Raw genomic sequence first — 57,340 nt, 5'->3', positions numbered from 1 at the left:
TCACCTCGCAGCTGCAGTCGGCCCAGGAGGCGGCCGGGGACGGCTTCGGCTTCAGTTGGCCGGCGTCCTTTCCCATGGCGCGGATCGATCAGATCCTGGTCAGGGGTGTGAAGCCGAAGAGCTCGTGGGTCCTGCCTCCCACCGGCAGCGACCATCTGCCGGTGGCGGCCGGCATCAGCTGGTGACCCCGCGGTTGCGTGGACGAGCGGGTCGCTTCAGGAGGGCACGACGCGCAAGATCATCATGGCGGTGTCGTCGACGGCGTGCCCGCCGGAGTGGGCGGACGCCGCCTGCCAGAGCCGGTCAAGGGTGTCCGCGGCATTGGCGCCGTGGGTGGCCGCCAGTGCGCGGCCGAGGCGGTCGGCGCCGAAGAGCGGGCCGCGGTGCCGGTCGCGGGCCTCGGTGAGACCGTCGCTGTAGAGCAGTAGCGCGTCACCGGGGCACAGGCGGAAGGCGGTCTCGTCGAAGTCGTCGCGCACGGCCGGGATCTCGGGGCTCAGCAGGATGCCGGTCGCGTCGAGTTCCTCGACGGTGCCGTCCGCGCGGCGAATCAATGCCGGAGGGTGGCCCGCGCTGGCGTAGAGGCCGGTGATTCCTCCGGGGCCGGGCTCGAAGACGGCCATGGCAGCGGTCAGGAAGCGCTCGCTGACGTGTTGATCGACCAGAGCGTCGTGCAGCCGGTGCAGGACGGTGGCCGGGTTGTCGTACCCGTTGGCCTCGGCACGGATGGTGTAGCGGGCCAGGGTGGTGACCTTCACCGCGTCGAGGCCCTTGCCGCACACATCCCCCATGACCGCGGACCATTTCCTGCCGCGGGTCTGGAACAGGTCGTAGAAGTCGCCGACCACCTCGGCTCCGATGGCGCCGGTGGCGTCGGCCGGCCGATGGACCGCAGCCACGTCGAGTCCGGGTGTCTGCGGCAGGCAAGGCGGCAACAGGCTTTCCTGCAATGTCCGAACCAGCGCCGCTGAGGCGTCGCCCGAGGCTTGGGCCTCGCGCAGCGCGTGCCGCAGCGCGATCTCGGAGGACACCGAGCGCGCGAGGATGCGCAGTGCCTCGGACTGCTGCGAGGTGAAGGGCCGGGCGTCCTTGTCGATCACACAGAATCCGCCGATGACGTGCCCGCCCGGCGAGACCACGGGGTAGCCCGCCCAGGCCCCGATCCCCAGCGCGTCGACCGCGGGGAGGTCCTTGACGCGCGGGTCGGTCCTCGCGTCCGGCGCGAGGAGTTCCCTGCCGGTACCGATCAGGATGTGGCAAGGACTGTCGCGGATGCCGTTCTCACGCACCGCCTCAGGGTCCACGCCGACTGCGCTCTTCCAGAACGACCGCCGCCCGTCCGCGACGGTGAAGAAGGCCATGTGCGCGCCCGTGATCGCCAGGGCGAGCTGCGCGATATCGTCGAACGCGCCCTCGGGCCCGGTGTCCAGCAGCCCGGAGGCGGCCACCGCCTCCAACCTCGCCGTATCGAACACCGCCTCGGGCAGTTCTCCGGGTGGGGTCTCATTCACCATCATGAGCTGTTTCCTGTCTTGCCGATCCCCCCGTCGGCGGGCTGTGTATGTCGTTTCCGGGCCTGCACGTCGGGGTGGGCACGGCGGCTGCGGTGTCAGACCGCGCTGCCGGCCTTCCAGGCGCTCCAGCTCATGTTCCAGCCGTTGAGGCCGTTCGCCGGGTCGACGGTCTTGTCCTTGGAGTTCTTCATGATCACGACGTCGCCGACGATCGAGTTGTTGTAGAACCAGTAGGCGTCGGTGGAGGTGTCCCTGGCGCCCTTGGTGTCGTTCAGGCCGATGCAGCCGTGGCTGGTGTTGGCGTTGCCGAACACCGAGTCGGCACCCCAGTAGTTGCCGTGGATATAGGTGCCGGACGTGGTCAGGCGGATGGCGTGCGGCGCGTCCTTGATGTCGTACTCGCCCTTGCCGTCGTCGTCGGTGAAGCCGACGGTGGCGCCGTTCATCCGGGTCTCGGTGAACTTCTCCGACATCACCATCTGGCCGTTGTAGGTGGTGTTCTCGTCGGAGCCGGCGGAGATCGGGATGTTGCGGACGACCTTGCCGTCGCGGACGACCTTCATCCGGTGGGTGGAGGCGTCGACCGTGGAGACCTGGCTGCGGCCGATCTTGAAGCTGACGGTCTTCTCCTGGACGCCGTAGACGCCGTCGGCGCCCTCGACACCGTCCAGGTTCAGCTTCAGGGTGACAGTGGAGCCGGCCTGCCAGTAGGCCTCGGGGCGGAAGTCGAGCCGGGTGGAGTTGAACCAGTGGCCGACGACCTCCTGGCCGCTGCTGGAGCTCACCGCGATCGCCGACTGCACGGCCTTCTTGTCCTCGATCGCCTTGGTGAAGTTGATCGAGACCGGCATGCCCACGCCGACGGTCTGGCCGTTCTCGGGCGTGTAGTAGCCGATGAAGCTGTGCTCGGGGCTCACGGTGGTGAAGGTGGAGTTCTCGGCGGCCTTGCGGCCCTTGCCGTCCTCCGCCTGGGCGGCGATCTTGTACTTCGTGGCCCGCTCGAGCGGGGCATCGGGGGCCCAGCTCGCACCGTCCGCGGAGATCGTGCCCTCCACGTCGGAGCCGTCGGCGACCGAGGTCATCCTGACGGAGATGAGCTCACCATCCGTGACCGAGACCTTCGCGCCGCTGATGATGCTCACGCCACTGGCACCGCTCTTCGCGCTGATCGCTATGCGGGCGTCGGAGGAGTCCTTGGCAGCCGCAGCGTCGACGGAAGCCTGCGTCTTGGCGTTGTCGTCGGAACCGGCACTGCCCGCCTTGTCTCCCCCGCAGGCGGTCAGAGTGATCGCCCCGACGGCGAGCAGCGCCAGTGCTGCCAGCCCGGCTCGCCGCGTACGGAGGGGCTTCAGGTCGGTTGCTGTGCCGGTCTCGGCGCGCTTCACACAGATCTCCAATGTCGTCCGGTAGGCGTTTCCCCGGCCCGGTTGCGTCGCGGGCCACGGCCCTCGATCGAGCCTCGCTTCGTACACGTACGACCAGCCTGGGTCTGCCGTACGTGACTCGACCTGGGGATGTGTGGGGAAGGACACGTGGGCGGCCATCGACCGGTCGTGGTCGGCACGGACGGGCTCGCCCCGCGGCGACACCCAGCCGCGCGCCACGAACCGCGCCTCCCGTGCAGCCTGCCGCTCCTGTGTCGGTGGCCTGAGAATCCGCGTCGGCCGCCCTTGGCTGGGGAGGTGTCCGGCCGCAGACCCGTTTCTCCGGGCCGTCGGATGGTGAGAGCCGGGGAGCCGGCCCGGCCTGACCCCGATGGCCCGTGGGCGTGAACCTTTCCGACGCGAGTACCGACTGTTCCGGTGATGTGGGGCGCGGGGACAGGGAGGTGCAGTGAGCGAGGACAATCGCTCCGGGTTGCTGGTGGTGCGCTGCCAGCTCGGGGAGCGGGAGGCTTTCGGGGAGCTGGCGGGCCTGTGGCATGACGCGCTGTGGCGTTATGTGCGGGCCATGGTCGGCTCACCGCACGTCGCGGACGATCTCGCCCAGGATGTGTGGGTTGCCGTGGCACGCGGGCTGCCGCGACTGCGAGAGCCGGACCGATTCGCCCCCTGGTTGTTCACCATCGCCCGGCGCACGGTGGCCGACCATCGGCGGGAGGCATACAAGACCCCGCGGACGTCGGCGGGGGACGAGGCGGACGTCGCCGACAACGGCTCGCTCAGCGGTCTCCTGACCACGATGGAGATCGAAGCCGGCCTCGGCGAGCTTCCGCCGCCGGAGCGCGAAGTGCTGATCCTCTTCCATCTGCAGGACCTGTCGCTGGCTTCCTGCGCGGAGGTTCTGGGTGTACCACCCGGCACGGTCAAGAGCAGGCTGCACCGCGCGCGTCGCACGCTGCGCGAGATCCTCACCGAAAGGGGCCACGAGACATGAGCGAGCCGGACTACGGAGCGCCCCGGGGCATGCCGGCAGAGCTGGAGCGCGCACTGGCGGCGGAAGTCTCGCTGCGTTCCCGAATGCGGTACGTGGCCGTGGGCCTTGCGGGAGGCTGCGCAGCGGTACTCATCGCCGTGCTGTGGGCGACCGAGCCGCAGACCCTTCCCGTGCGCACCCAGGCGGTCTTCGCCGGCCTGATCGCCGTCGGGCTGGCCTGGGCTGCCGTCGCCGCGTGGGCCCTGACCAGGCGACGCCCGTTGTACGCACAGGACCAGGTGGTGGGGGCCCGGCTCGCTCTCGCGGTGAGCACGGTGACGGGAATCGTCGGGACAGCGTTGGCATCCGTGCGCGGCACCACGACCGCGGCCCTGACCACCGCCCTGGTCGGCATCGCCCTCACCGCGACCGCGGGGGTCCTCCTGGCTCGGGCGCGATCCCGCCGCCGCGAGCTGCTGCGGCTGCGTGATGTGCTCCACGGGGACTGCGCGTGACGGAACGCGTTCCCGGCCGCGAGCGGGGTTTCATCCGACCACCAGTGGGGAGTGAGGCCGGCGCGCGGGTTGTGGCTCGACGGCCGCCGAAAGCACGAGCCGTTCCACTCGGTCGCGGGTGACCCGATCGTCGCCACAGGGCCCGGTCGGGCGCGGCGGCCGTCGCTGGGGGCCGGCGGTCAGCTGCGGCGAACGTTAGACGTCGGGCATAATCTTAGATGTCGGGTGTCAGTCCGCTGGCCGGCGGCGCTACGGAGGGTGAAGGATGAGTCGCGTCTCACAAGCAGAAGCAAAAGCCAACCGAGAGCGAGTGGTGGCCGCGGCATCTCAGATGTTCCGCGAGAACGGTGTGGCCAAGGTCGGCATCGCAGATGTGATGAAGACCATCGGGCTCACCCAGGGCGGCTTCTACAAACAGTTCGCCTCCAAAGCCGCGCTTGTCGACGAAGCAGCCGCCAAAGCCTTCGCCGACAACCTCCAGGACCTCAAGGCCCTGGACCAGGAAGCCGGGGAACATCAAGCGGCCTGGCAGTCGCTGCTCGAGTCCTACCTCTCCGTCGAGCATCGCGACGACCCTGGTCACGGCTGCCCCGCGGCCGGCTTCGCGGGCGATGTCGCGCGTGAGCCCGAGCACAGGGAGACCTACGCCAAGGGCATCCATGAGGTCGCGGAGTGGATCGCGCCGGGGGACGCCGGCCTGGCGGCCTATGCCACCATCGTCGGCGGCGTACTCCTTGCGCGCGCGACCGCAGGCACGCCTCTGTCGGAGCAGATCCTTCAGGCCGCGCGTGCAGCGGTGGCGACAGCTGCCGACAGCCGTCAGTCGGCAACCGACTGACGGCTGTAGGGTGCGGCGCACGCATGGGCGACCCCTTGTCGCCGCCGCAGTACCGCGGGCCGGGGGCGGATGGCCCCCGGCCCGCAGCAGTGAGCGTGCTCGCGCCCGCGGTCAGCGGGCGTAGCGTCCGGCGGGGTGCGTGAGGGACAGGCCCGGGACGAGTGCCTGGCGGGCGTTCTCGTACTCCTCCCACCTGGCGTACTCCGGCAGCGAGGGGATCGTGACCAGCTCACCGGCGTCAAGACCGGCGAGCGCGGCCCGCGCTGCGTCGCGGGGTGCCATGACGGCCTCCTTGGGCAGCTGGTGCAGTTCGATGCCCGAGCCGTCCCAGATCGCCGTCTCCAGCGCTCCCGGCACCACGACCTGCACCCGGACGCCGGAACCGGCGAACTCCTGCGCCAGAGCCTGGGTGAACGCGATCACATATGCCTTCGTCCCGCTGTACACGGCGCCCACGGGCAGGATGTTGAGGGCGAGAGCGGACGAGATGTTGACGATCGCGCCCGAGCCCCGGCCGGAGAAGGCCTTCGCGGCGGCGGCCGCAAGCCTGGTGGTGGAGGTCAGGTTGAACGTGATCAGCCACTCCAGCCGGTCCGGGTCCGCCGCGGACAGGGGGCCGAACAGGGCGCTGCCGGCGTTGTTCACCAGCATGTCGATCGAGGGGTCGGTCGCCAGGCGGTCCTCGACGCTCCGCACGCCCTTCGGCGTGGCCAGGTCGGCGCTCAGCACCGAGACCTCGACGCCGAAACGCTCCACGAGGTTCGCCGCGGCGGACCCCAGCCGCGCCTGGTCGCGGGCGACGAGCAGCAGGTCGCGCCCGCGCGCCGCCAACTCCTCGGCGTAGGCGGCACCCAGACCCGCGGTCGCGCCGGTGACGAGCGCCGTCCCGGCCTTCGCTGTGGACATGGTCATCCCTCTTCCTTCAGTCGAAGTCGCACCTTTAGATTGAGACAGTAATCTAAAGCGGGGATGGTCGTCCATCCCGGCCCCTGCGACACGGGACATGGCCGGCGAACGGTGTCAGAGCCCGGGCACTTCGGTGCGGTCCGCGTCGCGGCTGCATCACGATCACCCGGCGGGGTGTTCCGCATCCCGCGCCCGCATCGCCTCCCGGTTGCGCCGAGCACCTCCGTGCCGACGCTGGGAGCGAGCCGACGGCGCCGGCGACACGGCGTTCGTCAGGGGTGAGACGTCGCGTCGCAGACAGGGCCGTACACCTGCCGCAAACGCTTCCAGCGGCAACAGACCTCGCGCGTCTCCTCACGTGCCACTTCTGACGTCAGGTCATGGATGCCCCGGTTGGTGACGGTTGGGCCACCTCACGAGGCCCCACCAGTAACTCTTAATTTAGGAATTATTATTGACGTGCGCCGGTAACCCCTGCAGGATCCTGGAAACGAGATCGCAGGCGCGCGGGCATGGACGGGTCCGAAGACCACCGCCGCACCCTCCACGAGGGAGCGGCACCTCAGGGTCATGACCGGGACGGGTCGGCACGCCTGATCGATCGGACAGCGAAGGATCCGATGTGAAACGACATCTCACCGCCCTCCTCGCCCTCGTGGCCGGCTTGCTGGCGCTGCCGGCACCCGCCTACGCGAGCCCGGCGGCGGCCACTGCCACGGCAGGGGCGCCGGCATCCGGGCAGGTGCTGAGCCCGACGCCGTACATGGGCTGGAACACCTACTACGCGTTCGGTGGCGATCCCACCGAGGCCGAGATCAAGTCGACTGCCGACTTCCTCGTCAGCAGCGGCCTGCGCGACGCCGGCTACCAGTACGTCTGGATCGACGGCAACTGGGCGGCGCCGACCCCGCGCAGCGCGGCCGGTGACCTGACGCCCAACCCCGCCCAGTTCCCGAACGGGCTGAAGCCGCTGGTCGACTACATCCACTCCAAGGGCCTGAAGGCCGGCATCTACACCGACGCCGGCCCGTACATACCGGGCAAGTGCGGACTCGGCAGCCACGGCTACTACCAGCGTGACGCGGACCAGTTCGCGGCGTGGAAGTTCGACGCGGTCAAGGTGGACTACCTCTGCGGTATCGCCGCGGACCTCGACCCGAAGACCGTGTACACCGAGTTCGCGCAGGCGCTGCGGAACAACGCCAGCAAGCGCCCCATGATCTTCAACCTCTGCAACCCGGTGACCTCCCCCGACTGGGGCAACTACCCGGAGGAGCAGCAGTCGACGTACTCCTGGAGCTACGCCCCGAAGATCGCGCAGTCCTGGCGGACGTACACCGACGTGGGCTTCGTCGACGAGATCAAGTTCAAGGACGTGCTGCGCAACTACGACGCGAACGCGCGGCACCCCGAGGCCGCGGGTCCCGGGCACTTCAACGACCCTGACTACCTCGGTCCCGAACACGGAATGTCCGACGAGGAGTTCCGTACCCAGATGACGCTCTGGTCGGTGGCGGCCGCCCCGCTGATCATCGGCAGCGACGTCACCAAGCTGGGCAAGACCTCGCTCAGCACTCTGTCCGACCCCGATGTGCTCGCGATCAACCAGGACCCCGCCGTCGTCCAGGCCGTCCGCGTCGGCCCCGCCGGCACGACGGAGACCTGGGTGAAGCGGCTCGCCAACGGTGACCGTGCCGTGGTCCTGCTGAACCGGGGCGACAGCCCGGCGACCCTGACCACGAGGGCGTCTTCGGTCGGTCTGTCCGGCCACCGGTTCACCCTGAAGAACGCCTGGACCGACGAGGTCACCGAGAGCGCCGGCACCATCAGCGCCGCCGTCCCGGCCCACGGCGCGGCCCTGTTCCGGGTCCGCCCGGCCACGGGCAAGCTCGGCCTTCCGCACGTCGTCGCCGGCCTGCCGCAGGTGACGAAGGTCGGCAGCGACACGGTGCCCGCCGGATCCGCTCCCCTGGTCGCCGGCGGCGACCAGGCCCAGGTCGAGGTCACCGTCCGCAACGACGGTACGCAGCCGGTCCTCACGCCGCAGGTGGAGCTGGCGGTGCCCGCCGGCTGGACGGCCCGCCCGCTCGGCAAGGCGCCGAAGCTGCTGGGCATCAACAAGTCCGCGACCCTCGCCTACACGGTGACCCTGCCGGCCGACGCCGCGCCGGGCAACGCCACGGTGACCGCCGGCACGTCCTACACGGTGGTCGGCAAGGGACGCCTGCGGCAGGAGACCGCCACGGCGATCGTCGTCGCACCGGCGGCGCCGCACGGCGACACCGTGCTGTCCCACCACCAGTGGATCAGCGCCACCAGCGGCTGGATGAGCCCGACCGTCGACAACAGCGTCGGCGGCTGGTCGCCGATCAGCATGCTCGGCCAGGTCTACCCGACCGGCATCGGGGTCGCCTCGCCGTCCACCGTCCGCTACTACCTCGGTGACCGGTGCAGCCGGCTGACCGCGACCGTCGGCATCGACGACGCGGTGCGCAACGTCGGCCCGGAGGGTGGCACGTCCACCTTCCAGGTCATCGGTGACGGCAAGGTGCTGTACGACAGCGGTGTGGTCACCCGCGACGACGTCCACCAGGCCGACGTCGACCTGACCGGCGTCCGGGTCCTCGACCTCGTGGTCGGCGACGCCGGCGACGGCGGCTACAACGACCGCGCCAACTGGGCGGGCCTCGACGCCACCTGCTGACCCGGCTCGGCCGCACCCAGGAGGCACCACACCGGGGTGCGGCCGCTCCGCCAAGCCTCTCGACACGCCGTGACGCGGTTGCGCGTCACGGCGTGTCGCTTGGTCGGCCCACGACGGGGAGCGCACCACACCGGCGGGCAGCAGCACTGCTACTGTGCGGACGCCCTCGGCCCGACCGACGACCGGATTCGGAGAGCACCCGCAGATGGCCCACACCTCGGGATCCTTCCCCTCCGCCGCCGCCTACGCCGACGGCGTGGTGGGCGGCACAGGCGCCCCCTTCCGTCGGAGCGATATCGAGTCCAGCGCCTTCACGCGACTGCCGGAACTGCACAAAGCGGTCGCCACGGCCGGTGCCGACCTCGACCACACCAAAACCCGGCGGGACCACGCACTGTCCGCGGGCTGGCTCGTTCTCCTGTTCGCGCCACTGGCCCTGCCCCTTCTGGCGATCCTGGCCGTCAGACATGAGGACTCCGCAGTACTCCTGCACGTCGCCATCGCGCTGATCTGCGCTGGCCACATCGCACTGCGCGCCAAGACGCGGTAGGCCCCCATCCTCACGTGCCGGGCCGCGCCGAACGCCGCTTGAGATCCCCGGGATGTCAGTGCTCTCCACTACGGTGCGCGGCATGAGGCACTGGATACGCCAGCCACTCCCGCAGCACGAAGAGATCAACGTCGTCTTCTTCCGGGGCATGTCCCTGGACACGCTCACGCGAGGACTCCTCGCCGCGCAGCGGATGCCGCTCGCGTACGGCAAGGGCACCGAGTGGGGGGTGATGATGCACCCCATGCTCAGCTGGAAAAACGATGACTACGACCTCACGAACTACGGGCCGCTGTGCCGGGACGGTGGAGAGCTGGTCGTCTTCGTGACCGAACCATGCAGCGCCAAGGGTTTCCCTCCCGACTTCGACTACTACCGCGATGGGCGCCTGCTCACCTGCTTCAGCTTCGAGGCCCTGGACTACCCGGGTGGCGACAAGCCCAACCTGCTGCTTCCTGCGCTCATCGAGGCCAAGGCGGTCGGTCCGGACGCGGACCACGACAGCGGTGACTACGTGGAACGGATCGCGCAGGCGATCACGGAATTCTTCGAACTACCCGAACTCGACATGCCCTGACACCGAGCCCCGGACACCGCACCGGCTCATCCCTTGCTGCAGTCGAGCGGGCAGCCTGCAGGACTGCCGGCGATCGGGCGGTTCCCCTCGTCCGAGCGTCGCCGTTTCTCACGGGGCGGCGGAGGGTGCGCACACTCACGCCACGGACACCGAGCCGTTCTCCACGACGTAGTGAGGCCGGCCGTCGGCTGAGCTGAGGAAGCGCCAGTCCTCCCACTCCGAGCGTCCTGCCGGGAACACCTCCAGGGTCAGCCCGGACGACAGCGTCAGCCGCAGGTCGAACTCGTCACCGACGTAGACCTCTTCGACGGCCGGGGCTTGAGCGGCGACAATCCACGAGACAGCCTCGACCCGGTCGTCGAACCGGCTGGTCCCGATCTCGCCTCCGGCAGCGAAATCAGCGCCGGAACTCGCTCCCGGAACATACAGATCGCCCTTTTCGACCACGACTGCCGCACCGCGGACGAGTCGCCACCGGCATTGCACGTGGAGAGCCAGTTCCGGGAGCGTCGTGTGCTCGCCGCGGAAGTTCACCCACGGCACCTCGTCACCGAACGTGAGCCAGACCAGCGTCGCAGCCCGGCCGATGGCCGTGAACGGATGCCCTTCCAGCTCACGCAGCGCGTCGCGTGCCGCCACCAGGCTCGACACCGCAGTCCTCCCTTCTCCGACGCTGACGGGATCGGCTACACACACGAGCAGGGTGGGTGACGGCATCAGGACGTCAGGATACGGACGCACCGACTCTGGGGCCTGCGGAATTACGTGCTCGTCCGCAGGTTCGGGCCGGCGCCTGCCGCAGAGGCAACGAACCTGACATCGGCCATCCGCGCGTGTCCCGGGGACCGCTGCAACCGCCGCGCAACCGCACCGCAAGCGACCAGGTGGACAGTCCAGCTGCGGATCTTCCCGCCGCGGGCCCCGGCGTCCGAGTCGGGAGCCGAGCGTGCCGGTCCGGCGTGAGAGTCGGGCCGATTTCTACGAGGAGGACTCATGAGACGGAGCATCACCAGCCTCGCCATCGCCCTGCTGGCCATGGGCGGCGCGGCCGTGAGCACCACCCCCGCGGCGGCGGCCCCACCCACCTGCAACGCTGTCAAGGCCGTGCCGGGAGCCGGCGGCTACCCTCTGAAGGCACTCGTGTACTCGGGAACCGGATCCACCACCTGCGCCCTTCAGCAGGGCAACTCGGGCGCAGCGGTCAAGGAGCTGCAGATCGCCCTGAACAAGTGCTTCTACCTGGCCTACGACAGAACCGCGAAGTACTGGCCACTGAAGGAGGACGGTGACTTCGGCGACAACACAAGGAAGGCACTGACCGAGGCACAGGACTACTTCACGAATGTACCCGCCGACATCGACGGCGTGTACGGGCCGATCACCCGGGACCTCCTACTGTGGAGGGCCCAGAACCACAATGGCTGCTGGTACTTCGGAACGATCAACGCCAAGGGCTCGGCCTCGTGAGGGCTACAAGAGGGTAGGCGGGGGGGTGCGCCGATCACGCCGGAAGTCGGCGGCAGCCGGAGCGGGCTGTCACTGGCCTGGCGGTTGCACAGCCCCCGCCGGTTGCGGGCAACCGGCGGGGGCGCTGCCGGTAGTGACGCCGTACCACGCGGCACCTGGCAGGGGCATGCGCGTACCCTTCGTCAGCACGGCGGATGTCGTCGAGCTCTGCCGAAGACAACCGCCGGCGATGCCGGTGGCGTGTCCACGTGTGCGTGACTTCTCCGTCTGACGCACTCCCACCGCACCTTCGAGAGTCCTTCCGCGCTTCCCCCATGACGTCGTCATCGGGGCCGCGGAAGGGGCACTACACGACCGCACGCCCTGGCGGCCCGGGCCGAACTCGACCTGTCGGACGTCGACGGACGAGCCCTCGACGGACTCGACGACATCCGTTCCTACCTGCTTCGCAACGAAGGCGAGTAGCCGTTTCAGGCCAGCTTTTCCGGTGAGGACCCAACCAGATGACGCAGTGGCGGATCATGCTGCCCTGGGCCGAAACAGCGCGGGGCTCCTCGGGATACAGGCGGTCTCGCCGTTGTCCGCGTGGGACCGGTCCGCGGCCCGGCTGCCCGAGCGGCTGGCGGCCTTTGCGTCCGTGAAGGAGCAGGGCCGCAGCCCACGCTGTGCCTGCCGACTGCGGGATCTACCGGCGCGCGGGGGACCCGGGTGCCCGGCTGCCGGAGGAAGCTTCGTCACGGGCGATGACTTTGCGCTTGGACAAGAGTCTCCCTCACGCATGCCCCTGCCGGACGCCACCGGCTCCGGCCCGCCCGCGATGCAACGCACGTCCCGTGACAGGAGACCCTTCCCCATGACCGATCCGGACCTGACAGCAGACCAGAGCCGCGGGACCGGGGTCTGGCCCTCGATCCGCACCGAGCGGGCGGCGCTGGCGGCCGATCTCGCAGATCTGACCGACCAGCGCTGGGCAACGCCGTCCCTGTGCACCGGCTTGACGGTGCGTGAGGTACTGGCGCACCTCACCGCCTCCGGAAGCCTCAATGCCGTGCGCTGGATGGCCGGAGTGATCCGCTGCAGGTTCGACTTCGACAAGCAGGTCGCCATGCGACTGGCCGAGCAGTTGGGCACCACCCCCGGCGAGACCCTCGAACGGTTCCGCCGCATCGTCCCCAGCACCACCAAGCCTCCCTTGCCCGCCATCGCCATGCTCGGCGAGACGATCGTCCATGCCGAGGACATCCGGCGCCCGCTGGGCATCCGCCACGACTACCCCATCGAGGCCGTGACCCGGGTCGCCGAGTATTACCAGGGTTCCGACCTCGTGGTCCTCGCCAAAGGACGCATCGACGGACTGAAGCTCGTCGCCGACGACGGCCCCTTCACCACCGGCAGCGGCCCCCTCGTCTCCGGCTCCACCCTGGCCCTGATCATGGCAACGACCGGACGCGCTTCCTACTGTGACGACCTCGAAGGCGACGGTGTGGAACTCCTCCGCAGCCGCTGCCAGACAGCATGACCCCGCGTCCTGGGTCCTGGCGCCGAATCCGTCCCCACCCAGTGAACGACGGCACGCCCGTGGCGAACCGGCCGATGACGACCACCACCACGACGCCGGGCATGCGGCCAGTCAGCTCACGCCAGAACTCTCAGCCCGAGCCGACCCGCCCCATCCCCGAAGAAGAAGTACCGTCTGCGCTGCGGCGGCGGCTGACCAGGGACATGCCGCCATGCATCATCAGCCGCTCGCGCAGGCCGGCACCGGAGGGGCCGTCGCTTCCTGCGGGCCGGCGGCGCGAGCGGAGGGGGTCGACGCTCTGACCGGCCGAGACAGAATTCTCTAAGTCGGTGTCTCACGTGGCGAGTTTCGCGAGCTTCTTGTAGCGGGTCAGGGCGGCGGCCAGGCCGAGGAAGTGCGAGCCCTATCGTTCGTATCGGACGCCGCGTCGACGATCGCCGAGGTCCAGTCAACCTCGCCCCGGCCCCGAGTTCGTCCAGCACCGCCCGGTACAGCCGCTGTTCAGCGCGTACACCACCGCCGTGAACACGGCCCGCTCGTCACACGGCGCGGTCCCACCACCTTGCGGACGAGCAGCGCACGACGGCAGCAACGGGGCGGCGATCTGCCGGAGTTCATCAGGAGTCAGACGCTTCGATAGATCAGCCCCCACGACCGGCATCATGCCGAACGAACATCAAGTCACGTGAGACAACCGCTAAGCCTTGATTGGTGCGGCCGACCTGGCGGCCTGCTCGATCTTCGCGCAGTAGGCTGCACGGGCTTCCTCGTCGATCTGCTTCTCGTGTTCGGCGCGCAACCCGGTCCGGCCGTCGAGGCCCTCGCGCAGGATGTCGGCGTGCCCGGCATGCCGGATGGACTCGCCGAGGACATGGACCATGACGGCGAACAGGTTCGTGTCGGCATAGGGCTCCGGCCACCACGGCACGTGGCCGGGGGCGTCGAGGGGAAGCTCGTTGATCGTCGCGTCCGAGTGTTCCCACGTGCGCCGGTAGGATCCGATGATCTGATCGCGAGTCTCGTCCTCGGTCGCCCACAGATCGCTGCCGTTGGACTCCTGCCACCGGGGCAGCGGTTCCGGGGAAGGGCGGTCGAAGACCTCGCCGAAGTACCTGGCCTCGACGCTGGCCACGTGTTTGACCAGGCCGAGAAGGTTGGTCCCGGTCGCTGTCAACGGTCGGCGGGCATCGTATTCGGACAATCCGTCGAGTTTCCAGAGCAGCGCCTTGCGGTCCCGCCGCAGCCGCCCGTGCAGGTTGTCTTTCGCGAATTCATCGATCATGCGGCATGAGCCTGCCATGGGCTGCTCGTGGTCTCAAGATCCCATACGTGGCCGCAACGACGGGCAGAGCCGAGGCCTGGCCATGGCCGCCGCCCTGACCTGCTACAACGTGCTCGCGAAACTTGCCACGTGGGACAACCTCCGAAGCCTGTTGCGAAAGCCCTGTTCACGAAGGGTCTGGCATACATAGGTGGCGTCGGTGTCAGTGGTGCCATACATGATCGGCGCGTCACCTCTCCGCGGAGATAGGGAAGCTCCATGCCGATCACAAACCAGCAGGTGGCGGGACACGCGTTCCTGCGGCAGATGTACAACGACTCGTACTTCCCTGATCGCGTAGTCGACCGGGGCAGGGCGATCTTGCTGCGGCTGTGCGCGCGGATTGAGGCCGAGCAGCCGTCTCATTTGGGGACCTTGTACACGCTCACCCAGGCTGCGACAGAGGAGTTCAACCTGCTGGAACAAGGAGTTCGTGGCGGCCGGGAGCGCGATCGAGACGGTTGCGCGTGAGTGGATCTGTGACGAGTTTCGCTTCGTCGCGTTGGCATACGGGTTCACGGACGTGGATCCGGAGGAGCTGACCTCTGGCCGGAACTGGTGAACGAGGACAGGAAGGCCACCTCCGGTCAAAGCCATTCGTCAACGGCTGCGATCAGCACATCCGCCTCGTAGCAGATCGCGAGGATGTCGTACCGATTGGAGACCGAACGGGGCGCTTGAGGTTGATCATCGCCTGGTCCCGGGCGGCGGATTCGGCCCAGCCCGCGGTGGCGGTGAAGGGGGTCATCATGGACGCGGAGGCGCGACGTACGGAGAACCCGTCGGTGCCATGCCCGGCGGGGGTCGTTCAGGACCAGGTCTCAGACCCATCGGGCCGGGCGTTCGGGGAACCCCTGGCCGAGCGTCGAGAGGCTCGGATACGGCAGGGACCCGACGAAGTCGGAGCCGGCCAGCAGCGCCCGGTCCGCCACCACGACATGGACCCGCGGTGGGCGGTCGGGGTCGCCGGTCAGGAACGGCTCCTCCAGGACGACCGCGTCGTCGAAGCGCGTCCATCGGGTAAGGCTCCCACCCGTCACGGAGCTACTCCTCCCGCGGGAGACGAACTCCACGGCGTCGAAGTACCGGAGTCCGAAACCCCGCAGGACCGTCCAACCCCGCAGCGTCGACCACAGGGCCATCGTCTCCACGAATTCCGTGAAGCCGGCGAACATGTCCGTGTACTCGCTGCTCCAGGAGACCCCGACCCTCCCGTCGCGACGCAGAACGATCGCGCAGGGTGCGTACTGGTTCTCCGCGATGGGGATGAACTCGTATCCCTCGGAGGACGAGGTCCAGCCGCCCGGGGAGACCCAGAGCCGGGTCCACCCGTAGTAGTTCCCCCCGTAGCCCGGAAGGGTGCTCCCCTCCCACTCCTCCGAGAGAAGTTCGATCAGTGCTCCCGTCTCGGACGGGAAGTCGATGGAATCGACCTCGCGAAGTCCACGCGGGGCACGTACCTCCTCGTTGAGGAACCGGACGGACTCGGCTGTCGGTTTCACCCGGACGCTCCTGTCAGGGATGGCGGACTTGGTCAGGTCGGCTGAGATGTTGCGCGGCTCGGCCTGCTGGTTGCCTGCCGAGTAACCTGCGGGGTCGAAGCAGTCCCTGGGTCTGAAGGCGCTGCTGCCAGCCATACGCGCCAACCCGGTCAGCGTTGCCGGTCACGGCAATGGTGCGACTCCGCTCAAGTTCGCGGAACGGAGACCCGTGGTGCACGCAGGGCGAAATCCGCCTGTTCACGCCACACGATGCCGTCGAAGACCAACAACTGGACCGAACTGACGTGCGTCGCGACCGGCAGTCGACTCGCCAGTTCGGCCTCAACGGCGTCCAGCACACTCGGCTCCTGGCCGTCCACCACCGTCAGATGTGGAACGACCTCGGCAAACCGGCCCCCGTACGGCGGCGCCTCCGGCCACCGGTCAGCGACGGCCAGGGTGAATGCCCGGAACTGCTCGTCCGGCTCCGGGGCGAGGTAGAGCACCCCGGGGAAGCGACCGCACCTCCCGAAACGAAGATCGAAAGCCCTGTGGGATCCGAAGAGTTCCTCCAGGACACCCAAGACTTGATCATCGATGCGGTCCTGGTTCAGAAACGGATAGAGCACCGACACGTGCGCCGGGACCTCGGCCTCCGCCGACACGTCGAACCGCTCACGCCATCCGCCCACGACCGGCTCGGCCTCGGGCACCTTGACGATCAGGGCTGTCTCGCCCGCCCGATACCGACCCGCGCCGTCTGCCATGGCGACATGATGCCAGCCGATCGACCCCCGCCAGCAAGATCAGGACCTCCACCTACTTCTTCGGAGCCGGGCTGGAAATGCCCGGCCGGGCGGGCCCGGTGGCGAAACGCGGCGGGGCCGGCGTGTTCGGGGGCGGGAGGCGGGGCCGCCTCCCGCCCACAGACCCGCGGGAGCGTCAGCCGCGCGCGACGAGGTCCAGTACCTGCGCCATCTCCTCCAACGTGGCATCGACGTTCGGAGCGGTCATGTTCTCGATCATGAAATGGTCGATACCGGTCCGCTCGCCCAGCATCTTGATGATGTCCACGAGCCGGCCGACCGACACGCCCTCGGACGGGTTGATGCGCATGATCGTGTCGATTTCGCCGGGGTCGCGCCCTGCCTCCGTGGCCGCCGCATGGATCGCCGCCCGCTGGGCCAGCACTGCGTCCACGTCGAGATATTCCGGCACCACGCACGCGGGAAGCCAGCCGTCGGCCCGCTGACCGATGCGCTTGAGCGCGGCGCCGGAGAAGCCGCCGATGTAGAACGGCAGGCGCGGCTTCTGTACGGGCTTCAACGGGGCGTACTGGAGGGGAACTTCGATGTGGGCGCCGTGATACTCGACCGGATCCCGGGTCCACAGCAGATCCAGCGCGTCCAGCAACTCGTCCATCCGGGCGCCGCGCTTGCGGAAGTCCACGTTCGCGCTCTCGAACTCCTCGATGGACCAGCCCACGCCGAAGCCCGGGATCAGGCGGCCTCCACTGACCAGGTCGATCGTGGTCAGGCTCCTGGCCAGTTGCACCGGCGGATAGAGCGGCGCGATCAGGACGTGGGCCCCGAGCTTGACCCTTTCGGTCACGGCCGCCGCGATGCCCAGCATGACGAACGGGTCCGCGGCCGTCCGGTACACCTCGGGAATGTGGTTGCCCACGCCGCCGGCCCCGATCTTGGGATGGACCGGGACGAAGTTCCGGTCGCCCACCCACAGGCTCGCGGCCCCGGCCTTCTCCGCCTCACGCGCGAACTCGGCCGCCCGGTCCACCTCGTGGGCGGCGTTATTGAGATAGGGGATCGCAAATCCGATCTGCATCTGCACTGTCCTTCGTTCGGGGAGCCATGGGCGGGTGGGTGATGTCCGGGCCTCGTGGCAACGCGTGCCACGCCGCACCGGGGAGCGATCCCGTCGTCGCCTCGCCGAACCGGCCCGGCACACGCGGGGTCGGCACTCGGCGAGGGGGCCTCGCATGACCCCTGGCACACCACCCGGGCGAAGCAACACACAACCCCAAATATACTTGCCGAGTCAAGCATCAGCCCGGCTCCGCGCCATTCACCGGGTCCGAACCCGCGGTCCCGGCACGCACCTCCGTCAGCGGCGGCCCCGCTCATCAGGGATCATCCGCTGATCCGTGCCTCAGGGCAGCCCCGCGCCCTGCCGCACCGTTGGGGCATGACCACCGACCCCGAACACCGCACGGCTCGGGCTCCGGCAATGCCCGCATCACCGCAGTCGTGGTGTGCCCTGCCGCGCTCGTCAACAGCAGCCGCCGCGGACGGTCTGCGGGCGTCACATCCAGAGCACGCCGTCGTTCTCGTGCTCGCGGACTCGGAAGGCGATCATGCGGCGCAGCAGATCGATCGGGACGGGCCGTCCGTAGGGGAGCTGGACCGAGCCCTTGCCGGTCGAGAAGCCGTCCAGGTCGGCGTCGAACGCCTCGCGCGTGCTGGGCGTGAACACGACGTTGGCGTGCTTGGCGTGGGCACTGGCCACGAACAGGATGGTGCCGGACGGGTGCACCCAGGCGGGATGTCCCCACTTGATCGCCTCACTCGCCTCCGGAGCCCCTTCGATGGCCAGCGCCCGTACCTGCTCGAGCACCTCGCGGCTCTTCCCGGTGATCCCTTCGATGTACGCATCGACGGTCTGCGGCCTGTCCATGGCGCCAGTCTGGCACCCCCGCCTCGCAGCCGTCCTCACTGGCTCGAGACGTCGCCCGCCGGCATTCGATGGCACACGCTCATGGCTCGGGCACGGCTGACCATGGCGTCGGACGGCGGTTCGCCCCGTGCGGGGCCGCGGATCCGCACGGGGAGTCGGGCCGGGCGGGTAAACTCGCGGGGAAGTGCGATCCCGCAGACATCGGTACCCGGCGTCGGCACGCACGACTCAGCTGGACCCCACGCGGTATCGACGGGACCATCCGCTGTCGGTCACCGTCTTGTCTTCGGCTCGTTCTGGCGACTCCCCGGCCGCGCATTCCGCCGGGAATTCCCTCGATGCGTGCCCCGTCGAGGAAGGTTCGCCCATGAACCGTTCGCCCCGCAACGACCACCGCTCCGGCCCGGCCGGCCGTTCCCGCCCGCAGGTTCCCGGCCGTTCCGGCGGCAAGGAACGGCCCACCGCCCCGCAGGGCGAATTCTCGGCACCCGTGACGGTGACCCCGGCTCTGCCGCCGATGACGGCGTTCACGGAGCTCAAGCTTCCGCCGGCCCTGCTGAAGACCCTGACCGACCTCGGCGTGCACGAACCGTTCCCCATCCAGGCCGCCACGCTGCCGGACGCGCTGGCCGGCCGGGACGTGCTCGGCCGGGGGCGTACCGGCTCGGGCAAGACCCTGGCCTTCGGCCTGCCCCTGCTGGCCCGCACGGCCGGACAGCGCGCCGAGCCCAAGCGGCCCCGGGCACTGGTCCTGGTGCCCACCCGTGAGCTCGCTCAGCAGGTCACGGACGCGCTCACGCCGTACGCCCGGGCGCTGGACCTCAGGCTGGCCACCGTCGTCGGCGGCCTCTCGATCGGCCGCCAGGTCGGAGCGATCCGGGCGGGCGCCGAGGTCGTCGTCGCGACGCCCGGGCGACTGAGCGACCTCGTCACGCGCCGTGACTGCCACCTGGACCACGTGCGCATCACGGTCCTGGACGAGGCGGACCAGATGGCCGACATGGGGTTCATGCCGCAGGTCACCGAGCTGCTGGACCAGGTGCGGGCCGGTGGCCAGCGGATGCTGTTCTCGGCCACGCTCGACAACAACATCGACCTCCTGGTCAGCCGCTATCTGACCGACCCGGTGGTCCACTCGGTCGACCCCTCGGCCGCGACCGTCGTCGCCATGGAACACCACGTGCTGTACGTCCACGCCGCCGACAAGTACGCCGCCGCCACCGAGATCGCCGCCCGCGACGGCCGGGTGATCATGTTCCTGGACACCAAGCACGCGGTCGACCAGTTCACCAGGCACCTCGAGGGTTCCGGGATCCAGGCGGCGGCCCTGCACAGCGGGAAGTCCCAGCCGCAGCGCACCCGGGCCCTCGCCCGCTTCAAGACCGGCGAGGTGACGACCCTGGTGGCGACCAACGTCGCCGCCCGCGGCATTCACATCGACGACCTGGACCTCGTGGTCAACGTCGATCCCCCCGGGGACTCCAAGGACTACCTGCACCGCGGTGGCCGGACCGCGCGGGCCGGCCGGTCCGGCCGGGTGGTGACCCTCGTCACCACTCACCAGCGCCGCGACGTGACCAGGCTCATGTCCGACGCGGGCATCCGGCCCACGATCACCCAGGTGCGTTCCGGCGAGACGGCGCTGAGCCGGATCACCGGGGCCAAGGCCCCGTCCGGCGTTCCCGTCGCGGGCGCACCGGCCGCGAACGCGCCGGCCCGCGGTGGTGCCCCGTTCCGCGGCCTGGGCACGCGGCCCGGCCGGGAGTCGCGCAAGGCGGCCGAGGCCCGCCAGATGGCGGCGGCCCGCGAGGCCGCCCGCATCCGCCGGGGCAATTGAACCCACGCGGGCTGCGCTGCGGTGCCGCCCGCCGGACCGGCCCTCACCGGCACGTGATCCCGGCAACCGGGCTCACGGATCACGATGCCGCAGTCCCCTTTCCCGCGGGAACTGCGGGCGGTGTCACCGGAGTTTCGCGAGATGGGGGTCCATTCCGCTGTCCTTCGGCAAGCCTGTCGACGGGCCTGACAGGCGGCATTGAACACCGCGCCGGTCAGCGGCCCACCATCGGGTTCACGGGACCGGAACGGAGACACAGCCGACACCGCTCTCGCGGGCCGTGCGCCGGTGCGGGCGGCCCCGAGGGACGGCCCGCACCGGCGCCCTGTCGGTCGCGCGCTATCCGGCCGGCCAGTGCGGCCATGCCGGGGCGTAGCCGCACCATTCCTCGGGGCAGCCGACACGGTAGGCCCGGGTGACCGTCTCGGTCACCGACGCGCCGGAGTGGTCCGCCGCGGTCACCTGCAGCGAGACCCAGCCGGCGCCCGTCGCGGGCACGGTCACGCGCCGGTCGCCGTCCCGGCCGCGGACCTCGGCCGTGTGCCAGGTGGCTCCGTCGTCCGTGGAGTACCGCACCGACACCCTCTCGATGCCGGCGCCGCCGCTCGCTCCGGACTGCCGGCCGATGCCCAGGCCGAAGGTGAACTCCCGGTTTGCGAGGACCGAGTTGTCGCCGTCGAGCCCCGCCATGTCGTAGCGCGTGTCGAGCAGCGGCAGCGGGCGCTCGCCACCGGTGCGCTCCGAACGGAAGCGCCACGTGTCCGTGATGTGCGTGCCCAGCTTCCACTCCGGGCTCTCGTGGTGCGCGGACGAGGTGAGCTCGTACCACTGGCCGCGTGCGGGCACGTCGAAGACGCCCTGTCCCGGCTCGTCGTTACGGGCGAGCACCTTGCCCGCTCCGTCGCGCAGCACCGTCTCACCGGACTCCAGATTCCGCAGGGGCTCCGACCGGTGGCCCGCCGCGTCGGAGAACATCGGCAGCGCGAGACGCAGCTTGTCCCCCGTGCGGGTGGCCTGCGGCCGGCCGTCGGGTCCGTTCACCGACAGCGACGGGTTGAACGGCGCGGTGAGCCAGTTGTCCGTGACGGTGCGTCCCTGGCGGAGGACCGTCGGGTCGGTGTACTGCACGCCCAGCGGTCCGTCGTCCAGCGCGTACTCGAACGTGGCGGTCGTCCACGGCACTTCGGGCGTGTAGTACGCCGTCATCCGGTGCGGTGCGCGGAACAGCGTCGACTGCTGGGCGAGGTTCAGTCCGCGGTAGGTCACCCATCCGTAGATCCCCTTGGGGTCGTTGGGGTACCCGGTGGTGCGGAAGCTGTGGTCCACGCGGGCCAGGTCCCGGCGCCGGTCCTGCCAGTTCGCGCCCGCCGGCACCCCGTCGTCGTGGGCGTGGAAGGTGAAGTAGGTGCGTTCGCCGTTGCGCTGCCCCTTGATCCGGAGGGTCACCTCGCCCTTGGCGAGCCGCTCGCGCAGCAGGGCCACGCCGTGGTCGCCGATGCCCAACGTGGGGTCGTCCGCGCCGATCGACGCCGAGCCGGCCAGCAGGATCACCGCCGGCCGCTGCGCCTTGACCGCCTGGTAGCGCCTGTCCAGCTCTTCCCAGGGCAGGCTCCAGTCCGACTCCAGGAGCACGATCCGGTCCTCGATCTCGAGACCCGTCAGGTCCGCGCCGTCGCCGGCGTCGGTGACCCGCTTCTCCAGGTCCCACTCCACGCGCTGCGTCATCAGCCCCACCGGCACGTCCACCGGGGTGCCGGCGCCGCCGACGGTCGTCGCGAGGACGGACGGCTGCTCCCAGGAGGCGGCGGAGAAGTACGTCAGTCCGGGTATCTTGGCGCTGCCAACGGCATACGAGCGGTACGCGCCGGAGTAGAGCGGCGCGACCAGGCCCTTCGGGACGCCCGCGTCGGCCGACGAGACCAGCCCGGTCGCCGAGCCCCACTCGTTGATCCGCATCTTCGGGTCGTCGATGCCCGTGGTGACCGGCTTCGCGGCGGACAGGTCGGTCCTCAGCGTCCGGTCGCCGGTGAGCGTGACGCGCCGGGCGACGGCGACGGACGTCTCCGGCACGCTCGCCCTGCCGTACCGGACGTACTCCCACACCCCGCCGAACACCCGGTAGTCGCCGACCGGCAGCCGCAGTTCCTCGGTCCCCTCGGTGAGGCTGACCAGCTGGGACTCGCCGGTCCTCTCGTTCTGCACCACCAGGTTGGTGTAGGCCGTCTCGACCCCGGGCCGCGGGGCTGCGGCTTCGAGGGTGAGGGTGGCGCTCGGGCTCTCCGCCTCGACGCCGACGGGGGTGCGCGCCGTGCTGCCGTCACTGCCTCGCGCGCTGATCCAGGCGCTGTGGGCGCCGGCGGACGCCCGGGCGGTGTCGATCCGCACGGTCGCCTCGGCGGAGCCGCCCGCCGGGACGGTCAGCCGGCGGGTGAGGAGTGAGACAGGTGCCTTCCCGGTCAGGGAGAGGTTCAGCCGGATGTCCTTGGACCCGCTGTTGCGGTAGGTCACCGTGCGGGTCGGGTTGCCGCCGTACGGCCAGGCCAGCTCGGCGGAGACCGCGGCCGGGGAGGCGGTGACCTGCGACGAGAGCGCGCCGGGCACGTCCACACTGCCCGCGCCCTGCTCGTACACGCCGGCGCCGTCGACCGGGTCGGCGGCGCCGACGAGCGCCGCCTTGAGTTGCTGCGCGTCCCAGTCGGGATGCCGCTGCTTGAGGACGGCCGCCGCGCCGGAGACGTGCGGGGTCGCCATGGACGTGCCGCTGATCGTCGCGTAGAACTCGCTGTTCGCGGCCGCGTCCAGGGTGCCCGCCGCGCGGGCGGCGGTGATCGCGCTGCCGGGGGCGGTGATCTCGGGCTTGACGCCGCCGTCGGTCACCGCCGGGCCCTGGGAGGAGAACGAGGACATCGCGCCCTGCTTGGTGATCGACCCGACGGTCAGGGCGCTCGGCGCGGCGGCCGGCGTGCCGATGCTGCCCGGCGTGCCCTCGTTGCCGGCCGCGACGACGAACAGCGGTCCGCCGTCCGCGGACAGGGTCTCGACCGCCTGCGAGACCGGGTCGCCGCCGTCGCTCGGCAGGCTGGAGCCGAGGCTCATCGAGACGATGTCGGCGTCCTGGGCGGCCGCCCACTCCATGCCTTCGAGGATCCCGCTGAAACTGCCGGAACCGCCGCCGTCGAGCACCTTGCCGATCAGCAGCTCGGCGCCCGGAGCGACTCCCTTGTAGCGTCCCTGCGAGGCGGCGCCGCTTCCGGCGACGGTCGAGGCGACGTGCGTACCGTGGCCGTTGAGGTCGGTGACGTCCTCGTCCCAGGTGAAGTTCTTCTCCGCGACGACCTTGTTCTTGAGGTCGGGGTGGGCCGGGTCGTACCCGGTGTCCAGCACGGCGACCTTCACGCCCTTGCCGTCGAGACCCTTGCGCCATGCCTCGGGCGCGCCGGTCATGGCGACGGACCGGTCGAGGCTCGCCTCGACCTCGGCGTCCAGCCAGAGTTTCCCGGGCGCGGCGGAGCGGGACGTCCCGCCGGCGGCGAGGAAGCCCCGCCAGGCCGCGGCAGCCTCGGACTTGGCGACCGTGCGGGCCGCCAGCCCCAGTTCGGGGAAGGTGTCCCGCTGCGTGGACCCGCGCAGCGCGGAGCCGGCCCGAGCCGTCGTGATCAGTGGAATGGACGCCCGGGTGGCGTCGTCGAGCCCCTGCGCGGCGAGTGCGGTGACGTCGAAGAGCTGCCGGTCGACCCGCCCTTCGGCCAGCGGCTGCGTGGCGTCGACGGGAAGCACGTACTCGTGGTCGTTGATCCTCGCCCGGGTGAACGCGATGTGGCCGCGGCCCTTGCCCGGGGACACCCCGCTGACCTGGAGTCCGCTCCCGCTGCCGGTGAAGGCGACCCGGTCGCCGCTGATCAGTGTGACGGTGTACTGCCCGGGTGGCGCCGGTGGTGCGGCCGCCGGACGGCCGGTCCCGGCGACCGGCTCCGGCTCGGCTGCCGCCGGCAGCCCGGTGGCGAGCAGCGCCACCGCGGTGGCCGCGACCACGGCCGCGGTCCTCGATCTGGATCGCATAACCTCGTACCAACTCCCCTGAGATCGCCCGATGAACGAGCGTCACCGGCGTGTGCCCGGCCACAGTCGGGCCGCGGGTTGACGCCGTGCCAGGTGGAGGGGCTGGCGCAAAGGCGCCATGTCACCTGTTCGCCAATCGGCAACCCCGCGTTCGTCGACGCGACCGGGGAGCGCGCTCGCGGGGCCCCGAAGGCCCGCCCGGCGCGGGGTGCTGAGGCCGGGCAGGGTGTCCGTGTGCTCCTGCGGGTCGCCGAGCCTCCCCGCGCAGGAGGGGGTGGCCGCGCACGGACGGCGCTGCGCCGGTACGTGTACCGTCCTTCCCGTGATCAGCGTCGAACGCGCGGCGGAACTGGCCCGGATCCACGTTGACGAGACCCTCTCAACGCGCAAGTGCAGTTGGTGCCGATCGAGGGCTACGTGGCCGCGGTCGACGAGGCCGCCTACTTCGCCTATCAGGATCGCCGGTACCTGGAGACCGGCGACCCGTCGATGATGGTGATCGGCATCGGGCCCGTACGCGTGGACCTAAACACGGGCGCGTGCAGGATGATGGGGTCTGTCGAGGCCAGGGAATTGGACCTGTTCGACGTCGATGAGCTCGAGTTGGTCGGGCCCGGCGGGTGGCGCCTCGTCCCACCCGAGTTGACGGCCTCCTGGCGGGCCGTCTTCGACGCCGAGCCTGCCGCCGGCGACCTCACCGGGCCCTGCCCACAGTGCGCAGCGACGGATCTCCACCGCTGGTACCGGGTGGACGACCCTCTCGACGAGATGATCGACGGGGTGCACGCCGTTGCCTACGGATGGCTCACCGAGTGGTGCGCCGCGTGTCATCTGTGCCACGAGGACGGCGACAGCTTCGTGCCGGACTACTGGCGGTCCCCGTATGACGTACCCGATGCCTACGCCATGAAGTTCGCGCCACGGCTCGTCGAAGCCGCCCGGCAGGGAGCCCTGAAGTCCGTCGAAGAGCGTTCGTCCCGGAGTGACTGACAGCTCGCCGTAGCCGGCGGACCGGCTCGACATCCGACGGGGCTGGAAGATGCCGCGCGACATCACGGGCTCAGCGCACGGGCATCAGCCGGCGGCCCCTGCAGCGCCCTGGCCGAGGCCCGCGCTTCGAACCGGAACAGCCCGCCACAGCACCTTTGGCGAACTCGCCCAGACCGCCGTCCCCGATGGACATGCGTATTCCTCACCCCGGACGGAGAACAATGCCGGGCATGGGGACAGACATATACGGCTTCATCGAGTGCCGCTGGGACCGCCGGCTGGACGAGGACGACCGTAGGTGGCACATGGCCATCGACCTCGCGCACCTCTACAACGGGCGCTGCTACGCTGCCTTCGGATCTCTGTTCGGTGTCCGCGATACCGCCTCCTTCCGCCCGCTCGCAGATCAGCGTGGCCTCCCGTCTGACGTTTCGCGAGAGGCTCAGGCCGACTCGGACGCACCCGGTGCGTCTTGGATCACCTGGGCGGAGTTGGTGGCCGCGGACTGGGAGGAGGTCGCCAACGAGGTCGACGAGTGCGTTCACGAGTACCGCCGGAGCCCGGACGGGACATGGGAGATGCAGGGCAGGAATTCCGGCCTCACGCGCTTCGCCGAGCTGTCCGGAATCGACGACCCCCACGATCTCTACCGTGCGGGCCGCACCTACGCCGAGGGCACCGAGTGGCCGGACGGCGACCGTCTCTTCCGCATCGGCCGCCTCCGCCGAAAGGATTCCGTGCCGGACAGCGAATGGGGTTCGGTCTGGTCGGTGATGCGCACGCTGGCGGACCTGCACGGCGGCGAGGGCGTCCGCCTGGTCGTCGGGTTCGACGGCTGACTCCGTCTGACCGCCGAGGCGTGCTTATCTACTCCGACGGGTGCCTGCGGGCCCGCTGTCCTTTCGTGGCTCCGCGATCCTCCCGGGGCGGAGAACCTAGACCATTCCGAAGAGGTGATCCGTGGGTCCGTAGTCGATCTTCCAGTCGGCATAGACCCCCACGGCCCCGTCCTGCCGGCAGCGCAGCCCCAGGGTCACCCAGCGGACCGACCCGTCGTCGGCGAGTGAGAACGCGACCGCGGTCTCGAACTCCTCGCTGCCGCAGGGGCAGCCGGCTTCGCCGGGGTCCGCGTCCTCCCAGTACTCCTCGCTGTCCGCGATGAACGCGCGGCCGCGGCAACGTGCGCACACGCGCTCGGCCGCACCCTCGACGTCGTCGACGAGTACGGAGAACACGCGCCCGCCATACCTGCCGCAGACGGCGGGAACGATCTTCACCGGGCGGTTCTCCCCGATGTTCCGGAGGAATTTCGCGAGGTCGGCGGAGACGCCCTCACCAACCTGATCATCAGCATGCACAGACACAGCGTTCCAGACGCCCGAACCGGCACCCACCCGTCAGGGTGCCTTCGGGTGTGGTGCGTCCGCCCGGCCGTCGTGCGCTGTGCCGGCAGAACCGGAGTGTGCGAGGGCTGCCAGGAGCCGCAGTTTCTCGTCGCTGTCGCTGTCCTTGTCGGGGTAGTAGACGACGAGGATGACGTCGTCGATGGGGAGTTTGTCGCGGTGGAGGGTGAGTTCACCGACGACGGGGTGGTTCACCGTGGTCGTGCCTCCGTCCAGACTGCGGACGTCGTGGCGCGCCCACAGGGTGCGGAACCGCTGACTGGACAGGGCGAGCTCTCCGACGAGCTCGACGAACCGGGGGTTGTCCGTGTCGTCCCCGATGGTGGTGCGCAGGGCGGCGACGAAATCGGCGGCCGCTTTCGTCCAGTCGCGCTGGAAGGCCTGTTCCTCGGGGTCGAGAAAGAGGGAGCGAAGCCGGTTCTCGCCGGGCCGCAGGCGGGGGGAGAACGCCACCGCCATCGGGTTGGAGGCCAGGACGTCGAACGCGCGCCCTTCGACGAACGCGGGGATCTGAAGATGGGTGAGCAACTCGTGCACTCGCGCCGGTACGTGCTCCGGTCGCTTGCGGCGCGGCGCCCTGGGGCGTACCGCGGTCAGGCCGAGCAGATACGTCCGCTCGATGTCGTCGAGCTGCAGGACGCGGGCAAGTGATTCGAGGACCTGGGGCGAGGGATTCTTGTCACGGCCCCGTTCCAGGCGCAGGTAGTAGTCGGGGCTGATTCCGGCCAGCAGGGCGACTTCCTCACGGCGCAGACCGGGCACGCGGCGATTGCCACCGGGCGGCAGGCCTGCCTGCGCCGGGGAGACCAGCTCACGCCGGGCACGAAGGTAGCTGCCGAGCCGGTTGCCGGATTCCTCGTCCCTCATACCGCCACCGTAATGCGGTCCGCGTGCCTGAGAGGGGGTCCTGCCAGGACCAGGGAGAACGGGGGCCCTGCCACGCCCCGCGGATTCCGTCAAGACTTCGGTACCACTGTTTCGTAAGAGACGGCGGACATCGCTGTCTGCGCCGCGGGCCTGAACTCCGCCGGCGCCCTGGACTGAAGGGAAGATCCCGTGGATCTCTCCAACCGCACCGTGCTCGTCGTCGGCGGAACCTCGGGTATCGGACGAGAGCTGGCCCGCCGGTTCGCCGCCGCGGGCAGCACCGTGGCCGTCGGCGGCCGCAGCCCGCAGGCACTCTCGGAACTCACCGAGGAAGGCTTCGGCACGTTCACTGTCGACGTCACCGACAGTTCGTCCGTCGCGTCTTTCCGTGACGCCGCGCTCGCCCGGTACCCGGGACTGGACACCGTGGTGACCATGTCCGGCGTCATGCTCATGGAGGACCTGCGCGACCCCGCGCACTTCGAGGCGGCGCAGACGACGATCGACACCAACCTGGTCGGCACCATCAGGGTCGTCGACGCCTTCACCCCGCACCTGATCCGGCGGGGTGCCGGCACCTTCATCACCGTCACGTCCGGCATCGCCTTCCTGCCGTTCCCGCCCATGCCCAGTTACGCCGCCTCGAAGGCCGCGGTGCACGCCTACTCCGAGGCACTGCGGGCGCAGCTCGACGGTACCGGTGTCGGCGTCGTCGAGCTCGTCCCCCCGGCCGTCGCCACGGCGAGCCAGGAGAAGGTGAACCCGCACGCGCTGCCGCTCGACGACTTCGCCGCCGAGGCCCTGCGCCTGCTCTCGCAGGACCCCACCCCCCGCGAACTCCTCGTGAAGGGCGTCCTCATGCACCGCTGGGCCGAGCGGGACGGCACCTACGACGACCTCGTCGCACGGCGCTCCCAGGCCCTGGCCATGCTCCCCGGCCGCGAAGGCTGACACACCCCCAGCCCGGCGGACGGCGCATGTTCGGCATACGCCGCCCGACCCGCGCCGAGGCGCGACGGCCGGCTCGGGCAGGGAGTGAGGTGCCTGGTCCGTCCGGGTGAGGCGCCGCGCCGCCTCGGCGCGCGGCGTGCCACGTCACCCGAACGCGTCCGCGCTTGCCGCTTAGGGTGCCGCCAGGAGGTGGCGGATGCGAGTGGGACTGCACGCCCTCGGCATCGGTGACGGTGCCCGTCCGCAGGTCATCGCGGCGGTGGCCACAGCGGCGGAGACGCACGGCTTCGCCAGGCTCTGGTGCGGTGAGCACGTGGTGCTGGTGGACGCGCCCGCTTCCCGTTACCCCTACTCCGCGGACGGCCGGATCGCGGTGCCCGCGGACGCGGACTGGCTGGACCCCCTGCTCGCCCTGAGCTACGCCGCGGCCGTCACCAGCCGGATCGAGCTCGCCACCGGTGTGCTCCTGCTGCCCGAGCACAACCCGGTCGTGGTCGCCAAACAGGCCGCCACACTCGACGTGCTCTCAGCCGGACGATTCACCCTGGGGGTCGGTGTCGGCTGGTCCGCCGAGGAGTTCGCGGCGCTCGGAGTCCCCTTCGCCGGGCGCGGGCGGCGCACCGAGGAGTACCTCGCCGCGATGCGCGCCCTGTGGACCGGTGATCCCGCCTCCTTCACCGGGGAGTTCACCCGCTTCGACGCGATCCGGGTCAACCCCAAGCCACTGCGCGGCGGCCGGCTCCCGGTCGTGATCGGCGGCAACAGCGACACCGCCCTGCGGCGTGCGGCCGGACTCGCCGACGGCTGGTACGGCTTCAACGTCCGCGCCGTCGACGTCCCCTCCCGCGTGGCCGTCCTCGCCGACGAATGCGCCCGCCACGGCCGCGCCCTGGACGACCTCACGGTCGCCGTCGCCTTGAGCGACGGCACACCGGAGCACCTGCCCGCCCTCACCGCGGCCGGCATCTCGGAACTCGTCGTCGTCGGCGCACCCCCGTACTCGCCCGACGCAGCCGCCACCTGGGTCGCGGAACTCGCCCGGACATGGATCGACCGCAGGCACTGAGCGGTTCAGGCGGTTCGCTCCGCTCGACCGGTGGGGGTTCTGGCCACCGAGACGGCGCCCCTCACCGGCGCGGCTGTCGCGCGCCGGTGAGGGGCGGTTGCCGGTGGGCGGCGTCCACGGGCACGGGGGTCTCCGTGCGGAGGGTCAGACCCGGTCGGCCACGATGAGCAGGTACTGGAAGCTGCCGTTGCGGTAGGCGGTCAGGAACGTGTCCTCGATGCCGGTGACCAGATGGTCCGCCTTCTTGCGCAGCTCCCAGTAGGGGATCGCGGCCTCGGTCAGGTCCTCGACGTGGACCGGCACCAGACGGTGGCGCGCCATCGCCCGGAAGTACGCGGAGCGTGGGTGGATGTCGCAGATGTAGTGCGCGTTGATCAGGGACACCTCACGTGAGGCCTGGCCGTACGTGTCGTTGTAGCAGCCGGTGACGGTCACGTACCGTCCCCCGCGCCGCAGCAGACGGGCGTGCTCGGCGAACAGCAGGTCCAGCTCGACGTACATGGTGGACTCGTTGTTCCAGGACGCCGCGTATCCGCCGGTCTCGAAGCCCGTGTCGAGCATGTTGCGGTGGTGGTAGCGGACCTTGTGACCGATGCCGCGAACACGCGCCTGCTCGTTGGCGAAGTCGGCCTGTTTCGTGGAGAGGGTGACCCCGTCGGCGTGGCAGCCGTAGCGCAGGTGCGCGACGACGCTGCCGCCGCCCCGTCCGCAGCCGGCGTCGAAGACGCGGTCGTCCGCGGAGAGGTTGCCCAGGTTGGAGGCGAGGAGTTCGGCCTGGGCGTGCTCCAGGCGGTGCAGTTCGGCGGTGAGGCGCTTGCGCCGAAGGCCGGGATCGGGTTCGTCGAGGACCGAGGTGTCGGCCTCCCCGATGCCGTAGTGGTGGTGGTACAGGTCGTCGATCTTTCCGAGCTCGAGGTTGACCGGGTTCTCCTCGGCGTTCCAGTAGTCCGCGATCCGGGTCTGGTAGTTCGACTGGGCCGGGACCGGAAGAACCGCGGGCCGGGCGGCAGGGGCGTTGGTCAAGTGGTGCTCCTCGTGGTGCGGGTGCCGTGTGCCATTGGGTCACAGGCGGTGGTTACCAGTAGTCGGGCAGGTGGTAACGGTGGCTGTTGGTGGCGTGCCACTCGTGGTTGCCGGACACCCAGGCGGCGAGCCCCCGGGCGTAGCGCTCCACGACGGGCGAGGTCGCCGAGAGCTGGGCCGACTCCTCTTCGAAGGCCGCCATGATCGTGTTGTGGATCTCGACCGATCGCAGATAGGCGGCTTTCAGCCCGCACCGCTCGTTGGCGGCGACGACCTGCGGGAGGTTGAGGTGTTCCGGGTCGCTGGCGAGTTCCTTGGTGAAGGAGTACAGGTCGTTGACGATCGTCGTGGCGTTGCAGGCGAGGGCCGTGATCCGCTGGATCTCGGGGCGGGCGTAGGCCTGCTCGGGCAGTTCGTAGCCGTCGACGGCGTCCACGATGGACAGGCAGGGGCGGAAGTTGTTGAACTGCCGCATCACCAGGTACTCCCAGATCTGCGGCACGTACCGGGTCTCCGCCCAGGCGGCCTCGGCCAGGTAGCCCAGGTGCAGCCGGGCGACGTCGTGGACGAACCGGTCGCTCTGGCTGGGTGTGGCCAGCGCGGCGAAGTCCCGCAGCGCGAGGTGGTAGGAGCGCAGCGGGCCGTCCGCCCGGACGCCCTGCCGCCACTCCTCCTCCAGTTCGGGGGTGCCGTGGTACGGGTCGAGTGCCGACTGGGCGATGACCAGTCGTCCACCCAGGCCTTTGCGCGCTCCCCCGCGGCCCTCGTCCTCCTCGCAGTAGCAGGAGTCGACGATGTTCTCGGCGAGCAGCAGCTTGCCGGCGGCGGTGAGGCGATCCAGGTCGGCGGCGCCCGGGTGCTGGAGCACGACGGCACGGCCGAACTGGAAGCCGGCGAAGTCGCCCTGCCAGGCCGAAGGGAACAGGTCGTTCGCGCGGGCCCAGGCCTCCACGCGCAGGTCGACCTGCCGCACCTTCTCCGGGTCGGCGGGCACGGCGGGCCGGTACAGCAGCCCGGGGATCGCGCCGTGGCGCCGCGCTCTCGCGCTGCGCACCGGGCTGGGGGGTCCGGGCAGGGTGAAGGCGGTGGGGTGTGTGGTCACGGGGTGCTCCAGGCCGTCATTCGGGGAGCCGGCCGACCTGGACGTTCTCCAGGATCCCTGCCGCGTCGGGCACGAGGATGGCCAGCGAGTAGTAGGCGGTGACGAGGTAGCTGATGATCGCGGCGGAGTCGACGCCCATGAACCGGACGTTCAGGCCCGGTTGGTGCTCCTCGGGGATTCCGGTCTGGTGGAGGCCGACGACGCCCTGGTCGGCCTCGCCGGTGCGCAGCGCGATGATGCTGGTGGTCTGGTCGTCACGGATCGGGATCTTGCCGCAGGGCAGGATCGGGACCCCGCGCCACGCCGGCACCTCGTGGCCGTCGACGGTGGCGGCGCCGGGCATAAGGCCGCGCCGGTTGCACTGCCGGAAGAAGGCCGCGATCGCCTTGGGATGAGCGAGGAAGACCTTCGTCTTGCGGCGCATCGACAGCAGTTCGTCCATGTCGTCCGGGACCGGCGGGCCGGAGAAGGTGCTGACCCGCTGGCCGTAGTCGACGTTGTGCAGCAGGCCGAACTCCCGGTTGTTGACCAGCTCCCATTCCTGGCGCTCGCGGATCTCCTCGACGGTCAGGCGCAGTTGCTGCTCGGTCTGGTCCATCGGGTCGTTGTAGAGGTCGGCCACCCGGCTGTGGAGCCGCAGCACGGTCTGGGTGAGGGACAACTGGTACTCGCGCGGGGCGAGCTCGTAGTCGACGAATCCGCCGGTCAGCGTCGGCTCGCCCACGTGGCCGGCCTGCACCGGGACATCGGCCTCGCCCTTGCGGTTCATCGGCCGGTGCTGCCGGTCGACGTAGGACTGCAGATGCGCGCCGAGGGAGGGCGCCCGTTCGGTGAGGTCCTCGACGGCGGCCCAGGGCATCGCGAGGACCACCCCGGCCGTCTCGGCCCGCACCGAGGCCGACCACAGCGGATCGGACTGTCCCACGGCCTCGTCGCCCAGCTGGTCGCCGTCGGTGACGACCCCGATGATCCCCTCGTCGCCGTACTTGCCGCAGGTGTAGCGGGTGAACCGGCCGTGGACGACCAGGTACACCTCCGTCACGGGCTGGCCGGCCTCGAAGAGCACCTGGCCGGCGCGTACCTCCTGGGGCCGGAAGTGGCCGGCGATCTCCCGCAGAACGTCCGTGTCGTCGTAGCCGCGCAGGACCGGCAGTTCGGTGAGCGACTGGGGGATGACGCGGATGTCGTCGCTCCCGTTGTGCTCGAAGTGCACGCGACCGCGGTTCGTGCGCAGTTGCAGGCGCCGGTTGACCCGGTACGTGCCGCCCTTGACGTCCACCCACGGCAGGGCCTTCAGCAGCCATCGCGAGGTGATGGCCTGCATCTGCGGCTGCGACTTGGTGGTCGTGGCGAGCTGGCGTGCCGCGCGGGTGCTCAGACTGGTGAGCTGCTCGGCCGTGGGATCACGGGCGGGCTCTTCGACGGCGGAACCGGTGGCGCTGTCCAGTGTGGACACATTCCCTCCAGCAGGGCTGGTGAACGAACGGAGGCGACCGCGGCGGCCGGTGACGACGTGACCGCGGTGACCCTGTGATCCACTCAAGCAGCCCGGATCCGGCGCGAGGTACGGCGTGAACGGGGCGGATCAGCGCTCCGGGGGTGGTAAACCTGCTGTTGGGGGCAGGAGTGGCCGGGAGAGTGCTCCTGCGCCGGCGGACCGCTTCCGTGAGCGGTGTGACGTGCCCGCGGCGGGGGTTAGCGGCCGGAAGACCGCGATCGGGGCACCATCGCCGGGCGCTCCGGTTGCCGAACGGCGCGCGCCCCGGCGCCTCCAGCGCCCCCGACGCCGCGCCGGCGGGCCGAGGACTCCCGTGCCGGTGCGCGCCCGCCGCGCGGCCCCGGCTGCTCCGGCCTCCTCGTTGCCCATCCCACTGGGGGCAGGGACATCCGCCCCGAGGTGCCCCAGAGGGCACCCGCGCCGCTCTCGCCATGGCCTCTCGTTCGATTGAGCATGCGGGGACCGACCGTGAGTTCGATATGCCGTCAGCCTTTCGCGCAAGGCGGCTTGCGTGCCTAGAAGAGTCATGAAGATCTTGGGTTCTGGTCCCGCCGTGTGAGCGGTGGGACCAGACTCGGTTTCGTGGTGATGGGGGAATGGGCCGGGGAGTCGGTCGGGCCGGATGTGTGGGAGACCTGCCGGGAGTTGATTCCGGCGGGAAGTGTGTTCGCGTTCCTGGCCGAGCATCGCGGAGCGCTGTTCCCGGCGGAGATGTTCGCGGACATGTATCCCTCGGCGAACGGACGGCCGTCCATGCCGCCGCAGATCCTGGCCGCGGCGATCACGGTGCAGGCCCTGCACGGGCTGTCGGACTTCGAGACGGTCCAGGAACTGCGCTGTGATCTGCGGTGGAAGGCCGCTTGCGGGCTCGGTCTGCACGATGCGGCCTTCGATCCGTCGCTGCTGGCCTACTTCCGCCGCCGTCTGGCGCGCTCGGTGCGGCCGAACCGGGTCTTCGAGGCCGTGCGCGAGGTGGTGAAAGCCACCGGGGTCCTTCAGGGCAAGCACCGGCGAGCACTGGACTCCACCGTGCTGGACGACGCGGTCGCCACCCAGGACACCGTCACCCAGCTCATCGCCGCGATCCGCGCGGTGATCCGCGAGGTTCCCGGCGCCGACCAGGCCGCAGCGGTGCAGTGCACCGCGCACGACTACACCGACCCGGGCAAACCACGGATCGCCTGGAACGATCAGCAGGCCCGCGCTGATCTCGTGGACGCCCTGGTCGGTGACGCGCTCAGACTGCTGGGGCATCTACCCGAGCGGGAACTGGGCGAGAAAGCCGCCAACGCCGTTGGCATCCTGGCCCTTGTCTCCGGGCAGGACGTCGAACCCGCCCAGGACTCCGACGGACGCGACGGACGCTGGCGCATCACCCAAGGGACCGCACCAGGCCGGGTGGTCTCCACCGTCGACCCGCAGTCCCGGCACGTGCACAAGACCCGCACCCACCAGCAGGACGGGTACAAAGCCCACCTCGCGATCGAGCCCGAGACCGGGTTATACACCGCCGTCACCCTCACGCCCGGCGCCGGCCCCGAGCACCACGAAGCCACCGTCGGCGTGGACCTGCTCGCCGAAGAAGACGGACCGGTGGACGCCTTCGGTGACACCGCCTACTCCACCGGCCAGGCCCGCCAGACCCTGGAACAAGCAGGTCACCGTCTGTTCCTCAAACCCGCCCCCCTCCGAGCGGCGGTCCTTGGCGGCTTCACCCTCGACGACTTCGCCATCGACACCACCCACGGCACGGTGACCTGCCCCGCCGGACACACCGTCCCCCTGTCCGACCCCGGCGGCCGGCACCAGCAGCGCAAGGCCGCCTTCAAGGACCGGTGCACCGACTGCCCACTGCGTCAGCGATGCACCAACGCTAAGGCCGGCCGCACCCTGACCATCCGCCCCCACCACGACCTGCAGACCGCCGCCCGCCACCAGGCCGCCACCGACCCCACATGGCAGGCCGACTACCGCCGCTGGCGACCACCGGTCGAACGCGCCGTCGCCTGGCTCGTCCAGCACGGCAACCGCCGCCTGCGCTACCGCGGCACCATCGCCAACAACACCTGGCTCCACACCCGAGCCGCCGCTCTCAACCTCCGCCGACTCATCAACCTCGGACTCACCCACACAGACGGAACCTGGACACTCAGCCCGGCCACCGCATAGACCGAGGACCCGTCCAGCCCACAACCAGACAGCCCCTCACCAAGATCTTCATGAGTCTTCTAGGCCGTGTCGTCAAATGCCCGCCTGCCCAGCGGCGCCTGGCACGGCACCTCGCTGCGTTGTCGAATCGTCCGAGTAGCCCACTACGAGGACGACTCTCCGCCTTGCGATGCACCGCACCAGACGCCGCTGGGCCCGCCCTCCGGGCGGCCGACGTTCATTTGACGACACGACCTAGTAGTGCTTGGTCAGGTCGGCTGAGTCTGTGCGTGTCCTTGTGGGGTGGTCGGGCGTTGGGAGGGTGTGAGTCCGGACGAAGTTGCTGTGGTGCGTGATGAGTTGGAGGCGTTCGCGGCGGAGGTGTTCGAGCCGTTTGCGCGCAAGGATCAGCGCCGGTGGGGGCAGGTGTATCTGCGTGGTCTGATGACGGACGCGCGGCGCAAGTCGGTCGAGCCGATGGCCGCTCGGTTGGGAGAGGACGGCAACCGGCAGGCGCTGGCCCACTTCATCACCACCAGTCCGTGGGATCCGGCCCATCTGCGGGCCCGTCTGGCGTGGAAGATGGAATCGGTGATCCGGCCCACCGCTCTGGTCTTCGACGACACCGGGTTCCTGAAGGACGGCAACGCCTCGGCGTGTGTGTCACGGCAGTACACCGGGACTGCGGGCAAGGTCACCAACTGTCAGGTGGGTGTCTCGCTTCATCTGGCCCGTGACCATGCCTCGGCGGCCGTGAACTGGCGGCTGTTCCTGCCCGAGAGCTGGGATCCGTCCTCGCCGAAAGCAGACCCGGACAAGGTCGCACGCCGCACGTCCTGCGGCATCCCCCAGGACATCGGGCATGTCGAGAAGTGGCAGCTCGCTTTGGACATGGCCGATGAGACCCGCTCCTGGGGGATCGATGTGCCGCTGGCGATCGCGGACGCCGGATACGGCGACGCGGCGGCCTTCCGGCTCGGCCTGAACGCGCGGGGCATGCACTACGTGGTGGGTATCTCCAGCACGCTGTCGGCCCAGCCGGGCGATGCGGCACCGGTCGCCGAGCCGTACTGCGGGACCGGCCGGCCGCCGGTGCCGAAATACCCCCAGCCTGCCCGCTCGGTGAAAGATCTGGTCATCGCCGCAGGCCGGAGCGCGGCACGGCCGGTGCAGTGGCGCGAGGGATCCCGGCCCGGCACCGGCCGCTCAGGCGTCAAGCGGATCTACTCCAGGTTCGTCGTCTTGCGGATCCGGCCCGCCGGACGTGAGATCCGGCAGGCCACCGACGGCGTCGAGCTGCCGGCGTGCTGGCTGCTGGCCGAGTGGCCCGCGGGTGAAAAGGAGCCGGTCCAGTTCTGGCTGTCCGACCTGCCGGAGACCACCGCGCTGACCACCCTGGTCCGTCTCGCCAAGCTCCGCTGGCGGATCGAGCACGACTACCGGGAGATGAAGCAGGCCCTGGGCCTTGCCCACTTCGAGGGCCGGACCTGGAACGGCTGGCACCACCACGTCACCCTCGTCTCCATCGCCCATGCCTTTTGCACCCTGCAGCGACTGGCCCGAGCCCCAAAAGACGCGGCGCCGGCCTGAGCCTCTACCAGGTCGTCCGCGACCTGCAGATCCTCCTCGCCACCTGGACCGGCGCCTGCCCCACCTGCCACCGCGACATACCCACCCCAATACCAACCTGACCAAGCACTACTAGGGGCGGGGCGCGGTACGGGGTGCCTTGTGGTGAGGCGTGGCGGTGGCGATCCGCCGTTGTGCTGCGAGGGGTCGCTCCGAGACCCCTCGCAACGGCTTCTCGTACATCGCCACCGACACCGCCGATTACCTCGGTCTCCCGCGCGACCGCACGGTGTCGGCTACGCGGCACCCGCGCGGACTTGCTTCGGGTCCGGGGTGGCGTACACGACGAGAGTGCTGTCGTATCCGCCCTTGGCTCTGTCGTAGGCCCCGGTGCAGGTGGCCAGGGCCAGGCGGGGCGGGCCGTCGCGGGTGAAGAGCGCCGCAGGGAGGCTTCGCCGGGGGTAGGTACGGCGAGCCGTGACGACGTAGTGGTAGACGTCACCGCTGGCGGCGGCGACGTCTATCGCGCCTCCCGGTTCGAGGGAGAGCAGGGCGGCGAAGGCTCCGATGCCCTCCCGCCGGGTGTCGACATGGCCGGCGATCAGTGTCGTGCCCTCGGCGGAACCCGTCGTCGCACCCAACGCCCACCAGCCGCCCACGCGCCCGCTCTTGGGAAGTTCCAGGGCGCCGTCCGGCGCTGCCGCCACGGGCACCAAGGGAGCGTGGAAGCCTCCGGGACCGCGGATCTCGATGGGAGGCGAAGGGGCGGGACCGCCGGGTGCGGCAGCCCTCGGCGATTGCCTCAGGCTGCCGACATCGCCGATGGGCGCGGTCCCCGCGAGCAGGGCCCATCCCGCCACCATGGCGACCGCACCCGCGCCGGCGCCAAGAGCGGCCAGGGCAGTCGCAACGCGGGCTGCGGACAGTGGGATCAACGGCCGGTGGCGCTCCGTCGCCGGATGCGCAGGAGCCATCCGGTGCTGAGACCGGCCAGGAGCGCACCGCCGGCGAGCGTCACGAGCGCGGCAGTGCCGTGGGAACCGTCGTCGGCCGCGGCGAGCTGGCCACCGTTGCCGGCGTGAATGGTGCCGACGTCCATGCCTGCGTGGCAGGTGCCGCCCTCGACCATCTGCAGGTGCATCGCCACGACCGGTCGGGCCGCTCGGGCCGCGGCCACGACCTCGGCATTGGCTCCGGACTTCACTTCCCGGTCGATCAGCGCGAGCGTCGCGGCATGGCCAGCCTCCGCCGCCTTCAGCCACGCGGCGTCATACGCCGGCGAGCCGGCCTTTTCCCGGATCGAGGCCAGTTCCTGGTTCTGCATGGTGCTGGGGCCGGCGGGCAGCGAGACACCGAGCTTCCCCGCGAGGGCCTTCAGATCCGCGTCGAGCTTGGTGTGGTCGCGGACGAGTACCTCGCCGACCTCTTTCACACAAGCCGTCGTCGCGTGCGCCTGCGCGTCCTGCCCCGCTGCGATCTCTGCGAGGTTGCCCTGGTGGACGGTCCTCACAAAGGCTGTGTCCTGGTCGCCGACCGGCGCGGCCACGGCCTGCGGAGCCGCCACCGCGCTCATCGCCGCCGCGAGAGCGGCTGCGGGCACCATGCGTAGACGTATCACTGCGCACTCCCTTCGCCCTCAGAACGGACCGGCCGAGGGCACGTGGAAAGCGAAGGCCGTACAGCGTTCGCCCATCCATTGAGCGCATATGACGTCCCGGGCCGCACGGGGGCGGCCGCGTTTTCACCGCCTTGGCCCTGCCGGGCTGCGTTCATGCCGAAGATGCGACGGCGCAGCCCGGCACGTGCCCGCCCGCGCCGGCATCCGGGCCGGCGTCACTTGCCGACAGGGCCCCCAGTATCCGGCGGGGCCGCAGGGTGCAGCAGCCCGCGCAGCACATTGCCCTCCGTCGTCAGGTAGGCGGAGCCGTAGTCGAAGCGACGCGCCTCGGCGAACAGCAGGTAGTAGTACTTGGCGTTCTCGATGACCAGTACGCCGGGGTGAGGTCCCCCAGCATCACCGGGGACGCCGTCACGTCGCGGACGACCGTGTAGCCGCCTGCGACCTCGCAGTAGCGCTCCTGGCGGTCAAACATCTCGCGGACGCGTTCCCGGTACAGCTCCTTCCCGGTGACCAGCCAGAGCGAAAGGCAGGAGTCGACGTACTCCGGGCGCAGCGGGGAGGACGGGTCCGTCGCACGCATGCCGCGGTAGTCGAGGGTCCGGCGGCAGGCGGAAGGTGTCGAGCACGGCCGTCCGGCTGTCGTGGTAGCTCTCGCCCTCGGCGACACGGCCACTGCGGGCCAGCAGCCCGCCGTAGAAGGCGGTCAGCTCGGACTGCACCCGGGCATCAGCCGCGCCCAGAACATCCACCGCAACCGGCCCGCCCCTACAGCACACCCCCAATGTATCGATACGCCACACAACACACTCCGAAGATCCGGCAGCGGAGCCATGGACGCCCAGAGGTCAACGAAGACAGACCCCGCACGTCGCGCAGACCCCGCACGCCAGGGCCGCCGCCCTTGCCCCCGCGCACCACACCTCCCGGACGGCGGCACTGACGGGCACCGCCCGGACGGCGGTGGTGTGTGATCGCGCGGGGCGGCCGGGGAGCGTCAGCCCAGCCCCAGTCGGGGTATCTCCCGTCCCGGGGAGCGGTCCATCACCATCAGCAGCCCGGCGTCGCGCGTCCTGGCGTAGGCGGCCTCGTCGATGACGTCCACCTGGAACCAGACGGCCTTGGCGCCGATCGCCACCGCCTGGTCGGCGACGTCTCCGGCGAGGGCCGAGTTCACGAACACGTCCACGACGTCCACCGCGAAGGGGATCTCCGCCAGGGACGCGTAGCCCTGCTCACCGTGCACCGTCTCCGCCTTCGGGTGCACGGGCACCACCCTCTTGCCGATCCGCTGCAGCTTTTCGGCCACCCGGTAGGCGGCCCGATCGGGGTTGTCGGACAGACCCACCACGGCCCACGTGTCCCCGGCCTCGGTGAGTATCCGCCTTATCGTCGCGTCATCGCCATAAGTCGTCATGTCCGGCACCCCCGTTCGCGGGTGGGCACCGAGCCGCCCACCGCCGACCGCATCACCACGGAAAGGGCCAGGCCCTTGAGCTTCGTCTGCAGCATGGAGCAACCCTAGGCGTCTCGGATACTGTATGCAATATCACCGGCATGGGAATCGCGTCCTCGGCGGGATCCGATGGCGACGAGTTCTTCGAGGCTCTTGGCCATTCCGGTGCGGCCCCCGGCGCGATGGGCTTCGACATGGCGGTCCAGACTCTCAACCGCGTTCTTCTGCCGCACACGGCCGGAACGACCGGCGTCGACCCGTCAGTGGACTTCTCGGTGGTCGTGGAGAAGCCGCCGCCTCTTGACGCCCGCGTCATCCAGCTCAACACGTTCGAACGCCTCACTCGTCGTGCGGCGTCCGGCTCGGCGATCCCTGGAACGTGAGGCGGGAGCGGCGGATTCTCTCTACACACGGGGGCCTGGTCACGCTCCCGTGGTCGAGCCGGGACGGACGATCATCAGGATGACGACGACGGCCCACAGGAGGTTGAAGACGCCGGTGAGCATGGTCAGCCGGGCCGCCACGGCACGCGGCTCACCGCCGGCCGCCGCGCCCTTGGTCAAGGCGAGCAGTCGCTGCTGGCCGGGCAGGATCGCCATGGCCAGGATCGCTGCGGCGATCACGGTCAACGCGAGCGACGCGATCAGCCAGGCGTCGGTGAGGACCCCGAGAAGGGCGCCGGTGGCGAACCCGAGGGCCGGCACGGCGAGACCCGCGACGGCGTAGCCGCGGCAGATCCGGTGCAGGAGTCCGGCGATCGCGACGGCCCGCCCGTCCGGGTCCTCAGCCCCGGATGCCTGCAGTGCGTAGCGGGGGAACATGGACGCGGCCGCCGTGATCGATCCGACCGCGACGATCGCCGCGAGGACATGCAGGGACAGCATCACCTTGGTCACTGCGATTCCTCCGAGCAGAAGCGCGAATATGTTGGCTGCCAATACATACACTGCCTACGCCAACTTTGGGTAGGCTGCCTACACATGAGGGCAGACGCGGTGCGAGGGCACCTGGACGGACTGTTGCTGGCCGTGCTCGAACCGGGGCCGCTGCACGGTTACGCGATCATCGCCGCGGTCCAGCACCGCAGCGACGGCGTGCTGGCACTGCGGACGGGCACGATCTATCCGGCCTTGAACCGGCTGGAGCGCCTGGGTCTGCTCGGCAGCAGCTGGCAGTCCTCCGGTGAACGGCGACGGCGATGCTACGAGCTCACCGATGCCGGACGGCGCTCGCTCGCCGGCGAGCGCACCGCGTGGAGCGAGTTCACCGCGGCGATCGGATCGGTGCTCAACCCCATCTCACCGCCCGACGTGGCCACATGAACGCGGCCGGCCGGCAGGCCGACCCCGTCGAGGCTTACGTCACGGCCCTGACCGCCGCGCTGCACGGCCCGGCCGGGTCAAGGCCAGGATGATCGAGGAGATCCGCGGCGGCCTCGTGGACACGGTGACGGCGCACACCCGAGCGGGAACGGCCCACCCGCGCGCCGTCGACCTGGCGGTCGAAGAGTTCGGGACCGTCGACGAGATCGCGCCGGGCTGCCAGCGCGAACTGACCATCGCCCAGGCGCGGCACACCGCCCGGGCTGTCGCCCTCACGGCTCCTTTCCTGGTCGCCTGCTGGTATCTGGCCTGGCCCACCGGCCAGGGTCAGCCCTGGGATCCGCCGCGCGTGGCTCAGCTGCTGGCCGTTCATCTGGCGGGCGTCGCCGGTCTCGCGGCACTGCTCGCCGCGGCGGCGCTGGCCGTCACCGGCAGCCTCGCCCGCCGGCTGCCCGTCCCGCACCGGCTGCCCCTCGCGGTCGCCTGGGCCGGCACCACTGCCAGCGTCGCCATGGCGGTCGCCACGCTCGCGCTCGCCGCCGCCTGCGTCCTGGCCGCGAACTGGCCCCTGCTCGCGCCGGCCGGCGCACTCGCGGCCCTGTCGCACGCCGTGGTGGCGGCCTCGGCCCGCGCCTGCCGGCGGTGCGCACGTCTGCGGACCGCGTGACGCCACGCCCATCGGGGCCGCGATCGTCGGTGACGTCTACGTGGGCAAGGGGATGACGTCGGGTTTTCCGGCCGGGTGGAGCGTGGCGGTCTGCGCGGCGTCGTGGTCGTGGAGAACGCGTGAGATGACCCCGACGCCGCCGGTGAGGTCGTCGCGGATCAGTACGTCCACGCTGGACGACGTATGGACATAGATGCCGTTCTCCATCCTCATTGAGCTACCGCCGACCTCCGCGTGCCCGAGATCGGACGTCCGCAAGGCCGCGTCGAGCGCCTCGGCGATCTCCTGGCCGAGACGCGGTGCGCGGCCGAGCACCGGGACGTGGAGCGAGAGGCGCCAGGTCTCGGAACCCGACAGTGGGCTGCGACCGAACCAGCGCGACACCAGCTCGCCCTGCGGCAACCCGCTCATCGTTTCCACGACCCAGCAAGCCTCCGCCGGGTGAACGGGCTTCTCGACCGCGCGCATCACAACAGGGTGGGTGTATCCGGCGGTTGCCAGTGCGCCGGCCAGGGCGGGCAGGTGTCCGTGGCCGTCCGGGGCGGTGCACCGGTCCAGGGCTTGCCGTACTCCCGGACGCGCCAGTGCGGGGTCCTGGGCGAGGGCGGAAACGGATTCCCGTGCACGGGTGAGCAGCGCGGACCAGGCCGCGAAGGGGAACTCCTGCGAGTCCGGGGTGCGCATACTGTAGAGCGGCAGCCCGTCCGTGCCGCGCTGGTCGACGGCGTCGTGACCGTCAGGGCGGACGGACCATTCGAGGCCGGTGCCGGCGAGATTCCGGAGGTCGGACCAGGCGCGCGTCTCCGGCCGCGGCCGCACCTCCCGCGCGCTGGGCCTCGTCAAGGCGAACGCGCCGTCCACCAGGGGTGTGACGCGGTCCAGGTCGTCGTTGTCGGCCAGGAACGCGAACCGGCACAGCAGCGCCGCCATCGGCCCGGGATGGCGCAGCTCGGGGTCGCCGAGGGCCACCGCACGGCACAGAAGATCCAATTCCCGCCACGGCATCACGTGCGGATGGAAGTGGGCCTGGTCGTCCCAGCCGACGGTCGTCGGCTCCGGGAGACCGGGCGCCTCCAGGGCGAGTTCCACGTACTCCAGCCCGGGCGTGAGATCCAGAACGAGCGCCAAGGCCTCGCCGAGGCGGAACCTGGTGACAAAGGTCTCCTGCTCGTCGGCATCCTCCTCGTAGACGTCGGGCGCGTCGTCGTCGAAGAGGTACACCGGCCAGAAGTCCGGTTCGGCCATACGGGCCTTCAAGGCATCGTCGAGCGGCATGCGGTCAGGCTAGGGCCTTCGAACCGCGCCGCGCACGCGACGTGATCGGCGAGCGGTGCTGCCCGGTCCTGTCACGCGTGGCCGCCCGTCCCCGGGGCCTTCGGCAGGCGCTCGATCCCGGTCGCCGCTGCGTCGCCGCATCCGGCGTGGACGGCGTTTCTGCTGGTGAGACCTGGCTCACGATGCCGCGTCTCGATCGGCCATACATTTGCTTGACGCGTCAAGTAGTGTTCTCATGGGATCCGGGATCGAACCCGGGCGCACCCTTCTCGCAGATGATCAGCGGGCGCGGTCAGCCCGGGATCACGCCCCCGGATGCCCCGGCCGACGGGCGGGGGCCGCACGGCCGGCCCATCGCACCCGGCCCGCCTTCACTTCTTCTCTTTCTCCAGGACCAGGAACCCATCGTGTACACAGCCGCCGTCATCCTCAGCGTTCTGCTCGCCCTCGTCTTCCTCGCCGCCGGCGCACCCAAGGTGCAGCTCAAGGGCCCCGTACCGGACGGCCTCATCGACAAGGGGCTCGGCTCAGGCCTGGTCCGGTTCGTGGGCATCGCGGAGGTGGCCGCGGCCGTCGGGCTGGGCGTCGGCATCTGGTGGCAGCCGCTGGGCATCGCGGCTGCCACAGGCACCGTGGTGGTGCTCATCGGCGCGATCAGCTTCCACGTGAAGAAGGGCGAGTACGGCGACAGCGCGACCCGCAACGCCGCGGTGACCCCCATCGTGCTGCTGCCCGTGGCCGTGGCCACGGCCCTGACCCTGGCCGCGTCGCTGTAGGAGCGGCCGACCCGGCAGCCGGCCATACGGCACCGTCGGCTCCGCGTGCCGGGGTGAGGGACCCGCTGTCAGTCCTTGCGGGCGATGACCAGACGGGCGTACGGGGCACCGTCCGGGCGGCGGCCGAATTCGGGCAGTACCGCGGTCCGCACCGTGAAGCCCGCCGCGGTCAGTTCGGCGCGCACGGCGCGCAGCGGGAAGGTGCGGTAGTACATGACGAACGGCGGACGCCAGACCGCGTTCCGTATGCGCATGGCCGCGTCGAACCCGGCGGGCACCCAGTAGCTCCGGGAGGAGATGCGGGCCGGCGCGACAACCGGGAAGGCGAAGAGCCCGCCGGGCCGCAGGGCGCGGTGCACCCCGGTGAACAGGGCCGGCCGGTCGCTGGCCAGGAAGTGGCCGAAGGCGCCGAAGCTGACGGCCAGGTCGAACTCCGCGGCGAAGGGCGGTCTCCGCGCGTCCGCGCGTATCCATTCCGCGTCCGGGTGGGCACGGCGCGCCTCGGCGAGCATGCCGGTGCTGAAGTCCACTCCCGCGACCCGCCCTCGGCACAGCGGGTTCAGGACCCGCAGGCCGGCCCCCGTGCCGCAGCACACGTCCAGCCCGTCGCCGAAGGGACCGAGCGGGCGCAGGGCGGTGGCGGTCGCGTCGAGGATGCGGTCCGGGGTGCGGTACGGCGTGTGGTCGAACTTCGGGGCGAGCAGGTCGTAGCCGCGCTCGACGGAGGAGAAGGCCTGTACGGCCAGTTCGCGCAGCGAGGGCCCTTCGGGTGAGAACACGGCTCCAGGGTAGGGCCGTTGGGCCGAGGCAAGCGGCGGCTACGGCATTACGCACGGATTTCGGCGGGGCCTTCCGGGTCCACCGACCGCGCCCGTGCGCACGCGGCGAGGCCCCGGGGTACCCCCCGGGGCCTCGTGGTGTCCCGCGACCGGTGCGACGGTCAGGCGGGCGTGAGTCCGGGGTTGCCGGCCTCGGTGACGAAGGAGCCGGCGGTGGTGATCGGGGCGCCGGGTGTGGTCACCGCGGAGACCGTCTTGAAGTCGGCGCGCGCCTCGTCCGTGCCGAGGGTCACCACGGCGTAGCCGCGGCGGCCGTTGTAGAACTTCAGGTGCGGGTTGGCCTGCATGTAGGTGGCCCAGTTGGACGGCTTGTCGGAACCGTCCTTGCCGCTGGTGATCGAGCTGGTGACGATCTCCGTGCCGAGGGTCTTCGACGCCGGGTCGTCGAAGTCCTTCTTGATGTCGAAGCCGTAGTGGACGTGGACGTCGCCGGTGAGGACGACGAGGTTGTCCCGGCCCGCGGACTCCCAGCCGTCCAGGAGGCGCTGCCGGGAGGCCGGGTAACCGTCCCAGGAGTCCATGGAGACCTTGAAGTCGGGCGTCGAGCGGTCCTTGCGCTGCGCGAAGGTGACCTGCTGGGGAACGACGTTCCAGGTCGCCTTCGAGGAACGCCAGCCGTCGATCAGCCAACGCTCCTGGGTGGCGCCGGTCATCGTGCGAGCCGGGTCCTGCGACTCCGGCCCCGGAACCTGCCAGCCGTCACCGTACGCCTGGTCCGAGCGGTACTGGCGGGTGTCGAGGATGTCGAACTGGGCGAGCCGCCCGAACTGCAGGCGCCGGTAGAGCTGGGCCTCGGGGCCCTGCGGGAGCTGCCGGCGGCGCAGCGGCTGGTTCTCCCAGTACGCGCGGTAGGCCGAGGCCCGCCGCAGCAGGAACTCCTCCGGCGGAACGTCGTTCTCGGGTGTGTCGTCCGCGTAGTTGTTCTCCGTCTCGTGGTCGTCCCAGGTGACCACGAAGGGGTGCGCCGCGTGGGCCGCCATCAGGTCGGGGTCGGACTTGTAGAGGGCGTAGCGGAGCCGGTAGTCCTCCAGCGTGAGCGTCTCGCGGTTGAAGTGCGAGGGCAGCACGCGGTCGGTGTAGGCACGGGCGCCACCGGTCGCGGTCACGGCGTACTCGTAGAGGTAGTCGCCGAGGTGGAAGACCGCGTCGAGGTCCTCGTCGGCCAGGTGACGGTAGGCGGTGAAGTAGCCGTCGTGGTAGGCCTGGCAGGACACCGCCGCAAGCCGCAGCTCGGTCAGGCGGGCGCCCTTCGACGGGGCGGTGCGGGTGCGGCCCACGGGACTGACCCACTGGCCCACGCGGAACCGGTAGTACAGGACGCGGTCGGCGTCCAGGCCGCCCACCTCGACGTGCACGGCGTGGTTGTACTCCGGGTGCGCGTCGACGGTGCCACGCTTGGTGACGCGGGTGAAGCGCTCGTCGTGGGCGAGTTCCCAGCGCACCTTGAAGCGCTTCTGGGGCAGGCCGCTGCCGCTCTCGTACGGACGGGGCGCGAGCCGGGTCCACAGCAGCACCGAATCGGGCAGCGGGTCGCCCGAGGCCACACCCAGCGTGAAGGGGTTCTCGGTGATCTTGACTGCACTCGCCTCGGCCGCGGCGGCGGTCCCGCCCAGCGGGATGTTCACGGCGAAGGCCAGCGTCGCCGCCGCCCCGGTGACCGTCAGAAAACGGCGCCTGTCCATGTGGCGTACGGCGTCACGAAGTTCGGCGGAGTGCCCGGACGAAGAAGGTGATGCGGAAGGCTGCATGTGTGTACGCGATTCCTGACGTGCGGTGTACGGCCCAACGGCCCGGTAGGTGCTGCCAGGGCATTGCAGTGGCGCGGGACGGCGTACAGCCACCGAGAGGTTGGCGCGTACATGTATGGACGGTGACCGTTGGCCCCGCCGCCGGCACGAAGCCCGCCCTTCACGGATCCCACACGAACCCGCCATGTGCCAGAGGCAGTTCGTTCCCCGGCCCGCAGCCCGCAGGGGCTGCTCCGAGCGCCTGGGGGCGCTGTCGGTGGCGGGACCTAAGGTGCCCCGCGTGAACATCGACGATCTCGAATGGCAGCAGGACTGGTACGGCGGCGTTCCGCCGCGGCTCGTGGAGGAGATACTCGAACGCGGCGGCCTGGACGTGCTGGTGGAAGCGGCGCGAGAGCGCGGCGAGTGGTTCTGCGCGGAGGGTGCGGTGCGCCGGCTGTGCGCGGCAGGGGAGTTCGCGCGCGCCTGGGCGGTCGTCGAACCGTTCACCGCCACCGGATGGCAGCCCGCGATACGCACGGGCGCCGACGTCCTGCTGCGCTGGGGCCGCGTCGAACAGGCACTGGAGCTGGCGCACCCCCCGGGCCCGGAACTCGGCGACGCGCTGCCCGACTACGCCGAGGTACTGGTCGGGGCCGGACGGGTGGACGACGCCATCGACGCTCTCGCGCCACACCTGCGCGAGCGGCGGGTGCGGCGGGCCCTGGTGAGGATCACCGACGGCCAGGGCCGCGACGACCGGGTCCTGGAGCTGCTCGCCCCGACCTTCGACGAGTTCCGCAGCGACCCGCACCGGTGCCGTGTGCCCGACCTGTGGGACGTACTGACCGCCCGGGCCACCGTTCTCGAGCGGTCCGGGCGTGTGGACGAGGCGGTCGCACTGCTCGGCGCGGACGTGGCCGCGGGCCGGTACGGGCCGCGGAACACCGTCGAGTTCCACGTCGAACTACTCGCCCGGCACGGGCGGATCGAGGAGCTGCGCGAACTCGCCACCGGCGCCCACGGTCCCATCGCCGCCCGGCCCTACGTCGCGGCCCTGGAGGGCGTGGGCAGGGCCGCGGACGCGGAGAGCTACCTGCGTGGGCTCATCGACACCGACGTGTACCGGATCCCGTACGAGAACGCCCTGATGGAGTTCCTGGTCCGCCGGGGCCGGCCGGACGAGGCCGTCGAGGCGGTGGCGCACACCTTCGACGAGCCCCACGAGCCGAATCTCCTCCAGGCGACCATGCTCCTCCTGGCCGAACACGGGCAGCCCGACAAGGCCCTGGAGCTCACCGAAGGACGAAGCGCGGCATTCCTCGAGGAGAACGAGAGGTACTGGCTCCGGTCCAACCGGTGGTGGCTGATGGGCGAGGCGGGGCGCAGCCGGGAAGCCCTCGCCGAGATCGAGGCGCTGCCGCCGGATGAGGTGGACGACCGGGAGGTCACGATCGCCTGGCTGCTCGCGCGGGACGACCGCACGGAAGAGGCCGTCGCCCGCCTCCGGCAGTGCCCCGGCAGCCAGGCGGCGACCGAGCTGGCCCGCCTGCTCGTCCGGCAGGGCCGCTGCGCGGAGGCCGTGGCCGTCATTCCCGACGTGACCACGCAGCGTGCGGAGAACCGGCGCCTTCTCGGGAAGGGGGAGGAGGGCGAGTAGGGCCGCCGGAGACGACGGGGCGCACGCGGAGGGCCGGCCCCCCGAGGGGACCGGCCGTGGTCGTGCCCGAGGTCACGCCAGGGGGGTGCGCCGACGGCCCGTTCCCGGGGCCGTCGGCGCCGTTCCCGGCGCTTCCCCCGCTACTTGCGCTTCAGGGTGAAGTCGGCGGTGACCGTCGCTCCCTTCTTCAGCTTCACCGTCGTGACGGTCGGCTGGTAGCCGTCCTTGGCGACGATGACGGTGAGCGGGTTGTTGCGGACGTCGAGCCACAGTCCGTACGTGCCGTCGGCGGACGTGGTGAGCGTGTAGCTCGCGGCCCAGCTGTCGATCTGTACGGTCGCCCCGGCCAGCGGCGCGCTACCGCCGGTGGCCTTGTTGCCCAGGACGACGCCGGAGATCTTCCCCCAGGTCTTGGGCGGGTCGACGTGCAGGCTGACCGGGATGCGCGGCACGGAGTACGGCGTGTCGGTGCCCACGCTCAGGCCGGCGGTCAGGTCACCGGGCTGGGTCACCGAGGCGGCCGAGGCGTCCAGCGAGACCGTGACGGTCGCGCTGGCGCCGGGCTGCAGGGTGAGCTCCTGGACGCTCTCGCTCATCCAGTCGACGTCACTCGCCCCGCCCTGGTCGTACCCGGGCAGCACCTCGACGGTGCTGACCGGCCTGCCGGGGGCGTTGCCGCCGCCGACCTTGTAGAAGCCGGGCGCGCCGCCGCCGCGGTAGGTGGCGACGTTGGCGTTGGGAAGGGTGCCCCAGGTGCCGGACTTCGGGTCGAAGGCCTGGCTGCGGTTGGTGAGGGCGTTGTTCCCGATGCCGCCGACCAGCACCAGACGGCCGTTGGCCGCGGCGTAGGAGGTACCCCATTGCGGGGCCGGGACGTCCGCGAGCTGTGACCAGCTGTCGGCGCCCGGGTCGTAGACGTAGGAGTGGACGACGTCGTTCTCGCTCGCGCCCAGACCACCGGCGCAGTAGATCTGGCCGTCGATGGCGCCGCACGCCTCCCACGAGATGGGCTCGGGGTAGGCGGCGATCTGGGACCAGCTGTCGGAGCCCGCGTCGTAGACGCTGGCGTCGGTCGTGCCGCAGAAGTCGGCGCCGCAGCCGCCGATCATGTAGAGCTTGCCGTCCAGTACGGCCGTGCCGGAGCCGGCGTAGGGCTTGGGCGCGGACGCACCGGTGGTCCAGCTGTCCGACGCCGGGTCGTAGATCTCCAGCTTCGCGTCCGGGGAGCCCGACGGTCCCCAGCCACCGACCGCGTAGAGCTTGCCGTCGATGAACCCGTGCGCGGGGCTCTCCCGGGTGTCGGACGCGCTCGCCAGCTTCGTCCAGCTGCCGGCGACCGGGTCGAGGACGTACAGGTCCTTGACGTCGCTCGATCCGTTGTAGCCGAAGGCCGAGTAGACCTTGCCGTCCAGCGTGTCGACGGCGTTGTCCATGAGAGCGCCCGGCAGGTTCGGGGCCGTCTGCCACGCGTCGTCGGCCGGGGCCGCCGCGGACGGGCCGGCCTTGGCGGTCGCCGTGTGGGCCTTGCTGGACAGCGGGTTGAAGTCACCCTTGACGGTCCGCAGCGCGGCGCCCTTGTCCTGCTGGGTGAAGCCACCGGACTGTTCGCCGAACTTGACCGTGGCGGCGGCGCCGCCGGTGTTCTTGACGGTCAGCTTCTGCGTCTTGGAACCGCCCCAGGCGACGGAGGCGGAGACCGAGGCCGGAGTGATGGTGACCTTGCCGGCCTTGAGCTTGAAGTTCGCCTGGACGGCGCTGTCGGCCCCAACCTTGGCGGTCTTGGTCAGCGAGGTGTACTTCGCCTTGGCCGCGGTGAAGGGGTGGTTGCCGAAGGCGGTCGAGACGAACGAGTAGTAACCGTCCGGCAGGTTCGGGTCGTCGGGGGTGGCCGACGTGGTGGTGTTCTCGCCGGGCTTGTCCTGACTGGTGACGGTGGCACCGACGATGCCCGTGCCGGTGTTGGCGTCGGTCACCGTGCCCACGACCAGGCCGGCGGGGACGGGGGTGAGCTGCCGGTCGCCGACGAAGACGTTGTCGACGGCCCACCACCAGCCGAAGCTTCCGGCGAAGTGGAAGCGCAGTTGCACCTCGGGCTTGCCGGCGAAGTCGGACAGCGACGCCTCGATACGGTCGCCGGTGATGTCCGATCCCGGGGACCAGATCCTGGTCCAGGTCTTGCCGCCGTCGGCGGTCGCCTCGACGGCCGCGGACTGGCCGCCGTACTGCTTGTACTCGGTGTCGAAGGCCACCTCGGGGTCGTTCTTCCCGGTGAAGTCGTAGACCGGGCTGATCAGCGAGGTGTCCTGGGTGGCGCCACCGCCGAAGTGGTCGCTGTCGACGACGGCGAACGCGCCGTCACCGCCGGTGTGGTTGCCGCGGTCGCCGGGGTCGTCGAACTGCCAGCCGCCCGTGGTGTCCTCGGCGTTGTCCACCTTCCAGCCGGTGGGCGGGGCGTCGGTGGCGTCGATCGGTTCGGTGGTGCCGGTCACGTCGACCCGGTATCCGGGCGGGTTCGCCGTCCAGGCGTCCGCCGGGACCGCGATGCCCACGGTCTGCGCGGAGTCGCCGACGGTGATCTTCTTTTCGACGGCCTTGTAGCCGGGAGTGGCCGACGCGACGTGCAGGGTGTAGGAGTGGCCCTGGGGCAGGTCCAGGCTGTACGCGCCGGTCGCGGGATCGGTCCACACCACGCCGGGGACGCCGTCCGCGGTGATCTTGGCGTAGAGCGGCCAGCCGTGGCCGGAGCCGTCGGTGACCTTGCCGGCGATCGTCTGGCTGGGCACCGCGGTGAGGGTGAAGTCCTTGGTGACCGTGGCGTCGTCGTCCACAACGACCCCGTCGGCCGAGCCGCCCGCGTAGCCGAACGCCTCGACGGAGACGTCGTAGGTTCCGGTGGGCACGGTCAGGGTGTAGGCGCCGGAGGCGTCGGTGTGCGTGGTGCCGGTGCCCGCCGTGACCGTGGCACCGCTGACCGCCTTGCCGGTGGCGCCGTCGGTCACCGTTCCGGAGATCACGCCGTGCGCGCCGGTACGGAACGCGGCCAGGCCGGCCGGTGTGCCGAGGCCCGTGGGGCCGTCGAAGCCCTCGATGCCGTTGCACAGATACGACGGGGAGCAACTGCCGTTGCTGCCGGTGGTGATGTCGTTGATCCCGGTGCCGGCCTCGTAGGGGTACGCGTTCGGGTACGAGCCTGCGACGGGGGTGCCGGCGGCGGCGTACACCGAGGCGATGATGGGCGCCGAGACGCTGGTGCCGCCGTAGACCGCCCACCCGTTGTGGCCGTAGGTCTGGTAGACCGCCACGTCCTCCGCGACGGCCGAGACGTCGGCGAGTGCCCGGTTGTCACAGCCGGTGTCGTGCTGGAAGGCGGGCTTGGGCTCGTAGAGCGAGCAGCCGGAACCGGCGAGGCTCCAGGCAGCCTCGGTCCATCCGCGGGGGGTGGACGAATCGCGGGTCAGCGTGGTGCCGCCGACCGCGGTCACGTACTGCGAGGCCGCCGGGTAGCTCACGCCGTAGCCGTAGTCGCCGGTGGACGCGGTGATCGCGACCCCGGGGTGGTTGTAGTGGGCGTCCAGCTCCGTGGTCTCGGACGGGTCCTCGCCGTTCCCGCCGCGGTAGTCGGTGCCGTAGGAGTTCGACACGTACTTCGCGCCCATCGCGACCGCCTGGTCGACGGCGGCGGACAGGCTCTCGAAGCTGTTGTCGTCGGCCTCGACCAGCAAAATGTGCGCGTTGGGCGCGGTCGCCGAGACCATGTCGAGGTCGAGCGAGATCTCGCCGGCCCAACCCGGGTCGGGCGCGGGGTAGTCGGTGCCGCCGCGCTGGTCGACCTTGCGGAAGCACCCGTTGTCCGTGGTGCAGGCCGGCAGTCCGAACTGGGCCCGGTAGACGGCGAGGTCCGCTTCGGCGGTCGGGTCGTCGAAGGCGTCCACGATGGCGACGGTCTGTCCGGCGCCCCCGTCGGCGGGCAGGTCGTAGGCGCTCTGCAGATCGCCGGCACCGTAGCCGTCCGGCGTGTCCGCCGCCCGCCGCAGGCCCTTGACCGGCTTGACGTCGGTACGGCGCAGGGCGAAGCAGCTGAAGTGACCGGGCTTGGCCGTGTCACAGGCGGGTTCGAAGGAGGGGCGGTCATCGGTGACCGAGGCGGCGGAGTTCGCGACCGCGGCACCGGCGGCTAATGCCGGTGCCTGTACCCCGAGCACCGCCATGGCGGCGGCGCCGAGGACGGCCAGGCCTCTGGTCACCGTCCTGCGGAGGGGGTTTGTGGTTCTCGCTGGTCTGTGCAACGTGACTCCCATGCGTGCTTGCAGGGATCGAGCCGTGTCCGGCTCCTGGCGACGGCGGACGTCGGAGCGTTCGCCGGAGCCCATTAGCGAGATCCGCTCTGTCCATGTCAATAAGGAGCCCGAGGCGACCAATGTGACCCAACGTAACAGCGTGAGTGCACAACGTGTGCGCAGCGTTGCGGTTTTTTGATGTTTTTGGGTGAAACGCATGTTCCTTTGTGTTCGCTGAGTGAACGCCGCGCTTCCCCTGTTCAAAACTGTTCACTGGGCGTGTCGGGGGCGTGTATACGACACGCGACGCAAAGCCGCCAGCACGCACAGGGCGCGCAATCACGCACCCGGACGGACATCCACGCAGGTCAGCTCGGCCATGAGGGACAACTCGGCGGCGCCTGGGTCCACGGGGCCGCGAAGTCTCTTTGCCAAGCCTTGCCCTGCCCGCCCTCCCCCGTCTCCCACCGGCCCGAGGCTCCAGCGGCGCCCCGCCAACCGGGCCAGGCTTTCATGATCGCCCGGCATGGCGCCGGGCCGGGGACGTCCGGGGACTGGATGCTGACAGCCGGACCAGGCAGGAGACGATGTGGACGATCACAGCACTCGTAGCGCCCGGAAAGCGGCATCCGCCGGCGGGGGTCCTGACGCCTCCGGGCAGTCGGGGGTCATCGGCCTCGCGCTCGCCGCCGTGTTGACGGCGTTCCTGGCGCAGGGATCCTGGCAGTGGTTCGCCGTGTACATCGGATTGACGCTGCTTGCGGTGATCTTCACCTTCTACCGGCTGCCGACGTGGACGCCCGGGCTGCGATCCGCGTACGTGCGGAATCTGCTGGCGTACTCGCTGGTCGTCGGACTGTGCGTGGCGATCACCTTGGCCCCCATGATGCAGCGCTGGGCGTGGCTGTTCCCGATGCCGGGCACCCGCGCCCGATGTGCCGCGCTGGGCACCTACGAGAGCATCCGGACAGAGGCGGCGCTGGCGAACCTGGCCGATCGCGCGGGTGCCGCCCTCCCCGACGCACAGGCGGTCCAGAGTCATGACGCCGTCGCCGGCTGCCTGTCCGCCACCACCACTCTGTGGCTGCCCGTCTACGCGGCCGGAGTGGCCCTGCTGGTGGGACTGGCCGCGTGGTTCGTCGATCGCGTCCGGGTGAGGGGCGAGGCCGCCGCGTCCCGGCCGAACCCCCCTCAGCAGGGCTGAGCGGCCGTCCGCAGCGGACGGCCGTCAGTCCCCCGCACCCGGTCGCCATCCCCGCTTGGCCCTGCTCATCGGTGCTTCGTCCCCGCTCCCTCGATCAGCGGGCGCAGGCCGTACACCTGCCTGACATCGGGAATGTCGTTGATGCGCTTGCACGGGTAGCCCTCCAGCATCCCCCCGTAGGTCGAAGACATCCGCAGCTCGGTGAGCTCGATCGAACGACCGGACGAGAGGAGTACGTGGCTCAGGGACATGCCAACACCCTATGCGCACGGTTCACTTCCGATACACGCCCGGGCAGCCCGCCTCGGGTGCTGCGTACCGGGTTCGAGTGCGAACAGGGCCATCAGGTCCTCGCAGAGCTCGACGAGTTCGCGGTAGGGGTGTTCAGCCCCTCTCCATTGGCGCGACCAAGCGGCCAGGCCGGTCCGGGCCCTTCCCGATCGCCGCCCTCGCTCCGAACTGCCCCCCGTCCAGCAGGACTTCGAGCAGCTTCAGTGCAGGTGGGGGCGCCCCTCGCCGACGCGTTGTCAGACCTCCGCACTACACTCACCGCGCGTGGCTCCTCCTGCCCAGCGTGCTGCCTCTGCACGTACCGGTGTGGGGAGCCGGACACCTCGGGATCCCGTCCGGGGCGGCGAAGTCAACGTCCCCACCGCTTGGCCATGTGACGTCCGGTCACCACCCGGCCGTGCGGTGGGTTGTGGCCTCGTCGCGCGCAGGGGGTCGCCGAACTGTCCATGGCTACATGGAGAAGGGAAAGAGCGTGAACACCGAGAAGGTTGCAGCCCGACGTCTTACGGCTGAGGAGGTTTCGGAGCTGGGCCTCCAGGACGAGATCTTCGTCGCGGCAGAGGTGGAAGAGCTTCGGCTCGACTGCTACGCACGGGCGACTCTCACCAAGTCGGGCAAGAATTTCGAGGGCGGATCCTTCACCGCGAAGACGATCTTCGGCGACGAGATACACGTCCTGCCGGACAACGCCGAGGAATCCGGGATATGGGTCGCGGACAAGGCGGGGGAGGAGATCGAGGTCCTCCAGACCGCCGGCGTCCTCCTCAACCTCGCCCTCTTCGTACCCAACGGGAACCGGGAGTCCCTGGAGGCGCTCTACACGGCCGCCAGGGAAGCGTTCGGCGCGGGAATCGTTCAGCGCTGGGACGAGGAAGTCGTCGCGGTGCCGGATGTCAAGGTCGACCTGTTCGAGGAGCCGGCCCGCGGGCGGAAGGGCACGGGCGGCCAGAACCGCGACCGCCGCGCCCTGGACATCTACCCCACCCGCGTGCGGTTCATGGAGGCCAGCGCCGGCTGGAAGTTCGTCCTCGAACCGCACCAGGAGCACGTCGACGACACGCCGACGATCTGAGCCGACGCCCTCAAGGCGTCCTCTCGGCGCGACGCCCCCTCCGGAACGGAGGGGGCGTCGTCGCGTTCGGCGCACGGGGCGCCACCCCCGGCTGCCGAAACGACGTGCGTCAGGCGATGCCGCCGTTCAGTGTGAGATCGATGCCGTTGGCCACCGGGTTCTCGAGGAGGAACAGACAGCCGTCGACGATGTCCGCCATGGTGGCGAGCCGCCCGGTGAGCGTCATCTTCCGTGCACCGTCCTGCAGTTGCTCGTTGTCCACGACGAAGGGACTGTCCACGATGGCCCACGGGTGCAGTGAGTTCACCCGCACCGGTGCCAGTTCGACGCTCAGTGTGCGCACCAGACCCTGCACGGCGGCGTTGACCGCCGTCAGCGTCGTCGAGCCCGGATACGGGAAGTCCTTCGCCATGCCGCCGAACAGCAGCACCGAGGCGTCCGCGGGCATCCGGGGAACAGCGTGGTGACCACGGCCGTGTAGCCGACGATCTTCGTCGTGGCCAGGGTCGCGGCCGTGGCCACGTCATAGGCGCGGGCGGTGTTCATGTCGCGGACCATGCCGACCAGGGCCACCCGGTCGACGTGCCGCACCGACGCGAGGGCGGCTTCGATGTCGGCCGGTCGGCTCAGGTCGAGTGCCAGGCCCGTGACCGTACCGCCGGTCTCCTGCGCGAGTTCCTCCGCCGCCGTCGTGGCGCGCTCCTGGCTGCGTCCGGTGATCAGGACGTCCGCGCCGCGCCGCGCGTACTCCGCGGCCAGTGCCCGCCCTGTGCCCTGCGTGGCTCCGGCGACAAGTACCGTGCTCATTTCTGCTCCCATGCGGTCCGCGAGAGCCTCCTGCTCTCACACCAGCCAGACGCTCGTCGGCCCCCGCAGGTTCTGCGCCGGCAGTGACCTGCGTCAGGTTCCCGCCCGGGCCGATGTCGAGGGGTCGCCCGCGGGTTCGGTGAGCTGTTCCGGTCCCCTCGTGGCGGACCGGCCCGCGAGCAGCTTCAGGGCATCCTCGGCAGCGGTGCCGGGCCGCGCGCTGTAGACGACCACGCTCAGCCCACTGTCGTCCGGCAGGCTCATGGTCTCCTGGTCGAGTTCCAGGTCGCCGACGAGTGGATGGGTGAGACGCTTCGTGCTCTCGCGGAAGACATGGACGTCGTGGGATCCCCACAGCACGCGAAAGGAGTCGCTGCGGGTGGACAGTTCGCCGATCAGGTTTGTCAGTTCCCGGTCATGCGGGTGTCTGCCCGCCTCCACGCGCAGCGCGCCCACGGCGAAGCGCGCCATGCGCTCCCAGTCCACGTAGAACCGCCGGGCCGCGGGACTGAGGAACGCGAACCGCGCGACGTTCGCCCGGCAGGCCGGGTCGGCGTACATCTGCGTGTACAGGGCCCGGCCCAGCGGGTTCGCGGCCAGGGTGTCGAGGCGGTCGTTCATCACGAACGCCGGCATGCCCGGCATTCCCTCGACGATCCGCGCCACGCTCGGGCGCACCGCCGGCCGGGGCTCGCGCCGCGGTGCTCCGGGCGCGGGGCCTGCCGCGCGGGCGAGGTCGTTCAGATACATGCGCTCGGTGTCGTCGAGGCGCAGCGCCCGGGCGAGCGCGTCCAGCACGCTGTCTGAGACGCCCTTGAGATTGCCGCGCTCCAGGCGCGTGTAGTACTCGACGCTCACCCCGGCGAGCGTGGCGACCTCCCCTCTGCGCAGTCCGGGCACCCGCCGCTGCCCGTACGTCGGCAGACCCGCCTGCTCCGGGGTCGTCCTGTTCCGTCGGGAGCGGAGGAAGGCGCTGACTACGTCCCGGTTGTCCATAGGAACAAGGGTAGGCAGGCCGCGCCGGCCGTGGGGGACCCTGCCGGTACCCCTCACGGTGAGGACTCCCCCGCGCCGACTGCGTGCCGTTGCATGGTGTGTGCCCGGATCCCCCGGGAGTCCGGCCGATCGAAGGGACACCCAAGATGAGCAACGGTACCGACGCGGTGACGCAGCGCCCCGCCGACGTGGTGCGGGGGCTGTACGCATCGCTGAGCGAGGGAGACGTGCCAGGTGTCCTGGCCAGGCTCGCCCCCGAGGTGATCGTCGACGAGCCGGGACAGCTTCCGTACGGCGGTGTGCACCAGGGCCGGGAGGTGTTCGTGCAGTCCGTCCTCGGCGCGATGATGGGCTACGCCGTCGTGGCCATCAGCGCCGCCGAGGTGTTCGAGGGCCCGGCCG

The 57,340-nt window shown here is 70.5% G+C and carries 52 protein-coding genes and 1 pseudogene (2 of these 53 only partly in view); 25 read left to right on the top strand and 28 right to left on the bottom strand.

The genetic code is table 11. The features are described from left to right. A protein-coding gene (locus OIE69_RS40640; RefSeq protein ID WP_392567700.1) for an endonuclease/exonuclease/phosphatase family protein crosses the window boundary here: on the top strand, window positions 1-185 show its end. The gene continues 946 nt to the left of window position 1, outside the view; the window shows 185 of its 1,131 coding nt (coding positions 947-1,131); the start codon falls outside the window, past its left edge; the stop codon is at window positions 183-185. 30 nt (window positions 186-215) lie between these two features. Here the strand turns inward: OIE69_RS40640 and OIE69_RS40635 are convergent, their stop codons facing one another. After that, entirely contained in the window at window positions 216-1,517 is a 1,302-nt protein-coding gene (locus tag OIE69_RS40635) for a PP2C family protein-serine/threonine phosphatase (protein WP_326580421.1), read from the bottom strand. A gap of 92 nt (window positions 1,518-1,609) precedes the next feature. Then, window positions 1,610-2,899, bottom strand: coding sequence for a L,D-transpeptidase (locus tag OIE69_RS40630; protein ID WP_326580419.1), 1,290 nt, complete (start codon window positions 2,897-2,899; stop codon window positions 1,610-1,612). Window positions 2,900-3,347: 448 nt separating this feature from the next. Between OIE69_RS40630 and OIE69_RS40625 the strand changes: the two genes are divergently transcribed. The 3 genes from OIE69_RS40625 to OIE69_RS40615 all read left to right on the top strand — a co-directional run bounded on the left by OIE69_RS40625 (window position 3,348) and on the right by OIE69_RS40615 (window position 5,222). Continuing rightward, entirely contained in the window at window positions 3,348-3,890 is a 543-nt protein-coding gene (locus OIE69_RS40625; RefSeq protein ID WP_326580417.1) for an RNA polymerase sigma factor, read from the top strand. Continuing rightward, entirely contained in the window at window positions 3,887-4,384 is a 498-nt protein-coding gene (locus OIE69_RS40620; RefSeq protein ID WP_326580415.1) for a transmembrane transport protein, read from the top strand. The genes OIE69_RS40625 and OIE69_RS40620 overlap by 4 nt, the downstream gene beginning before the upstream one ends. Window positions 4,385-4,649: 265 nt before the next feature. Next, window positions 4,650-5,222, top strand: coding sequence for a TetR/AcrR family transcriptional regulator (locus OIE69_RS40615; RefSeq protein WP_326580413.1), 573 nt, complete (start codon window positions 4,650-4,652; stop codon window positions 5,220-5,222). Between the two features lie 111 nt (window positions 5,223-5,333). On the opposite strand, the gene OIE69_RS40610 is transcribed toward OIE69_RS40615, so the two are convergent. After that, entirely contained in the window at window positions 5,334-6,134 is an 801-nt protein-coding gene (locus tag OIE69_RS40610; RefSeq protein WP_326580411.1) for an SDR family NAD(P)-dependent oxidoreductase, read from the bottom strand. A gap of 616 nt (window positions 6,135-6,750) precedes the next feature. On the opposite strand from OIE69_RS40610, the gene OIE69_RS40605 reads away from it, so the two are divergent. From OIE69_RS40605 to OIE69_RS40595, 3 genes are all read left to right on the top strand, one after another. Continuing rightward, entirely contained in the window at window positions 6,751-8,832 is a 2,082-nt protein-coding gene (locus OIE69_RS40605) for an NPCBM/NEW2 domain-containing protein (protein WP_326580409.1), read from the top strand. A gap of 205 nt (window positions 8,833-9,037) precedes the next feature. Further along, window positions 9,038-9,382 carry a hypothetical protein gene (locus OIE69_RS40600; protein ID WP_326580407.1) on the top strand — a complete coding sequence of 115 codons (345 nt, stop codon included), beginning with the start codon at window positions 9,038-9,040 and terminating at the stop codon, window positions 9,380-9,382. 82 nt (window positions 9,383-9,464) lie between these two features. Then, on the top strand, window positions 9,465-9,959 hold the full coding sequence (locus OIE69_RS40595) for a hypothetical protein (RefSeq protein ID WP_326580405.1): 495 nt from the start codon (window positions 9,465-9,467) through the stop codon (window positions 9,957-9,959). Between the two features lie 135 nt (window positions 9,960-10,094). Here the strand turns inward: OIE69_RS40595 and OIE69_RS40590 are convergent, their stop codons facing one another. Further along, the gene (locus OIE69_RS40590) at window positions 10,095-10,610 is read right to left on the bottom strand and encodes a hypothetical protein (RefSeq protein ID WP_326580403.1); all 516 of its coding nucleotides are present in this window, start codon (window positions 10,608-10,610) and stop codon (window positions 10,095-10,097) included. A gap of 342 nt (window positions 10,611-10,952) precedes the next feature. On the opposite strand from OIE69_RS40590, the gene OIE69_RS40585 reads away from it, so the two are divergent. Beyond that, a complete protein-coding gene (locus tag OIE69_RS40585; RefSeq protein ID WP_326580401.1) occupies window positions 10,953-11,426 on the top strand; it encodes a peptidoglycan-binding domain-containing protein in 474 nt (157 codons plus the stop codon). Window positions 11,427-12,279: 853 nt separating this feature from the next. Further along, the gene (locus OIE69_RS40580; protein ID WP_326580399.1) at window positions 12,280-12,945 is read left to right on the top strand and encodes a maleylpyruvate isomerase family mycothiol-dependent enzyme; all 666 of its coding nucleotides are present in this window, start codon (window positions 12,280-12,282) and stop codon (window positions 12,943-12,945) included. 697 nt (window positions 12,946-13,642) lie between these two features. Here the strand turns inward: OIE69_RS40580 and OIE69_RS40575 are convergent. After that, entirely contained in the window at window positions 13,643-14,227 is a 585-nt protein-coding gene (locus OIE69_RS40575; protein ID WP_326580397.1) for a DinB family protein, read from the bottom strand. A gap of 258 nt (window positions 14,228-14,485) precedes the next feature. On the opposite strand from OIE69_RS40575, the pseudogene OIE69_RS40570 reads away from it, so the two are divergent. Then, a pseudogene (locus OIE69_RS40570) lies at window positions 14,486-14,828 on the top strand (DUF5713 family protein). A gap of 259 nt (window positions 14,829-15,087) precedes the next feature. On the opposite strand, the gene OIE69_RS40565 reads toward OIE69_RS40570, so the two are convergent. From OIE69_RS40565 to OIE69_RS40550, 4 genes are all read right to left on the bottom strand, one after another. Then, window positions 15,088-15,768, bottom strand: coding sequence for a hypothetical protein (locus OIE69_RS40565; protein WP_326580395.1), 681 nt, complete (start codon window positions 15,766-15,768; stop codon window positions 15,088-15,090). A gap of 185 nt (window positions 15,769-15,953) precedes the next feature. Then, window positions 15,954-16,514 (bottom strand): 2'-5' RNA ligase family protein, encoded by a 561-nt coding sequence (locus OIE69_RS40560; protein WP_326580394.1) that lies wholly within the window; start codon window positions 16,512-16,514, stop codon window positions 15,954-15,956. A 175-nt stretch (window positions 16,515-16,689) separates the two neighbouring features. After that, on the bottom strand, window positions 16,690-17,589 hold the full coding sequence (locus OIE69_RS40555; RefSeq protein ID WP_326580393.1) for a TIGR03619 family F420-dependent LLM class oxidoreductase: 900 nt from the start codon (window positions 17,587-17,589) through the stop codon (window positions 16,690-16,692). Window positions 17,590-18,066: 477 nt separating this feature from the next. After that, window positions 18,067-18,438 (bottom strand): iron chaperone, encoded by a 372-nt coding sequence (locus OIE69_RS40550; protein WP_326580391.1) that lies wholly within the window; start codon window positions 18,436-18,438, stop codon window positions 18,067-18,069. A gap of 367 nt (window positions 18,439-18,805) precedes the next feature. Between OIE69_RS40550 and OIE69_RS40545 the strand changes: the two genes are divergently transcribed. Next, complete coding sequence (locus OIE69_RS40545; protein WP_326580389.1) at window positions 18,806-20,275, top strand: DEAD/DEAH box helicase; 1,470 nt, start codon at window positions 18,806-18,808, stop codon at window positions 20,273-20,275. Between the two features lie 339 nt (window positions 20,276-20,614). Here the strand turns inward: OIE69_RS40545 and OIE69_RS40540 are convergent, their stop codons facing one another. Further along, a complete protein-coding gene (locus OIE69_RS40540) occupies window positions 20,615-24,307 on the bottom strand; it encodes a S8 family serine peptidase (RefSeq protein ID WP_326580387.1) in 3,693 nt (1,230 codons plus the stop codon). Between the two features lie 417 nt (window positions 24,308-24,724). On the opposite strand from OIE69_RS40540, the gene OIE69_RS40535 reads away from it, so the two are divergent. After that, window positions 24,725-25,324 carry a hypothetical protein gene (locus tag OIE69_RS40535; RefSeq protein ID WP_326580385.1) on the top strand — a complete coding sequence of 200 codons (600 nt, stop codon included), beginning with the start codon at window positions 24,725-24,727 and terminating at the stop codon, window positions 25,322-25,324. A gap of 230 nt (window positions 25,325-25,554) precedes the next feature. Next, window positions 25,555-26,163, top strand: a complete 609-nt coding sequence (locus tag OIE69_RS40530; RefSeq protein WP_326580383.1) for a hypothetical protein — start codon at window positions 25,555-25,557, stop codon at window positions 26,161-26,163. 96 nt (window positions 26,164-26,259) lie between these two features. Here OIE69_RS40530 and OIE69_RS40525 read toward each other — a convergent pair whose 3' ends face one another. Then, complete coding sequence (locus tag OIE69_RS40525; protein ID WP_326580381.1) at window positions 26,260-26,718, bottom strand: hypothetical protein; 459 nt, start codon at window positions 26,716-26,718, stop codon at window positions 26,260-26,262. Between the two features lie 3 nt (window positions 26,719-26,721). Then, window positions 26,722-27,594, bottom strand: a complete 873-nt coding sequence (locus OIE69_RS40520; protein WP_326580378.1) for a helix-turn-helix transcriptional regulator — start codon at window positions 27,592-27,594, stop codon at window positions 26,722-26,724. 189 nt (window positions 27,595-27,783) lie between these two features. Here OIE69_RS40520 and OIE69_RS40515 point away from each other — a divergent pair, with 189 nt between their 5' ends. Both OIE69_RS40515 and OIE69_RS40510 read left to right on the top strand, forming a co-directional pair. Beyond that, window positions 27,784-28,545: an SDR family oxidoreductase gene (locus tag OIE69_RS40515; RefSeq protein WP_326580376.1), complete on the top strand. Its 762-nt coding sequence runs from the start codon at window positions 27,784-27,786 to the stop codon at window positions 28,543-28,545. A gap of 196 nt (window positions 28,546-28,741) precedes the next feature. Continuing rightward, window positions 28,742-29,611 carry an LLM class F420-dependent oxidoreductase gene (locus OIE69_RS40510; protein ID WP_326580374.1) on the top strand — a complete coding sequence of 290 codons (870 nt, stop codon included), beginning with the start codon at window positions 28,742-28,744 and terminating at the stop codon, window positions 29,609-29,611. Between the two features lie 144 nt (window positions 29,612-29,755). On the opposite strand, the gene OIE69_RS40505 is transcribed toward OIE69_RS40510, so the two are convergent. The 3 genes from OIE69_RS40505 to OIE69_RS40495 are packed head-to-tail and all read right to left on the bottom strand — an operon-like array spanning window position 29,756 to window position 33,192. Further along, a complete protein-coding gene (locus tag OIE69_RS40505; RefSeq protein WP_326580372.1) occupies window positions 29,756-30,634 on the bottom strand; it encodes a geranyl diphosphate 2-C-methyltransferase in 879 nt (292 codons plus the stop codon). A gap of 52 nt (window positions 30,635-30,686) precedes the next feature. Then, window positions 30,687-31,736, bottom strand: a complete 1,050-nt coding sequence (locus OIE69_RS40500; RefSeq protein ID WP_326580370.1) for a family 2 encapsulin nanocompartment cargo protein terpene cyclase — start codon at window positions 31,734-31,736, stop codon at window positions 30,687-30,689. Between the two features lie 16 nt (window positions 31,737-31,752). Then, entirely contained in the window at window positions 31,753-33,192 is a 1,440-nt protein-coding gene (locus OIE69_RS40495) for a family 2B encapsulin nanocompartment shell protein (protein WP_326580368.1), read from the bottom strand. A 630-nt stretch (window positions 33,193-33,822) separates the two neighbouring features. Here OIE69_RS40495 and OIE69_RS40490 point away from each other — a divergent pair. After that, entirely contained in the window at window positions 33,823-35,403 is a 1,581-nt protein-coding gene (locus OIE69_RS40490) for an IS1182 family transposase (protein WP_326581508.1), read from the top strand. Window positions 35,404-35,706: 303 nt separating this feature from the next. Further along, window positions 35,707-36,972 carry an IS701 family transposase gene (locus OIE69_RS40485; RefSeq protein ID WP_326570052.1) on the top strand — a complete coding sequence of 422 codons (1,266 nt, stop codon included), beginning with the start codon at window positions 35,707-35,709 and terminating at the stop codon, window positions 36,970-36,972. Window positions 36,973-37,247: 275 nt separating this feature from the next. Here OIE69_RS40485 and OIE69_RS40480 read toward each other — a convergent pair whose 3' ends face one another. The 4 genes from OIE69_RS40480 to OIE69_RS40465 form a co-directional block, all read right to left on the bottom strand. Continuing rightward, window positions 37,248-37,664, bottom strand: a complete 417-nt coding sequence (locus OIE69_RS40480; RefSeq protein ID WP_326580365.1) for a class F sortase — start codon at window positions 37,662-37,664, stop codon at window positions 37,248-37,250. Window positions 37,665-37,882: 218 nt separating this feature from the next. Further along, entirely contained in the window at window positions 37,883-38,554 is a 672-nt protein-coding gene (locus tag OIE69_RS40475; protein ID WP_326580363.1) for a DUF4142 domain-containing protein, read from the bottom strand. A gap of 307 nt (window positions 38,555-38,861) precedes the next feature. Continuing rightward, window positions 38,862-39,152, bottom strand: a complete 291-nt coding sequence (locus tag OIE69_RS40470; RefSeq protein ID WP_326580361.1) for a glycoside hydrolase family 47 protein — start codon at window positions 39,150-39,152, stop codon at window positions 38,862-38,864. A 414-nt stretch (window positions 39,153-39,566) separates the two neighbouring features. Continuing rightward, window positions 39,567-39,986, bottom strand: coding sequence for a CoA-binding protein (locus OIE69_RS40465; RefSeq protein ID WP_089228548.1), 420 nt, complete (start codon window positions 39,984-39,986; stop codon window positions 39,567-39,569). 140 nt (window positions 39,987-40,126) lie between these two features. Here OIE69_RS40465 and OIE69_RS40460 point away from each other — a divergent pair, with 140 nt between their 5' ends. Next, entirely contained in the window at window positions 40,127-40,408 is a 282-nt protein-coding gene (locus OIE69_RS40460; RefSeq protein ID WP_326580358.1) for a hypothetical protein, read from the top strand. A 39-nt stretch (window positions 40,409-40,447) separates the two neighbouring features. On the opposite strand, the gene OIE69_RS40455 is transcribed toward OIE69_RS40460, so the two are convergent. After that, window positions 40,448-40,921, bottom strand: a complete 474-nt coding sequence (locus OIE69_RS40455) for a DUF2269 family protein (protein WP_326580356.1) — start codon at window positions 40,919-40,921, stop codon at window positions 40,448-40,450. 84 nt (window positions 40,922-41,005) lie between these two features. Between OIE69_RS40455 and OIE69_RS40450 the strand changes: the two genes are divergently transcribed. Together OIE69_RS40450 and OIE69_RS40445 are read left to right on the top strand one after the other, a co-directional pair. Then, window positions 41,006-41,347, top strand: a complete 342-nt coding sequence (locus OIE69_RS40450) for a PadR family transcriptional regulator (protein ID WP_326580354.1) — start codon at window positions 41,006-41,008, stop codon at window positions 41,345-41,347. A gap of 88 nt (window positions 41,348-41,435) precedes the next feature. Beyond that, on the top strand, window positions 41,436-42,014 hold the full coding sequence (locus OIE69_RS40445) for a hypothetical protein (protein ID WP_392567630.1): 579 nt from the start codon (window positions 41,436-41,438) through the stop codon (window positions 42,012-42,014). Window positions 42,015-42,050: 36 nt separating this feature from the next. On the opposite strand, the gene OIE69_RS40440 is transcribed toward OIE69_RS40445, so the two are convergent. Beyond that, on the bottom strand, window positions 42,051-43,289 hold the full coding sequence (locus tag OIE69_RS40440) for a hypothetical protein (RefSeq protein ID WP_326580352.1): 1,239 nt from the start codon (window positions 43,287-43,289) through the stop codon (window positions 42,051-42,053). 407 nt (window positions 43,290-43,696) lie between these two features. Here OIE69_RS40440 and OIE69_RS40435 point away from each other — a divergent pair, with 407 nt between their 5' ends. Further along, entirely contained in the window at window positions 43,697-44,065 is a 369-nt protein-coding gene (locus OIE69_RS40435; protein WP_326580350.1) for a DoxX family protein, read from the top strand. 68 nt (window positions 44,066-44,133) lie between these two features. On the opposite strand, the gene OIE69_RS40430 is transcribed toward OIE69_RS40435, so the two are convergent. Continuing rightward, window positions 44,134-44,844: a class I SAM-dependent DNA methyltransferase gene (locus OIE69_RS40430; protein ID WP_326580348.1), complete on the bottom strand. Its 711-nt coding sequence runs from the start codon at window positions 44,842-44,844 to the stop codon at window positions 44,134-44,136. 161 nt (window positions 44,845-45,005) lie between these two features. Next, window positions 45,006-46,652, bottom strand: a complete 1,647-nt coding sequence (locus OIE69_RS40425; protein WP_392567629.1) for an alkaline phosphatase D family protein — start codon at window positions 46,650-46,652, stop codon at window positions 45,006-45,008. Between the two features lie 280 nt (window positions 46,653-46,932). On the opposite strand from OIE69_RS40425, the gene OIE69_RS40420 reads away from it, so the two are divergent. Further along, window positions 46,933-48,291, top strand: a complete 1,359-nt coding sequence (locus OIE69_RS40420; RefSeq protein ID WP_326580344.1) for a tetratricopeptide repeat protein — start codon at window positions 46,933-46,935, stop codon at window positions 48,289-48,291. 140 nt (window positions 48,292-48,431) lie between these two features. Here the strand turns inward: OIE69_RS40420 and OIE69_RS40415 are convergent, their stop codons facing one another. Further along, window positions 48,432-52,499: a carboxypeptidase regulatory-like domain-containing protein gene (locus tag OIE69_RS40415; protein ID WP_455550606.1), complete on the bottom strand. Its 4,068-nt coding sequence runs from the start codon at window positions 52,497-52,499 to the stop codon at window positions 48,432-48,434. Between the two features lie 658 nt (window positions 52,500-53,157). Between OIE69_RS40415 and OIE69_RS40410 the strand changes: the two genes are divergently transcribed. After that, the gene (locus tag OIE69_RS40410; RefSeq protein ID WP_326580340.1) at window positions 53,158-53,772 is read left to right on the top strand and encodes a hypothetical protein; all 615 of its coding nucleotides are present in this window, start codon (window positions 53,158-53,160) and stop codon (window positions 53,770-53,772) included. Between the two features lie 65 nt (window positions 53,773-53,837). On the opposite strand, the gene OIE69_RS40405 is transcribed toward OIE69_RS40410, so the two are convergent. Further along, window positions 53,838-54,023, bottom strand: a complete 186-nt coding sequence (locus OIE69_RS40405; RefSeq protein ID WP_326581587.1) for a hypothetical protein — start codon at window positions 54,021-54,023, stop codon at window positions 53,838-53,840. Between the two features lie 512 nt (window positions 54,024-54,535). On the opposite strand from OIE69_RS40405, the gene OIE69_RS40400 reads away from it, so the two are divergent. Beyond that, entirely contained in the window at window positions 54,536-55,135 is a 600-nt protein-coding gene (locus OIE69_RS40400) for an alpha/beta hydrolase family protein (RefSeq protein WP_326581551.1), read from the top strand. A gap of 109 nt (window positions 55,136-55,244) precedes the next feature. On the opposite strand, the gene OIE69_RS40395 is transcribed toward OIE69_RS40400, so the two are convergent. From OIE69_RS40395 to OIE69_RS40385, 3 genes are all read right to left on the bottom strand, one after another. Then, a complete protein-coding gene (locus tag OIE69_RS40395) occupies window positions 55,245-55,565 on the bottom strand; it encodes an SDR family oxidoreductase (RefSeq protein ID WP_326580338.1) in 321 nt (106 codons plus the stop codon). Continuing rightward, window positions 55,508-55,942, bottom strand: coding sequence for an SDR family NAD(P)-dependent oxidoreductase (locus OIE69_RS40390; protein ID WP_326580336.1), 435 nt, complete (start codon window positions 55,940-55,942; stop codon window positions 55,508-55,510). Before OIE69_RS40390 ends, OIE69_RS40395 begins: the two co-directional genes overlap by 58 nt. A 93-nt stretch (window positions 55,943-56,035) precedes the next feature. Then, a complete protein-coding gene (locus OIE69_RS40385; protein WP_326580334.1) occupies window positions 56,036-56,938 on the bottom strand; it encodes a helix-turn-helix transcriptional regulator in 903 nt (300 codons plus the stop codon). 146 nt (window positions 56,939-57,084) lie between these two features. Here OIE69_RS40385 and OIE69_RS40380 point away from each other — a divergent pair, with 146 nt between their 5' ends. After that, window positions 57,085-57,340, top strand: the 5' portion of a protein-coding gene (locus OIE69_RS40380) for a nuclear transport factor 2 family protein (protein WP_326580332.1). Its footprint extends 182 nt past the window's final position; the window shows 256 of its 438 coding nt (coding positions 1-256); its start codon is at window positions 57,085-57,087; its stop codon lies off the right edge, out of view.

The organism is Actinacidiphila glaucinigra (assembly GCF_035918135.1).
GTDB lineage: Bacteria > Actinomycetota > Actinomycetes > Streptomycetales > Streptomycetaceae > Actinacidiphila > Actinacidiphila glaucinigra.
This window is presented reverse-complemented; position numbering and strand designations above follow the sequence as displayed.

Bases quoted from the DNA above. Each gene is read 5' to 3' on its own strand.
- OIE69_RS40405 (WP_326581587.1), bottom strand. From the start codon at position 54,023: ATGTCCCTGAGCCACGTACTCCTCTCGTCCGGTCGTTCGATCGAGCTC.
- OIE69_RS40440 (WP_326580352.1), bottom strand. From the start codon at position 43,289: ATGCCGCTCGACGATGCCTTGAAGGCCCGTATGGCCGAACCGGACTTC.
- OIE69_RS40490 (WP_326581508.1), top strand. From the start codon at position 33,823: ATGGGGGAATGGGCCGGGGAGTCGGTCGGGCCGGATGTGTGGGAGACC.
- OIE69_RS40465 (WP_089228548.1), bottom strand. From the start codon at position 39,986: ATGACGACTTATGGCGATGACGCGACGATAAGGCGGATACTCACCGAG.
- OIE69_RS40580 (WP_326580399.1), top strand. From the start codon at position 12,280: ATGACCGATCCGGACCTGACAGCAGACCAGAGCCGCGGGACCGGGGTC.
- OIE69_RS40545 (WP_326580389.1), top strand. From the start codon at position 18,806: ATGAACCGTTCGCCCCGCAACGACCACCGCTCCGGCCCGGCCGGCCGT.
- OIE69_RS40385 (WP_326580334.1), bottom strand. From the start codon at position 56,938: ATGGACAACCGGGACGTAGTCAGCGCCTTCCTCCGCTCCCGACGGAAC.
- OIE69_RS40475 (WP_326580363.1), bottom strand. From the start codon at position 38,554: ATGGTGCCCGCAGCCGCTCTCGCGGCGGCGATGAGCGCGGTGGCGGCT.
- OIE69_RS40575 (WP_326580397.1), bottom strand. From the start codon at position 14,227: ATGATCGATGAATTCGCGAAAGACAACCTGCACGGGCGGCTGCGGCGG.
- OIE69_RS40555 (WP_326580393.1), bottom strand. From the start codon at position 17,589: ATGCAGATCGGATTTGCGATCCCCTATCTCAATAACGCCGCCCACGAG.
- OIE69_RS40615 (WP_326580413.1), top strand. From the start codon at position 4,650: ATGAGTCGCGTCTCACAAGCAGAAGCAAAAGCCAACCGAGAGCGAGTG.
- OIE69_RS40620 (WP_326580415.1), top strand. From the start codon at position 3,887: ATGAGCGAGCCGGACTACGGAGCGCCCCGGGGCATGCCGGCAGAGCTG.
- OIE69_RS40470 (WP_326580361.1), bottom strand. From the start codon at position 39,152: ATGCGTGCGACGGACCCGTCCTCCCCGCTGCGCCCGGAGTACGTCGAC.
- OIE69_RS40415 (WP_455550606.1), bottom strand. From the start codon at position 52,499: ATGGCGGTGCTCGGGGTACAGGCACCGGCATTAGCCGCCGGTGCCGCG.
- OIE69_RS40610 (WP_326580411.1), bottom strand. From the start codon at position 6,134: ATGACCATGTCCACAGCGAAGGCCGGGACGGCGCTCGTCACCGGCGCG.
- OIE69_RS40530 (WP_326580383.1), top strand. From the start codon at position 25,555: ATGGGGACAGACATATACGGCTTCATCGAGTGCCGCTGGGACCGCCGG.
- OIE69_RS40560 (WP_326580394.1), bottom strand. From the start codon at position 16,514: ATGGCAGACGGCGCGGGTCGGTATCGGGCGGGCGAGACAGCCCTGATC.
- OIE69_RS40460 (WP_326580358.1), top strand. From the start codon at position 40,127: ATGGGAATCGCGTCCTCGGCGGGATCCGATGGCGACGAGTTCTTCGAG.
- OIE69_RS40595 (WP_326580405.1), top strand. From the start codon at position 9,465: ATGAGGCACTGGATACGCCAGCCACTCCCGCAGCACGAAGAGATCAAC.
- OIE69_RS40635 (WP_326580421.1), bottom strand. From the start codon at position 1,517: ATGATGGTGAATGAGACCCCACCCGGAGAACTGCCCGAGGCGGTGTTC.
- OIE69_RS40390 (WP_326580336.1), bottom strand. From the start codon at position 55,942: ATGAGCACGGTACTTGTCGCCGGAGCCACGCAGGGCACAGGGCGGGCA.
- OIE69_RS40450 (WP_326580354.1), top strand. From the start codon at position 41,006: ATGAGGGCAGACGCGGTGCGAGGGCACCTGGACGGACTGTTGCTGGCC.
- OIE69_RS40425 (WP_392567629.1), bottom strand. From the start codon at position 46,652: ATGCAGCCTTCCGCATCACCTTCTTCGTCCGGGCACTCCGCCGAACTT.
- OIE69_RS40600 (WP_326580407.1), top strand. From the start codon at position 9,038: ATGGCCCACACCTCGGGATCCTTCCCCTCCGCCGCCGCCTACGCCGAC.
- OIE69_RS40445 (WP_392567630.1), top strand. From the start codon at position 41,436: ATGATCGAGGAGATCCGCGGCGGCCTCGTGGACACGGTGACGGCGCAC.
- OIE69_RS40585 (WP_326580401.1), top strand. From the start codon at position 10,953: ATGAGACGGAGCATCACCAGCCTCGCCATCGCCCTGCTGGCCATGGGC.
- OIE69_RS40550 (WP_326580391.1), bottom strand. From the start codon at position 18,438: ATGGACAGGCCGCAGACCGTCGATGCGTACATCGAAGGGATCACCGGG.
- OIE69_RS40510 (WP_326580374.1), top strand. From the start codon at position 28,742: ATGCGAGTGGGACTGCACGCCCTCGGCATCGGTGACGGTGCCCGTCCG.
- OIE69_RS40520 (WP_326580378.1), bottom strand. From the start codon at position 27,594: ATGAGGGACGAGGAATCCGGCAACCGGCTCGGCAGCTACCTTCGTGCC.